Annotated in this window: 52 protein-coding genes and 3 tRNA genes (1 of these 55 running past the window's edge); 27 read left to right on the top strand and 28 right to left on the bottom strand. The window is 65.1% G+C overall.

Annotation, left to right across the window (positions count from 1 at the left end):
* The 3 genes from ACYSM9_RS04045 to ACYSM9_RS04035 form a co-directional block, all read right to left on the bottom strand.
* Positions 1-8, bottom strand: the 5' end (the start) of a protein-coding gene (locus ACYSM9_RS04045) for a hypothetical protein (protein WP_461855718.1). The gene continues 127 nt to the left of window position 1, outside the view; 8 of the gene's 135 nt are visible here — the first part of the coding sequence; the start codon lies at positions 6-8; its stop codon lies off the left edge, out of view.
* 157 nt (positions 9-165) lie between these two features.
* Positions 166-750, bottom strand: coding sequence for a histidine phosphatase family protein (locus tag ACYSM9_RS04040; RefSeq protein WP_461855717.1), 585 nt, complete (start codon positions 748-750; stop codon positions 166-168).
* Positions 747-2,252 (bottom strand): CCA tRNA nucleotidyltransferase, encoded by a 1,506-nt coding sequence (locus tag ACYSM9_RS04035; protein ID WP_461855716.1) that lies wholly within the window; start codon positions 2,250-2,252, stop codon positions 747-749. Before ACYSM9_RS04035 ends, ACYSM9_RS04040 begins: the two co-directional genes overlap by 4 nt.
* A 207-nt stretch (positions 2,253-2,459) precedes the next feature.
* Between ACYSM9_RS04035 and ACYSM9_RS04030 the strand changes: the two genes are divergently transcribed.
* From ACYSM9_RS04030 to trxA, 5 genes are all read left to right on the top strand, one after another.
* Entirely contained in the window at positions 2,460-2,960 is a 501-nt protein-coding gene (locus ACYSM9_RS04030; protein WP_461855715.1) for an NUDIX hydrolase, read from the top strand.
* Positions 2,961-3,017: 57 nt separating this feature from the next.
* On the top strand, positions 3,018-5,156 hold the full coding sequence (gene murJ, locus ACYSM9_RS04025; protein ID WP_461855714.1) for a murein biosynthesis integral membrane protein MurJ: 2,139 nt from the start codon (positions 3,018-3,020) through the stop codon (positions 5,154-5,156).
* A 150-nt stretch (positions 5,157-5,306) separates the two neighbouring features.
* A complete protein-coding gene (locus ACYSM9_RS04020; protein ID WP_461855713.1) occupies positions 5,307-6,974 on the top strand; it encodes an ABC transporter substrate-binding protein in 1,668 nt (555 codons plus the stop codon).
* Positions 6,975-7,243: 269 nt separating this feature from the next.
* Positions 7,244-8,197 (top strand): thioredoxin-disulfide reductase, encoded by a 954-nt coding sequence (gene trxB, locus ACYSM9_RS04015; RefSeq protein WP_461855712.1) that lies wholly within the window; start codon positions 7,244-7,246, stop codon positions 8,195-8,197.
* A 39-nt stretch (positions 8,198-8,236) separates the two neighbouring features.
* Positions 8,237-8,563, top strand: coding sequence for a thioredoxin (gene trxA, locus ACYSM9_RS04010; RefSeq protein WP_454485453.1), 327 nt, complete (start codon positions 8,237-8,239; stop codon positions 8,561-8,563).
* A 3,980-nt stretch (positions 8,564-12,543) separates the two neighbouring features.
* Here the strand turns inward: trxA and ACYSM9_RS04005 are convergent.
* From ACYSM9_RS04005 to rpmH, 8 genes are all read right to left on the bottom strand, one after another.
* Complete coding sequence (locus ACYSM9_RS04005) at positions 12,544-13,902, bottom strand: ParB/RepB/Spo0J family partition protein (protein WP_461855711.1); 1,359 nt, start codon at positions 13,900-13,902, stop codon at positions 12,544-12,546.
* A 65-nt stretch (positions 13,903-13,967) separates the two neighbouring features.
* Positions 13,968-15,035, bottom strand: a complete 1,068-nt coding sequence (locus ACYSM9_RS04000) for a ParA family protein (RefSeq protein WP_461855710.1) — start codon at positions 15,033-15,035, stop codon at positions 13,968-13,970.
* An 89-nt stretch (positions 15,036-15,124) separates the two neighbouring features.
* A complete protein-coding gene (rsmG, locus tag ACYSM9_RS03995; protein ID WP_461855709.1) occupies positions 15,125-15,775 on the bottom strand; it encodes a 16S rRNA (guanine(527)-N(7))-methyltransferase RsmG in 651 nt (216 codons plus the stop codon).
* 12 nt (positions 15,776-15,787) lie between these two features.
* Positions 15,788-16,348, bottom strand: a complete 561-nt coding sequence (locus tag ACYSM9_RS03990; protein WP_461855707.1) for a Jag family protein — start codon at positions 16,346-16,348, stop codon at positions 15,788-15,790.
* The gene (yidC, locus tag ACYSM9_RS03985; RefSeq protein ID WP_461855706.1) at positions 16,348-17,313 is read right to left on the bottom strand and encodes a membrane protein insertase YidC; all 966 of its coding nucleotides are present in this window, start codon (positions 17,311-17,313) and stop codon (positions 16,348-16,350) included. Before yidC ends, ACYSM9_RS03990 begins: the two co-directional genes overlap by 1 nt.
* A gap of 15 nt (positions 17,314-17,328) precedes the next feature.
* Positions 17,329-17,721, bottom strand: a complete 393-nt coding sequence (yidD, locus tag ACYSM9_RS03980) for a membrane protein insertion efficiency factor YidD (RefSeq protein ID WP_461855705.1) — start codon at positions 17,719-17,721, stop codon at positions 17,329-17,331.
* On the bottom strand, positions 17,714-18,124 hold the full coding sequence (gene rnpA, locus ACYSM9_RS03975; protein ID WP_461855704.1) for a ribonuclease P protein component: 411 nt from the start codon (positions 18,122-18,124) through the stop codon (positions 17,714-17,716). Before rnpA ends, yidD begins: the two co-directional genes overlap by 8 nt.
* Before the next feature lie 40 nt (positions 18,125-18,164).
* Positions 18,165-18,302 carry a 50S ribosomal protein L34 gene (gene rpmH / locus ACYSM9_RS03970; protein ID WP_003800212.1) on the bottom strand — a complete coding sequence of 46 codons (138 nt, stop codon included), beginning with the start codon at positions 18,300-18,302 and terminating at the stop codon, positions 18,165-18,167.
* A gap of 467 nt (positions 18,303-18,769) precedes the next feature.
* Here rpmH and dnaA point away from each other — a divergent pair, with 467 nt between their 5' ends.
* From dnaA to ACYSM9_RS03910, 12 genes are all read left to right on the top strand, one after another.
* Positions 18,770-20,191 (top strand): chromosomal replication initiator protein DnaA, encoded by a 1,422-nt coding sequence (gene dnaA / locus ACYSM9_RS03965; protein ID WP_221384426.1) that lies wholly within the window; start codon positions 18,770-18,772, stop codon positions 20,189-20,191.
* A gap of 539 nt (positions 20,192-20,730) precedes the next feature.
* Complete coding sequence (gene dnaN / locus ACYSM9_RS03960) at positions 20,731-21,855, top strand: DNA polymerase III subunit beta (RefSeq protein ID WP_461855703.1); 1,125 nt, start codon at positions 20,731-20,733, stop codon at positions 21,853-21,855.
* A 99-nt stretch (positions 21,856-21,954) separates the two neighbouring features.
* Complete coding sequence (gene gnd, locus ACYSM9_RS03955) at positions 21,955-22,839, top strand: phosphogluconate dehydrogenase (NAD(+)-dependent, decarboxylating) (RefSeq protein ID WP_461855702.1); 885 nt, start codon at positions 21,955-21,957, stop codon at positions 22,837-22,839.
* A 44-nt stretch (positions 22,840-22,883) separates the two neighbouring features.
* Positions 22,884-24,095 carry a DNA replication/repair protein RecF gene (gene recF, locus ACYSM9_RS03950; protein ID WP_461855701.1) on the top strand — a complete coding sequence of 404 codons (1,212 nt, stop codon included), beginning with the start codon at positions 22,884-22,886 and terminating at the stop codon, positions 24,093-24,095.
* Entirely contained in the window at positions 24,079-24,639 is a 561-nt protein-coding gene (locus ACYSM9_RS03945; RefSeq protein ID WP_461855700.1) for a DciA family protein, read from the top strand. Before recF ends, ACYSM9_RS03945 begins: the two co-directional genes overlap by 17 nt.
* Positions 24,640-25,017: 378 nt before the next feature.
* Positions 25,018-27,102 (top strand): DNA topoisomerase (ATP-hydrolyzing) subunit B, encoded by a 2,085-nt coding sequence (gene gyrB / locus ACYSM9_RS03940; protein ID WP_461855699.1) that lies wholly within the window; start codon positions 25,018-25,020, stop codon positions 27,100-27,102.
* A gap of 55 nt (positions 27,103-27,157) precedes the next feature.
* Positions 27,158-29,836 (top strand): DNA gyrase subunit A, encoded by a 2,679-nt coding sequence (gene gyrA / locus ACYSM9_RS03935; RefSeq protein ID WP_461855698.1) that lies wholly within the window; start codon positions 27,158-27,160, stop codon positions 29,834-29,836.
* Entirely contained in the window at positions 29,829-30,509 is a 681-nt protein-coding gene (locus ACYSM9_RS03930; RefSeq protein WP_461855697.1) for a DUF3566 domain-containing protein, read from the top strand. Before gyrA ends, ACYSM9_RS03930 begins: the two co-directional genes overlap by 8 nt.
* Before the next feature lie 97 nt (positions 30,510-30,606).
* Positions 30,607-30,680, top strand: a tRNA-Ile gene (locus tag ACYSM9_RS03925).
* Between the two features lie 70 nt (positions 30,681-30,750).
* Positions 30,751-30,867 (top strand): DLW-39 family protein, encoded by a 117-nt coding sequence (locus tag ACYSM9_RS03920; RefSeq protein ID WP_461855696.1) that lies wholly within the window; start codon positions 30,751-30,753, stop codon positions 30,865-30,867.
* Positions 30,868-30,939: 72 nt separating this feature from the next.
* Positions 30,940-31,015 (top strand) — tRNA-Ala (locus ACYSM9_RS03915).
* A gap of 109 nt (positions 31,016-31,124) precedes the next feature.
* Positions 31,125-32,066 carry a DMT family transporter gene (locus tag ACYSM9_RS03910; protein WP_461855856.1) on the top strand — a complete coding sequence of 314 codons (942 nt, stop codon included), beginning with the start codon at positions 31,125-31,127 and terminating at the stop codon, positions 32,064-32,066.
* A 3-nt stretch (positions 32,067-32,069) separates the two neighbouring features.
* Here the strand turns inward: ACYSM9_RS03910 and ACYSM9_RS03905 are convergent, their stop codons facing one another.
* A complete protein-coding gene (locus tag ACYSM9_RS03905; protein ID WP_461855695.1) occupies positions 32,070-32,915 on the bottom strand; it encodes a glycosyltransferase family 2 protein in 846 nt (281 codons plus the stop codon).
* Between the two features lie 194 nt (positions 32,916-33,109).
* Complete coding sequence (locus ACYSM9_RS03900) at positions 33,110-34,096, bottom strand: hypothetical protein (RefSeq protein ID WP_461855694.1); 987 nt, start codon at positions 34,094-34,096, stop codon at positions 33,110-33,112.
* Between the two features lie 155 nt (positions 34,097-34,251).
* Here ACYSM9_RS03900 and ACYSM9_RS03895 point away from each other — a divergent pair, with 155 nt between their 5' ends.
* The 3 genes from ACYSM9_RS03895 (at position 34,252) to ACYSM9_RS03885 (ending at position 36,692) form a co-directional block, all read left to right on the top strand.
* Positions 34,252-34,797, top strand: coding sequence for a peptidylprolyl isomerase (locus ACYSM9_RS03895; protein ID WP_461855693.1), 546 nt, complete (start codon positions 34,252-34,254; stop codon positions 34,795-34,797).
* Between the two features lie 9 nt (positions 34,798-34,806).
* The gene (locus tag ACYSM9_RS03890; protein WP_461855692.1) at positions 34,807-35,685 is read left to right on the top strand and encodes a rhomboid family intramembrane serine protease; all 879 of its coding nucleotides are present in this window, start codon (positions 34,807-34,809) and stop codon (positions 35,683-35,685) included.
* A 539-nt stretch (positions 35,686-36,224) separates the two neighbouring features.
* A complete protein-coding gene (locus tag ACYSM9_RS03885; protein ID WP_461855691.1) occupies positions 36,225-36,692 on the top strand; it encodes a carboxymuconolactone decarboxylase family protein in 468 nt (155 codons plus the stop codon).
* Positions 36,693-36,897: 205 nt separating this feature from the next.
* Here the strand turns inward: ACYSM9_RS03885 and ACYSM9_RS03880 are convergent, their stop codons facing one another.
* Both ACYSM9_RS03880 and ACYSM9_RS03875 read right to left on the bottom strand, forming a co-directional pair.
* Positions 36,898-37,482 carry a DNA-3-methyladenine glycosylase I gene (locus tag ACYSM9_RS03880; RefSeq protein WP_461855690.1) on the bottom strand — a complete coding sequence of 195 codons (585 nt, stop codon included), beginning with the start codon at positions 37,480-37,482 and terminating at the stop codon, positions 36,898-36,900.
* A gap of 55 nt (positions 37,483-37,537) precedes the next feature.
* On the bottom strand, positions 37,538-37,789 hold the full coding sequence (locus tag ACYSM9_RS03875) for a cell division protein CrgA (protein WP_454485485.1): 252 nt from the start codon (positions 37,787-37,789) through the stop codon (positions 37,538-37,540).
* A 173-nt stretch (positions 37,790-37,962) separates the two neighbouring features.
* On the opposite strand from ACYSM9_RS03875, the gene ACYSM9_RS03870 reads away from it, so the two are divergent.
* Entirely contained in the window at positions 37,963-38,754 is a 792-nt protein-coding gene (locus ACYSM9_RS03870; RefSeq protein WP_461855689.1) for a class E sortase, read from the top strand.
* Positions 38,755-38,923: 169 nt separating this feature from the next.
* Positions 38,924-39,562, top strand: a complete 639-nt coding sequence (locus tag ACYSM9_RS03865; protein WP_461855688.1) for an aminodeoxychorismate/anthranilate synthase component II — start codon at positions 38,924-38,926, stop codon at positions 39,560-39,562.
* 48 nt (positions 39,563-39,610) lie between these two features.
* Here ACYSM9_RS03865 and pknB read toward each other — a convergent pair whose 3' ends face one another.
* From pknB to ACYSM9_RS03830, 7 genes are read right to left on the bottom strand one after another with little or no spacing between them, the layout of a single operon-like run.
* Positions 39,611-41,548: a Stk1 family PASTA domain-containing Ser/Thr kinase gene (gene pknB, locus ACYSM9_RS03860; protein ID WP_461855687.1), complete on the bottom strand. Its 1,938-nt coding sequence runs from the start codon at positions 41,546-41,548 to the stop codon at positions 39,611-39,613.
* Between the two features lie 15 nt (positions 41,549-41,563).
* Positions 41,564-43,267 carry a serine/threonine protein kinase gene (locus ACYSM9_RS03855; protein WP_461855686.1) on the bottom strand — a complete coding sequence of 568 codons (1,704 nt, stop codon included), beginning with the start codon at positions 43,265-43,267 and terminating at the stop codon, positions 41,564-41,566.
* Positions 43,264-44,724: a peptidoglycan D,D-transpeptidase FtsI family protein gene (locus ACYSM9_RS03850; RefSeq protein ID WP_461855685.1), complete on the bottom strand. Its 1,461-nt coding sequence runs from the start codon at positions 44,722-44,724 to the stop codon at positions 43,264-43,266. Before ACYSM9_RS03850 ends, ACYSM9_RS03855 begins: the two co-directional genes overlap by 4 nt.
* Positions 44,721-46,109 (bottom strand): FtsW/RodA/SpoVE family cell cycle protein, encoded by a 1,389-nt coding sequence (locus tag ACYSM9_RS03845; RefSeq protein ID WP_461855684.1) that lies wholly within the window; start codon positions 46,107-46,109, stop codon positions 44,721-44,723. Before ACYSM9_RS03845 ends, ACYSM9_RS03850 begins: the two co-directional genes overlap by 4 nt.
* Positions 46,106-47,809, bottom strand: coding sequence for a PP2C family protein-serine/threonine phosphatase (locus tag ACYSM9_RS03840; RefSeq protein ID WP_461855683.1), 1,704 nt, complete (start codon positions 47,807-47,809; stop codon positions 46,106-46,108). The genes ACYSM9_RS03845 and ACYSM9_RS03840 overlap by 4 nt, the downstream gene beginning before the upstream one ends.
* 2 nt (positions 47,810-47,811) lie before the next feature.
* Entirely contained in the window at positions 47,812-48,294 is a 483-nt protein-coding gene (locus tag ACYSM9_RS03835) for an FHA domain-containing protein FhaB/FipA (protein WP_461855682.1), read from the bottom strand.
* Positions 48,291-49,031 (bottom strand): FhaA domain-containing protein, encoded by a 741-nt coding sequence (locus ACYSM9_RS03830; RefSeq protein ID WP_461855681.1) that lies wholly within the window; start codon positions 49,029-49,031, stop codon positions 48,291-48,293. Before ACYSM9_RS03830 ends, ACYSM9_RS03835 begins: the two co-directional genes overlap by 4 nt.
* Before the next feature lie 373 nt (positions 49,032-49,404).
* Here ACYSM9_RS03830 and ACYSM9_RS03825 point away from each other — a divergent pair.
* Positions 49,405-49,487, top strand: a tRNA-Leu gene (locus ACYSM9_RS03825).
* Between the two features lie 193 nt (positions 49,488-49,680).
* Here the strand turns inward: ACYSM9_RS03825 and ACYSM9_RS03820 are convergent.
* The 3 genes from ACYSM9_RS03820 to ACYSM9_RS03810 all read right to left on the bottom strand — a co-directional run bounded on the left by ACYSM9_RS03820 (position 49,681) and on the right by ACYSM9_RS03810 (position 52,318).
* The gene (locus tag ACYSM9_RS03820; RefSeq protein ID WP_461855680.1) at positions 49,681-50,385 is read right to left on the bottom strand and encodes a FadR/GntR family transcriptional regulator; all 705 of its coding nucleotides are present in this window, start codon (positions 50,383-50,385) and stop codon (positions 49,681-49,683) included.
* Between the two features lie 24 nt (positions 50,386-50,409).
* Positions 50,410-51,537 (bottom strand): L-talarate/galactarate dehydratase, encoded by a 1,128-nt coding sequence (locus ACYSM9_RS03815; protein ID WP_461855679.1) that lies wholly within the window; start codon positions 51,535-51,537, stop codon positions 50,410-50,412.
* A gap of 79 nt (positions 51,538-51,616) precedes the next feature.
* Positions 51,617-52,318, bottom strand: a complete 702-nt coding sequence (locus tag ACYSM9_RS03810) for a TetR/AcrR family transcriptional regulator (RefSeq protein WP_461855678.1) — start codon at positions 52,316-52,318, stop codon at positions 51,617-51,619.
* Between the two features lie 138 nt (positions 52,319-52,456).
* Here ACYSM9_RS03810 and ACYSM9_RS03805 point away from each other — a divergent pair, with 138 nt between their 5' ends.
* Positions 52,457-53,848 carry a flavin monoamine oxidase family protein gene (locus ACYSM9_RS03805; RefSeq protein WP_461855677.1) on the top strand — a complete coding sequence of 464 codons (1,392 nt, stop codon included), beginning with the start codon at positions 52,457-52,459 and terminating at the stop codon, positions 53,846-53,848.
* Positions 53,849-53,914: 66 nt separating this feature from the next.
* Positions 53,915-54,397, top strand: coding sequence for a pyridoxamine 5'-phosphate oxidase family protein (locus ACYSM9_RS03800; RefSeq protein ID WP_461855676.1), 483 nt, complete (start codon positions 53,915-53,917; stop codon positions 54,395-54,397).
* Positions 54,398-54,419: 22 nt separating this feature from the next.
* Here the strand turns inward: ACYSM9_RS03800 and ACYSM9_RS03795 are convergent, their stop codons facing one another.
* A complete protein-coding gene (locus tag ACYSM9_RS03795; protein WP_461855675.1) occupies positions 54,420-55,028 on the bottom strand; it encodes a DUF6919 domain-containing protein in 609 nt (202 codons plus the stop codon).
* Positions 55,029-55,088: 60 nt separating this feature from the next.
* The gene (locus ACYSM9_RS03790) at positions 55,089-55,712 is read right to left on the bottom strand and encodes a hypothetical protein (protein WP_461855674.1); all 624 of its coding nucleotides are present in this window, start codon (positions 55,710-55,712) and stop codon (positions 55,089-55,091) included.
* A 141-nt stretch (positions 55,713-55,853) separates the two neighbouring features.
* Here ACYSM9_RS03790 and ACYSM9_RS03785 point away from each other — a divergent pair, with 141 nt between their 5' ends.
* Entirely contained in the window at positions 55,854-56,234 is a 381-nt protein-coding gene (locus ACYSM9_RS03785) for a VOC family protein (RefSeq protein ID WP_461855673.1), read from the top strand.
* A gap of 14 nt (positions 56,235-56,248) precedes the next feature.
* On the opposite strand, the gene ACYSM9_RS03780 is transcribed toward ACYSM9_RS03785, so the two are convergent.
* Positions 56,249-56,644: a DUF5997 family protein gene (locus tag ACYSM9_RS03780; RefSeq protein ID WP_461855672.1), complete on the bottom strand. Its 396-nt coding sequence runs from the start codon at positions 56,642-56,644 to the stop codon at positions 56,249-56,251.
* On the opposite strand from ACYSM9_RS03780, the gene ACYSM9_RS03775 reads away from it, so the two are divergent.
* Positions 56,607-57,434, top strand: a complete 828-nt coding sequence (locus tag ACYSM9_RS03775; protein ID WP_461855854.1) for a LysR family substrate-binding domain-containing protein — start codon at positions 56,607-56,609, stop codon at positions 57,432-57,434. The genes ACYSM9_RS03780 and ACYSM9_RS03775 overlap by 38 nt on opposite strands.
* The last annotated feature ends 237 nt before the right edge of the window (positions 57,435-57,671 follow it).

Below are 57,671 nucleotides of genomic sequence, written 5' to 3'. Positions count from 1 at the left end.
GTCATCATTTTCCCAACCTCCCCTTCTGCGGTCCGCTGCGTGGTGTGCGTTGCGGTGAACGGACCCCGGCAAGATGCTTCGGGGTCACGAATAAAGCTATCCCAAAATTACCGGCATGGCCAGTAATTCCCCGGACATTCTCGAAAAAGCAGGAAAAGGGTTTTCCTAAAGGCCCCAGCGCACAATTGCCGGCGTCTTTTTGTCCCAGCCAAGGGTGCAGACCTTGGCTGTCCCCAGGATAAAGTGCCGCCCTTCGGTGGCAGGGAGTTCCAGCCAGCGTGCGGTGAGAATACGGGAGAAATGCCCGTGCGCCACGATCAGGACATTGTCCATGCCGGATTCCAGGACCCGGCCAATGATCTTGTCCGCCCTGGCCGCGACCTCGTCCAGCGTCTCGCCGTTGGGCACCCCGTGCGTCCAGATCAGGTAGTCGGGGTTGTCCTTGCGGATCAGGTCGGAACTGATGCCTTCATAGTCGCCGTAGTTCCATTCGACGGCGAGGGGCTCGTGCCGGGCATCGGGAAAGCCGGCGAGCTCTGCGGTGCGCCGTGCGCGCCTTAAAGGGGAAGTGAGCACCAGGTCGAAGTCGACGTTGTCCAGCACCTTCCTGGCCTCCACCGCCTGCTGTTCACCTTCGACGGTGAGCGGCAGGTCCGTGAGTCCTGTGTACTGTCCGCTCTTGGACCACTCGGTTTCACCGTGGCGGAGGATCCAGAGCTGCGGGCGCGGGGCGAAGGCGGGGTTGGTCACTTGGACTCCTCAGTGGAAGGTTCGACGGCGGCGGCGGAGGTCCCGGCAACAGGTTCTGCGGGTGCGGATTCGGGTTGTTCTGCCCACCAGGCCAGGAGGCGCGCCTCCGCTTCCTCCAGCGGCAGGGGCCCGTACTCCATCCGTTCGTTAAGGAGGAACTTGTAGGCCCGGCCCACCAAGGGCCCCGGCTTCAGGCCCAGCAGCTCCATGATCCGCGCGCCGTCCAGGTCGGGGCGCACGGCGTCGAGGGACTCCTGTTCGCGGAGGGCGGCGATGCGGGATTCGAGGTCGTCGTAGGCGAAGGACAGCCGGTCTGCCTTGCGCTGGTTGCGGGTGGTCACGTCGGAGCGGGTGAGCCGGTGCAGGCGTTCCAGCAGGGGACCGGCGTCGGTGACGTACCGCCGCACTGCGGAGTCGCTCCACCCGGCGTCGCCGTAGCCGTAGAAGCGCATGTGGAGTTCCACCAGCCGCGCGACGGCCTTGATGGTGTCGTTGTCGAAGCGCAGCGCCTTCATCCGTTTGGTGGTGAGCTTGGCACCCACCATGTCGTGGTGGCGGAAGCTCACCGCGCCGCCCGGTTCGAAGCGGCGCGTTGCCGGCTTCCCGACGTCGTGCATCAACGCTGCGAAGCGCAGCACGAAGTCCGGCCCGGGCACGGGCCCGTCGGGATCGCTTTCGAGCTCCGCGGCCTGTTCCAGGACCTGGAGGGAGTGCTGGTAGACGTCCTTGTGCCGGTGGTGTTCGTCGGACTCCAGCCGGAGGGCGGAGACCTCGGGCAGCACATGCTCGGCCAGACCGGTTTCCACCAGCAGGTCGATGCCGGTGCGCGGCCGGGCGCCGCAGACCAGTTTGACCAGTTCGTCCCGCACCCGTTCGGCGGAGATGATCTTGATGCGGTCCGCCATGTCCGTCATGGCGGACCGGACGTCGTCGCGCACCGAGACCCCCAGCTGCGCAGCGAACCGGGCCGCGCGCATCATCCGCAACGGGTCGTCGGAAAAGGACTCCTCCGGCGCGCCCGGGGTGGCCAGTAAGGAGGCGTGGAGGTCCCTGACGCCGCCGAACGGATCCACCAGTTCCATGGAAGGCAGCTTCAGCGCCATGGCGTTTATGGTGAAGTCACGGCGCAGCAGGTCATCGGTCAGCGAGGAGCCAAACGCCACCACCGGCTTCCGGGAGTCCGGGTCGTAGGCCTCGGCGCGGTAGGTGGTGATCTCAATCTGGAACCCCGCCTTGCGCATGCCGATGGTTCCGAAGGCACGGCCGATCTCCCAGAAGTTGTCCGCCCACTTCTTGATCAGCGCAATGGTCTGGTCCGGGGTGGCGTCGGTGGTGAAGTCCAGGTCGGGCGAGGTCCGGCCCAGGAACAGGTCGCGCACGGGACCGCCCACCAGCGACAACTCATGGCCGGCATCCACGAAGCGCTGTCCGAGCTCCAGGACCACCGGGTCCACCTTGAAGTCGACAGTGTGGGAATCAATCTTGTGATGTGCGTGCGCCATAGTTCCTTAAGCTTGGCAGAAACCAGCGCCGTGGCAGTCCAAAAAGGTGCCACGATCAGCGTTCTTTCCATTACGCCGCGCAAAGTGCGTCATATGCCGTCCATGTTGGTGTCATGTTCCGGTCATCATGAAGGGGCAAGTGTCGTTAGAGTGGACTCCATGGCCCATCCAGTACCGAGTGCTCCCGGCAGGAGGACAAACGCACCATTGCCATCGGCGATCGGTGCGCACGTCGCCCCTGCCCCGCAGTCGGCACCGGCGTCGCTGCCCACGGTTGAGGAAGTCTCCGCCGGCGGCGTCGTGGTGGACACGGCCGACGCCGGGCTGCGGGTTGCGATCATCGCCCGCCTTAACCGCGGCGGGCGGCTCGAATGGTGCCTGCCCAAGGGGCACCCGGAGGGCAAGGAAAACAACGAAGAGGCCGCGGTACGGGAGATCGCCGAGGAAACCGGCATTGAAGGCAGCATCCTGGCACCCCTCGGCAGTATCGACTACTGGTTCACCGTCAGCGGCCACCGGGTCCACAAGACCGTGCACCATTACCTCCTGCGCGCCACCGGGGGAGAACTGACCATCGAAAACGATCCCGACCAGGAAGCCGTGGACGTGGCGTGGGTGCCCATCCAGGAACTGGCACGGAAGCTGTCGTTCCCCAACGAGCGCCGCATCGCAGACCTCGCCCGCGAGGTCCTGCCCGGACACCTCTGAAGGCTCCCGCCGCCGTCGTTGCCTGGTAAAGCGGTGGCGGGTGAGACGATGAACTCGATGTCAGCTACCAACTTTCCTTCCGACAGGTCCGGCCGCCCGGACGACGCGGCACCCGACGGCGTTCCTCCGGAACCGGCAGGCCCGGACACTGCCCAGCCCGCGGCCGCGGGCGGCAGCGAGACCCGTTCCAGCGCCATCATGGCTGCCGGGACGCTCGTGTCCCGCTTCCTGGGCTTCGGCAAGACCTGGATGCTCGGCACGGCGCTGGGCCTGGGATCAACGGTCAATGACACGTTCATCAACGCCAACAACCTGCCCAACCTGATCTTCCTGCTGGTGGCCGGCGGCGTGTTCAACGCCGTGCTGGTGCCGCAGATCATCAAGGCGAGCAAGGCACCGGACCGGGGAGCCGACTACATCAGCCGGCTGCTGACGCTGGCTGTCCTGCTCCTGCTGGGCCTGACGGCGCTGGTCACCCTGGCTGCGCCGGCGGTCATCGAACTGACCACGCAGGGCTATTCGCCGCAGCAGAAGGCCCTCGCGGTGACCTTTGCGTTCTGGTGCCTGCCGCAGATCTTCTTCTATGGCCTCTATGCCCTGCTGACGCAGGTCCTGAACGCCAACGGCGCTTTCGGTCCTGCCATGTGGGCGCCCATCCTGAACAACGTGGTGGCCATCGCCGGGCTGGGCATGTTCATCTGGATCTTCGGCACGAACGAGTTCAGCCCGCACACCCTGGACAACTGGGGCGCCACGCAGACGCTGCTGGTGGCCGGGTTCTCCACCATCGGCGTGCTGTCCCAAACGGCCATCCTGATGGTTCCGGTCATGAGGCTGAAACTGGGCCTGCGTCCGCGGTTTGGCTGGCGGGGCGTGGGACTGGGCCACGCTGCCAGGCTGAGCGTGTGGACGCTGCTGACGGCCGCCGTCGGGCAGCTCGCCTTCCTGTACGTCATGCGCATCGCCACCATTCCCGGCGCGGAACGTATCCGGCTGCAGCAGTCGGGGGACCCGTCCGCGGCCACGCTTCCGGGCAACGCGGTGCTGGAGGTGGCCAGCCAGCTGTACCTGCTGCCGCACTCCATCATTGCCCTCTCACTGGCCACCGTGCTGTTCAACCGGATGACCCGTGCCTCCCAGGACGGCAACCGGGCGGAGCTGCGGGACGCGCTCTCGCACGGCCTGCGGACCATGGCCGTGGCCACCGTGTTCGGCGCCCTGGCACTGTTTGCGCTGGCGGGTCCGCTGGGCATGTTCTTTTCCGGCGGCCTGCGCCAGGACGGCGTCATGCTGGCCCAGACGCTCACCATCCTGGCGCTCAGCACGCCTTTCATGAGCGCCAACTTCATGATGTCGCGCGTGTTCTACGCGAACGAGGACGCCCGCACCCCGTTCTACGTCCAGCTGCTGCTGGCGGTGGTGTACGTGGCCGGCGCCTTCGCCATCCAGTTCCTCCCGGTCAACCAGATCATCTACGCGATCGCCGTGCTGTACATGGTGGGCAACATCCTGTCCGTCGTCATCAGCGCCTTCTTCCTGCGGCGCATGCTGGGCCATCTGGACGGCGCCCGGATCGCGAACTCGTACATCCGGATGGGTTACGCGGCCCTGGGCTCGGCGATCGCCGGCGCCGGCGCCCTCTGGCTCATGGGCAGCTACAGCCCGGACGGCTTCGCCTGGCAGAACCGGATCACGGCGCTGGTGACCGTCATCGTGGTGGGGCCCGTCATGCTGGTGGTCTACTTCCTCCTGCTCAGGCTCTTCCGGGTCTCGGAACTGCGCGACCTGCTGCGCCCGCTGCTGGGACGGCTGGGCCGCGGCGCCCGCGACGCCGCTGCGGAAGCCGGGACCCCGCCGTCGTCCGTTCCCGCCCACGCCGGAGCGGAACGGGGGCCGCGCGCAGAGCGGGCCACTACCTCCGTGGACACGGGCCTGATACCCCGGATTTCCGGGGAATTCGACGCCGTCTCCTTCCGGGCGGGACCGGATCCGGAGCGCGGTACGGACCACAGGGAAACGTACGACGACGGCCCGCGGCAGGGTGCCGACGGCGCCTACCTGCCGGCCGAGGACCAGCCCAGCACCGCCCGCGGCGGCCTGCTCCGCGAGCAGATCCCGATTCCCGGGCGCCGCACGTTCCAGGGGAAGGCCGGGGAAAACCCGCATTTCAAGTCCCGGCGCCCACGGAAAAAGTGATACTCCGGCTGTTTGTGCGCCGTCTTCTCCACGGCCGTCCGGGCCGGATCGGCTAGGATCGAACAGGTACAGGGGTAGTTGCATTCAGGGTTAACCTGACGGCGGTTGCGTCATCCACGCCGGCGATTCCGGACAGCCTAGGAGGAACACGTGTCCAACCCGATCGATGTCGGATCAGTACTTGGCGGCCGCTACAAGGTCACAGCCACGGTATTGGCCTCGCACGACCACGATCTGGTGCTGGATGGTGTGGACCAGGTACTCAACCGCCCGGTCAGCATCCTGGTGGCCGGCCCGGACAATACCGAGCAGGTTGCGCAGAGCGCCCGCGAAGTGGCCACCGGCGAACGTCCCGGCACCGTGCAGGTCCTGGACCTTGGTGTCACCGAGGCCGCCACGTACCTGATCACCAACCACACGTCCGCCGCCGACCTGCTGGATCTGGTGGTGGCCACCAACCCGCCGTACGTTGAGCCGTTCTTCACCGACACCCTGGGCAGCGAGATTTTCGGGCAGCCCCGGTCCAACGAACCCGAGCCCTACGACGATGAAGACAACGTCGAGGCCGGCTACATCAATTACCAGGAAACCCACCGCAGCCAGGTTGACCCTTACCGTCCTTCGCCTGCCGTGCCGCCGCGGCCTCCCGTTCGGCCGGCGGGTGCTGCCGGTGCTGCTGCTGCCGGTGCCGTAGGTGCTGCTGCGGCGGGTGCGGGTGCGGCTTCGCCGAAGGCAGGAGCAGGCGCTTCGAGGATCGAGCCGGACGCCACCGAAGCCCAGCCGGTGCAGCGCGCCGAGGCATCAGGGGCCGGGGCCGGGCAAGTGGGCACGGGCCCTGTTGAAACCGGGCCCGTGGAGACCGGGCCCGTCGACACTGGGCCCGTCGAGACCAGCGCCGGCGAAACCGGCCCGCACGGTACCGGCCGGCCCGCCGTCGAGCGTCCAGCCCGCCAGCCTGCCGCCCCGGAAAAGCCGAAGGTCTCCCTGTGGTCCGATGACGACTATGCACAGGCAGGGGAGCACGACAGTTACGGGGATACCGACGACGATGCGGATTCCGAACCGGTCAAAGGCAAAGGCGCCCTCTTTGCCCGGACAGCCGCGCCGGCTGCGGCAGGGGTCTCGTTTGCCGACCGCGACGATGACCGCGACAGTAATCGGGATGACCCGGACCAGCAGCCGCGTTCCATGCGGTGGCTGGTGGGCGGCCTCCTCGCGGTGGTATTGATCGCCGGCCTGATCTTCGCCGTCACCAACCTGGGCAGCCTGTTCACCCCTGAACCGCAGGCCAAGGCCCCGACTTCAACCAGCAACGCGCAGCAGGGATCCGCGCCTGCATCGCAGGCGACTTCGTCGACGCCGCCCGCTGCGCCGCCGGCAATCGAAAGCGTCAGCCGGCAGGGGAATTTTGACTTCGCCGCCACGTTTGACGGGGATTTGGTCAAGGCCTACGACGGCAATGCCGCCAGCTACTGGTCCGACATGGAGTTTGCCACCGAGAACTGGGGCGGATTGGCTCCGCAGGGTGTCCAGCTGGTGGTGAAGCTGAAGGCCCCCGCCGCCGTGTCGTCGGTGACACTGTCCCAGCTCGGCGGATCGGGTGGAAACATCACTGTTTACACCAACGACCGGCCTTCGATGGATGGTGCCAAAACCGTGGGTACCAACAGCTTCACGTCCACGGACCTGAACATCCCGGTGGGGGAGCCGGTCCAGGCACAGTATGTGCTTGTTTCCATCAATTCGCTTCCCAAGCTCGCAGCTCCCAAGACCCGCTACGGGTACGGACTCCGACTGGCAGAGATCAAGGTTCAGTAGCCCGTCTCCTTCAATGCAAGTGCAGTGGCCGTTGCCGTTCCGGCGACGGCCACTTTTGTGACTTCACGCGATGATGTGCTCTGTTACTCCGGGAACTCACCAGATGCTGCGGGACGGTAATCTGGGAAGAGCGCCTGCCGGAGGGAACCCCCGCGCCGTCCCTGACGGCTTCCTTTAGGCGCCGGAATATTCAGCATGCAGCCGCAGTTGTGCCATGTGGCCGGCCTCCACCGGGAGGCGAGTCGACCAAGGAAGAGGTTCACCGTCCAGTGACCATCGCAGAAACCACGGCGTCCGACGTACGTGATGTCATCATCGTGGGCTCGGGCCCGGCAGGCTATACGGCGGCCGTCTACACCGCCCGCGCCAACCTCAATCCACTGCTGTTCGCAGGATCGGTAACCGCCGGCGGTGAGTTGATGAACACCACCGACGTGGAGAACTACCCTGGCTTCCCCGAGGGGATCATGGGTCCGGACCTCATGGAGAACTTCGAGAAGCAGGCCGCCCGTTTCGGTACCGAGATCCAGTTCGAGGACGTCACCGCACTTGAGCTGGAAGGTCCGGTGAAGTCCGTGACAATCGGCACGGGTGAAACCTTCAAGGCCAAGTCGATCATTCTCTCCACCGGCTCGGCGTACCGGGAACTCGGCCTGCCGAATGAAAAGCGGCTCTCCGGCCATGGTGTGAGCTGGTGCGCAACCTGCGACGGTTTCTTTTTCAAAGACCAGGACATTGCCGTCATCGGTGGTGGAGACTCCGCCATGGAAGAGGCACTCTTCCTCACCAAGTTCGCCAAGTCCGTCACGGTTGTTCACCGCCGTGACACGCTGAAGGCTTCAAAGATCATGGCCGACCGGGCCCTGGCACACGAAAAGATCAATTTCGTATGGAACAGCACGGTCGATGACGTCCTCGGTCAAGAGAAGGTGTCCGGACTTCGATTGAAGAACCTTGTTGATGGAACCCTTTCCGAGTTGTCCGTCACCGGCGTCTTCGTCGCCATCGGCAACGATCCGCGCACTGATCTGGTGAAGAACGTATTGGAGCTTACGCCTGAGGGAACCATTGCAGTGGACGGCCGCAGTTCGAAGACCAGCGTCCCGGGCGTCTTCGCAGCCGGGGACGTGGTGGACCCCTCCTACCGCCAGGCGATCACCGCATCCGGGTCCGGCTGCGTAGCGGCCATCGACGTCGAGCACTACCTCGCCGACCTGCACTAATAGTCCGCGTTACTGGTATCGAAGAGAAAGAAAAGGTCAATGAGCAACGCAAAAGACGTAACTGACGCAAGCTTCGGAACAGATGTCCTGTCCTCCGAGAAGCCTGTCATCGTCGACTTCTGGGCTGAATGGTGCGGTCCGTGCCGCAAACTGGGCCCCATTCTCGACGAGATCTCGGTTGAGTACGGTGAGAAGGTTGACGTCGTCAAGGTAAATGTCGATGACAACCCGTCCATCGCTGCGGAGTACGGCATCACGTCCATTCCCGCCGTGTACCTGTTCCAGGGCGGAGAGGTGAAGAACACCGTGATCGGCGCGAAGCCGAAGCAGTTCTTCGAAAAGGAATTTGCCGACGTTCTCTCGTAGCCCGTTCAGGGCTCACGCGAGATTTGGTTCTTGCTGGTTGTGGCCACCGCTCCTTGAGCGGTGGCCACAACTGTTTTAAGGCAGTATGCCTCCGACTGCCGACCGGTTGGGGAAGGCGGTCCCACCCAGCATGTTTCACGTGAAACGCGGTGCGGGAACCATGAGCTAGAGGTGGTGTGTCCCCATCTCGCACAGGAACCCTGGGCTAATCGCCACACCTCTGCGTGCTCGGACACGCCCCAAGGCTCTTGGGTGTACTGCTACTACTGCGTTCCCATTCACAGCGTGAAGTAGGAAATCTCCAAGGCCGCCTCTTCTGTGCGGCAGTTCGAGTAACGGTTCCCACTTCCCAAGATGGTACAGAACTGCTAAGGCCTTCGTCGTAACTGGAAGTATGCACCACATCGAGGGAAGGCCTGCGAAATTCGCGCGGAAGCACTGATCCCAGAACCGCGATGACCGTTTCACGTGAAACATCGAGCCCAGCCCCGGCTGCCAAGCGTCGGCAGCCCAACCGAGAACACTCCCAAGTACCCGGCCGGTCGCTGCGCTGGCTACTGCAGAAAAGTTGGCCATTCGACCATTCAGCCATAGTGCGACAATCTGCCGCGCCCAAATTCCGTTCGCCACCGTACTGTCCGTTTCCCGGGATCTTGGCGCCAGCAATAGGCATCCACCTGGGCGAGGACTGCGTCGTCCTCTTTTCAGATCTCTGATCATCTGAAGCCTTTTGCCGACAAACGGAAGTCCTCCGCAACCGAACACCTGAAGGAGATTGCACCGCCGACTGCAGGTGCCGAAGTGTATAGTGCCGGGGTCAAAGCAGGACCGGAGGGCAACTTCTGCAGGTCATGAACTACACGCTTTCGTGCGTCAGGCCGCTTCCTGCGCAATGAACTGCTCTGTTCACGAAGACCCGTCTAGCGAGCCTGGAGCCGGACGATCGCCCTGCTGGGCGGTCCTCCATTCAGCACCAATTCCCGGAAGCAGGCAGAGGTCGGACTGCGCGACCCATTATCCGCTACTCCGGGAACCTACATGTCGACGCCACTTCCTTCTGCGCGTATATGGCCGCGGAGAGTGTCTGAAGTCTTCTAGCCGCGGGTCTGCAGGCGGCCTCCTCCTCCCGGAGTTCGCTCCTGTTTCACGTGAAACAGTTGCCGCCAATCTGGCGGACCTGTTGTACGTTCGTTGCCTGCAGCACTCCTTCTAGACGCCACGATATGTCGGTTTTTGAGGAAACGACTACTCGAGCTCAGGCGCCAGCAGTGGCCGGCTCGCAGGCGAGACCGCTGGCAATCTTCAGCACGCAGCCGGAGATAAGGAGAACCGCAGCTCGGACCACTCAGACTGCGACAAGGATCGCCGAGGCTGCCCCAGCATTCCAGTTACATCCGGCCACTCGACCAGAAGTATCACGGGTCCCGATCCTGGGTTCTGTGACGAGGCGTTCCGGGCTACTTTCTGAGGCCAAGTAGGCCCAACGTGTCCGCGGTCCAGGCACCAGGCGGGGCCACCAAAGGCTGCTCCGGTAGGCCAGCGACAAGGAACCGGTGGGAGGAGCGGCTCGGAAATCCCCACGTCCCCCCGCCGACTGGTGTGAGTTTACCCACACGTTATCCACAGTGGAGCTGGCCAATAATCCACAGTGTTATCCACAGGCCAGCGTCCCTGACCGGCACGACGGTCATGAGCTCGGTTGAAGCTTGAGAGGCCTTGAACTCGCATCCATGCTGGCCGGAAGTATTGAACCGGGCCGGACTACGATGCAATGCGCAATAACTTCGCACCTCGCTCACTGAAATTCAACCCGTATCCTGAGAAACATGAACAAGAAGCACTGCACCTTCCAAATGGCGACGTTTCACGTGAAACCGTCACGGTCTATAGGGAGTGTGACCGAAGCCGTATTCGACCAGGTTAGAGCCTCAAGCCGTGTGCCAACCTGGAATCTGGCCCACGCAGCAGCGGACTATCCACAAAGTTTTCCACAGGGATATCCACTGGGTCTGAGAGCGAAGGCGCGGCCTCTGAGACACCCCACAACTTTACATATGCCTACCGAACAGAACCCTGAGCTTGCCATCCGGTGGCCGCAACGCCATCCGAACGCAACGTGGGCCAGCGGCCCCAGACGCGCACGACTGCGCGCCCGCCCTGGCCGAGCATCAGATCTGGCGGACAGTGCGGGCATTGAATCTGGAGCGATCAGTGCCAGCACCACCGACTGGCACCTCATCGCCGGTAACGCCCTCGGAACCTGGGCGACGACACGCGCCCGCGTCACTGCTCCATCCCTATCACCTGCTTCGGCGGCCGGTTCCCCGAAGCGCCTGATCATCAGCTCCATCAACGCCGCTGTCCGCAGGCGCTTTGTCTACACGCGCAATGACACTTGACGAAGCTCCGGTCACAGGCAGCCTTCAAGGAGTCCGATCATATTGCGCGGGGGAGGACCCGCCTTGCACGGTGTCCGGGCTCAGGCATCGCACGGCAACGGCTAGGAGAGGGTAGCGGCAGCAGCGGTCGGCGGCCGGAGACAAACTGGTAAGAGCACGTATCAGTTCCTGCCAGTACGCCAATGCTATGGATCTGATAGCGAACTATGGTTCTGACATTCGACAGCGCTGGCCACGAGACAAAGCTTCTCCCGTCGACCACTTGCTAATGCAGGTCCCTCGACGGTTGTCGGCGATCATCGGTCCGTTCGCTAGACGCCACTTACCCGGGTACCGCCAGGCCCCTGCATCCACAGATCCAAGCGGAGGGTTGCCATCTATACCCAAAGGCCTAACAGAAACTCAGGGGAGCGTCCCTGCCGGCAGACCCTGCGTAAGCTTCGCATGCCGGCAGTATGCGTTTCACGTGAAACATCGACCGACTCACCTTCGCCATCCGCCGCTCGCTGGCAGACAGGGCCATCCTTCGCCTCCTCACGTGCCGGGTCGCTTGGCTCAGGACTTCAAAATGAAAGGGGAGTCCGGAGAACCCAACGGCTTCCTCTCGGCGATGAAAGCATGAGACCTTCCTCCAGACCCATTTCTCCCGATAGGGCCCGCGCCGAACACCGCCCACGTTGTTCTTTGCAGGCGGGGCTATCCCCAAGTTGTTAATTTGTGGTCCACTTTTGAGCCCAACTCGAGCGTTTCCGGCACACAGGGGGCCCTCGCGGATCAATGATGCTCCGCTGCCCACGGGGGCCTGGGGACCCCCTTTCGCTCGATAGAGCTAGGGGGCCTCGCTTCTTATCAATATTCTCAGGGAGACCGCACCAAACCACCGCGGTCCTGATTGCGGCCCCTCATGGATCTAACCGCCGACCACAGCTGCCGCCGCCCCCTAAGGCACAACAAGTTGCGACTAGCAGCGCAGCTGGGGAGAGGCACCGATGGTTTCACGTGAAACGTGAGAATCCATGACCACCCTGACACACAGGCTACCCCACGAACGTGGACGCCAACTTGGCCTGGTCGCACGCAACTGTACCTGACCGTTCGTCATCCTCACACAGACAGGCTGCGCGAAGTTTCACGTGAAACACGCACCTTGAAGGCCGCTCTGGGCCGCAACCGACCGCAGCTACGCAACCGGGCATGGGAGGAGTTGCATTCATATGAGGGCAAGGGGAGAGCTCCAGAGACACGCAGTCATTTGGATTCGAAATCTACGAGGGTGCGGCAAAAGTTGAATGGAAACGTCATATCCCATACGCCGGATTTTCTGCGGTGCCCAAAGCCCGAAAGGCATGGGACCAGGATCTGAAAGATCACCGCACGTAAAAGTCGCAGTCCTGTATCAGCGGCTCCATGACTAGGAAGGACTTGGACGGCACCGGCTCTATCTGAGGCCCCTTCGCCCAGGAAAAACACAGGGAGCACCGCAGCCACCACACCGTGGCAACTGCCACGAAACACGACAACCCAGCACATAAGAAAGGGCCTGATTCAGGAAGAATCAGGCCCTTTCAGAAGCGCGGAAAGTCAGTTTGTGGACCCCGGGGCAAGAACATCCATGATCCGGTTGAGGTCCTCAACACTGGCGAACTCGATGCTCACCTTACCCTTTCGAACACCGAGCGAAATCTTGACGTTCGTGTCCAGGCGATCGGACAACGACGATGCCAGATAGTCCAAGCGTTCATGCCGTGCACCGGGCCTCGGAATGTTGTTCTTCGCCGGCTTCGCAGGATCCTGGTACAGCGTCACGGCCTCTTCCGTGGCACGCACGGACATTCCTTCAGCAACGATCTTCTGGGCCAGCCGCTCCATGGCAGCTGCATCGGGAAGCGACAGGAGGGCGCGTGCATGGCCTGCAGAGAGGACGCCGGCGGCTACGCGGCGCTGCACGAGCGGCGGGAGCTTGAGCAACCGGAGGGTGTTCGAGACCTGGGGACGGGAGCGTCCGATACGGTCTGCCAGCTGCTCGTGCGTGGTGCCGAAATCCTCAAGCAGCTGCTGGTAGGCCGCTGCCTCTTCCAAGGGGTTGAGCTGGCTGCGGTGCAGGTTTTCAAGAAGGGCGTCGCGCAGCAGGTCATCATCGGTGGTATCCCGGATGATGGCAGGGATCGTGTCCAGCCCGGCGGCCTGGACAGCCCGCCAGCGGCGCTCACCCATGACAAGTTCATACGCCTCACTACCATCTTCGGTTGAAGTACGGACAACAATCGGTTGCAGGACACCGATTTCCCGCACGGAATGCACGAGTTCAGCCATGTCGTCCTCGTCGAAGACGTTCCGCGGCTGCTTCCGGTTCGGATGGATGTCTGTGACGGAAATTTCCGCAAAGCGTGCTCCAGGAACCTCCACCAGTTCAACATCGCCGGCCATCTGGCCACCTGGCATCGCGGGAATATCGGATGCAGGCCCTGCGGCTTCCAGGGAGGTCACGGCCTCTTCCGGCGCGGGAGCTGCGGAACGGCCACCGTTCAGCTCTGCTGCCTCATCACCGGTGGGAGATGCTGCAGGAGTAGCCGGTGCCGCAGTGGATGCAGTCCTCTTTTGCTTCGCAGGGCCGCCGTCGGTGGCACGCGCGGCCGGCGCTGGGTCCGCTGGTTTGGAAGCGGGCTTCCTGGCGGTCGCCGGTTTCCCACCGGTGGCTGGGGCCTGCTTGGCTGCGGGTCGCCGTGCGGCAGCCGGAGCTTGCTTGGCATCGTCCTTCACTGCATCCGGAGCCGCAGCAGCGGGCGGCTGCTCCACAGGCTCAGTCTTCCTGCGACCCTCCGGGAAGAAGAGGTCCACGGGCCTCGAAACGGCCCCGCCATTACCTGAACCATTGGTTGCGGCGGAACTTGGAATCAGCGCGCCAAGACCGCGGCCTAGGCCCCGTCGCTTCTCGCTCATGGGTAAATCCCTCCAGTGGTAGAGCCAGGCCCCGGCCGGGCTCCAGGCGTTGCAGTTTGAAGATTTTAGCGTTCTGCTATTTCAGCAGCGGCTTCCAGGTAGGACAGCGCGCCGCTGGAGGACGGATCGTAGGTCATGACCGTTTGCTGGTAGCTCGGAGCCTCGGAAATGCGCACCGACCGGGGAACCACGGCCGAGAGAACCTGGTCGGGGAAGTGCTGCCGTACTTCCGCGGCGACCTGGGCGGCGAGGTTGGTCCGGCCGTCATACATCGTCAGGAGAATCGTTGAGACAACGAGGTCGGCGTTGAGGTGCTTCTGGATCATCTCAATGTTCTTGAGCAGCTGGCTCAGTCCCTCCAACGCGTAGTACTCGCACTGGATGGGAATCAGCACTTCGCTGGCTGCACAGAAGGCGTTGACGGTCAGCAGGCCCAGGCTGGGCGGGCAGTCGATGAAGATATAGTCGAGCCGCTCTTCGCCGTTTTTCTCGCGGGTCTTGGCATAGACATCGATGGCCCGGCGGAGCCGCTGCTCACGGGCCACCAGCGACACCAGTTCGATCTCGGCGCCGGCCAGGTGGATGGTGGCCGGTGCGCAGATGAGGTTCCCGATGTCCGGGCAGGGTGCGACGACGTCGGCAAGTGCAACGTCGTTGATCAGCACGTCGTAGATGCTGTCAACGTCGGCGTGGTGCTCGATGCCCAGGGCGGTGGAGGCATTGCCCTGGGGGTCGATGTCAATAACCAGGACGTTCAGTCCGGCCGTGGCGAGGGCAGCGGCGATATTCACCGTGGTGGTGGTCTTGCCCACACCGCCCTTCTGGTTGGACACCGTGAAGATGCGGGTCTTCTCCGGCCGCGGAAGCTTCCGACCCATCAGGCGTTCCCGGCGCCTGGTTTCGTGGGCCAGTTCCCGTGCGATGGGGCTCGAGTCGTCAATGGTGTCGATGACGTTGGAGCGACCGGAAGTGGTTGTTTCACGTGAAACAGCCAGTGACGGCACCGAGCTATCAACTGATTTCGGATGTATTCCGGCGCGCGCGGGTACCATGCCCAGCCCAGCGACAGAACGTGCCGACCCCAATGACACAAACGGCGGGATCCGTTGTGCGGAGGCTTCACTACTGGTCACTGGGGCACACTCACTCTCGTTCAGCCAATTTTGCTGCCGGTGTCTAGCCTAACTGCTTCGTCGCGCTGACCGGCGTCAGCAGGACCGCATTAGGACTTCTTTTGGGACTTGTTTACAAGGATGCGAACGACGGTCGTGGGCTCCTCGAGGAGCTCTTCGCCGACGGTGACCACCGACGTCTCCACGCCACCCAGCTTCCGTATGACCTTCGCAGCCTTGTCGATTTCCTCAGCCGCGCTGCGGCCCTTGATCGCCACCACCTCACCGCGGCCGGCAAGGAGCGGAATGGTCATGCCGGCCAGGTTGGTCAGCGCGGACACTGCCCGGGCCGTCACCACGTCCGCATCGACATGCCCGACGGCGAGTTCAGCCCGGGTGCGCATCACCGTGACGTTGTCCAGGCCCAGGTCATCGACAACTTCCTGGAGCCAGATCACCCGGCGCTCCAGTGGTTCAATAAGCGTCAGTTCGAGGTCGGGCCGGGCGATGGCAAGGCACAGTCCGGGCAGCCCGGCGCCGCTGCCGACGTCGGCCACGTGGCTGCCGTGCGCAATCTCGCTCTCGATCACCGCGCAGTTCAGCACGTGGCGGCTCCACAGCCGCGGGATTTCACGGGGCCCGATCAGTCCGCGCTCGGTCCCCGAGGTGGCCAGATGCTCAACGTACCGCTTGGCCAGGTCCAGGCGGTCGCCGAAGATCTTCTCGGCCGCCCGAAGTTCTGCTGCCGTGATGTCAACCATGATCAGCAATCTCTAGCTGGCGGATACAACAATGTGGCGTCCGGCGCCTTCGCCCTCGGACTCGCTGACCAGGCCAAGGTCGGCCACGGCGTCGTGCACGATCTTCCGCTCGTAAGCGCTCATGGGTTCAAGGGCAACCGGCTCACCTGTCTCCTTCACGGTTGCGGCGGCATCCTCGGCAATCTTCTGGAGGTGGCCGGAACGTTCCTGGCGGTAGCCGTTGATGTCCAGGACCAGCCGTGACCGGTTTTCCGTAGCGGAAAGGACAGCCAGGCGGGTGAGTTCCTGGAGCGCTTCGAGTACCTCGCCGTCTTCGCCCACGAGGCTTTCGAGCCCTTCGGCTTCCTCCTCGGCAACGATGGAGATATAGGTGCGGCCGTTACGGACTTCGATGTCGATATCGCCGTCGATATCGGCGATGTCCAGCAGTTCCTCCAGGTAGTCAGCGGCGATGTCGCCCTCTTCCTCGAGGCGGCTGACGGCGGAAACCTTGGTGGCGGAAGCGGGGTTCACGGATTCGTCCTGGTCTACGGTCTCTTCGGAAAAGGCGTGCTCAGAGCTCTCTGCTGACATTACTTCTTCTTCCTGTTCTTGCGCTGGGGCTGGACGCGCTGTCCCTTGGGTTGAACGGCCGCGGCCGCGGCGGCTTCTGCCTCTTCGTCCTTCTTGCCGGTCAGGATTGACAGGGCCGGCAGGCCCTTGGCGGCACGGCGCTCGGCCAGGGCCTTGGCTGCGGGGGAACCCGGCGTGGGCATGCGGCGGATCACGAAGAACTGCTGGCCCATGGTCCACAGGTTGGTGGTGGTCCAGTAGATCAGCACACCGATGGGGAAGTTGATGCCACCCACGCCGAACACGATCGGCAGGATGTAGAGCATCATTTTCTGCTGCCGCATGAACGGGCTGGCCATGGCTTCTTCAGACATGTTCTTGGCCATGATCTGCTTCTGCGTGATGAACTGCGAGGCCGTCATGGCCAGGATCATCACGATGGAAAGCACAACCACAGCAACGTTGCCGGCTCCGCCATGCAGCAGCGCAGCAGACAGCGGCGCACCAAAAATGCTGGACGCGTCGAACTCCACAACCTGCTCATGGCTCATGGCACCGATGCCCTGGCCCTGGTCCTTGGCCGCCGAGATGCCCGAGAGGACCTGGAACAGCGCGAAGAAGAACGGCATCTGGATCAGCATGGGAAGGCAGGCAGAGAACGGGTTGGTTCCGTGCTTCTTGTACATGGCCATCTGTTCCTGCGCCATGGCCTGGCGGGACAGCTGGTCGGTTTTGCCCTTGTACTTGTCCTGCAGCTTCTTCAGGTCCGGCTGGAGCAGCTGCATGCCGCGCTGGGCCTTGATCTGCTTGACGAATACCGGGATCAGGGCGGCACGGATCACCAGCACCAGCCCAATGATGGACAAAGTCCAAGTCCAGCCGTTCGCGGCGGGCATCCCGATGGCGCTCAGGCCATCGTGGAATCCAATCATGATGATGGAAACCAGCCACTTGAACGGGGCCATGATTGTTCCAAAGAAGTCCATACTTATCCCTATTCGTCAGGCCGCAGTGCGGCCTTCTTCATCAGTCCGAGCAGCCAGGTACTTGTCCGGGTTGTTCAGCACAACAATTGTGGGGGTCCGGCCCGCAGGCCATTCCCGGCGGCCGGCGGGGACGTGGTCCACACCGCCGGCGTTCCATGGATGGCAATGGCCAAGGCGCCGCAGCGCGAGCCAGCTTCCCTTAACGGCGCCATGAACGGTCACCGCTTCGAGGGCATACGCCGAACACGACGGGAAGAATCGGCAGACCTGGCCGTACAAGGGCGAAACCACCTTGCGGTAGGCCATCAGCAGCAGAATGAGGATGTTCCGGGGCAGGTTCCAGAGAAACCTGCCGACGGCGGCGGGTACAGTGCGGAAACGGGCGACGACGGCAGTGGCGTTAGGCACGCGTTGTCCCCTCCTGTGTTGTACCGGCCGAACCAGTGGCGGCTGCCCGTGAAAGGCGGCCGGCCAGCCGGTTCTGTGTAGTTTCCAGTGCTGCGTTATAGTCCGCCAGCAGTTGGTCCCAGCTGGCGGATGCGGACGCGGGCAGTGCCCGGACCACAATGGCAAGTCCAGTTGCGTGTTCACGCAGCGAGGCAGCAGCCGCTTCCCTCAGTCTCCTCTTAACGAGGTTCCTGGCGACAGCGTTCCCTACACTCTTGGAAACAATAAACCCGATCCGGCTGGGTTCGTCGGCAGCAATGGCTGCCGCATATAACACTACGTTCCGGCGTCCATTGCGGACACCGGAACGTACGGTTGTTGAAAAATCGGTTGCAGTCCTCAGGCGGTTGCGGGCGGCCAGCACCTTAAACTCGCAAAGGGATGTCTACCGACAAGTCAGTTATTTAGGCCGAAAGTTCGGTGCGGCCCTTGCCACGACGGGCTGCCAGGATGGCGCGGCCGGCACGGGTACGCATACGAAGGCGGAAGCCGTGCTTCTTGGCTCGACGGCGGTTATTCGGCTGAAAAGTCCGCTTGCTCACGTTAGTTACTCCAGTGGATCAAAGGTGCGCCCACCCGATCAGTATGGGGAAGAACTGGCCGACGCTAAGTTTTGTATATGCACGCTTCCCCCGGCTGCCCAGGCGCAGTGCGACTGGAAGTTCAGATGGGGCCAAAAAGCGGACACAAAGGACTTCACAACGTTAGGGCAATTTAAGGCCCTGCGTCAAACCGAAGGCGCCCCCGGCAGCTGTCCCCAACTGTTCCTAAGTTGTCCCCACAGCCTGTGGATGAAGTGGCTCACAGGCCCTCTTTCGAAACCACAACCGTGTAATTATCCACAGCCGGAAGGCCAGCTATCTTCTAGGCTTTTCATCCCCTAGAGTGTCCCAGTAGCCGATTATCCACGGGCTGTGCATAAGCCTGTGGATTGAGCTGGGCCAGCACCCTGGTTCCGGACTGGGGCTGCAGGCAATGCAGGCACAGCAAGTTTTGAGGGAACCGATTGATGACAGTAGACGAAGCCAACCACGCCAATACTGTCGGAAGTTCCTGGCGCCGCGTTGTCAGCCTGCTGGAACAGGACCACCGCGTATCTCCCCGCCAGCGCGGCTTTGTCATCCTCGCCCAGGCCCAGGGCCTGATTGGCTCCACCCTCCTGGTTGCTGTCCCGAACGAACTCACCCGCGAGGTCCTGCAGACGCAGGTCAAGGACGCCCTTGACGATGCCCTGCACAACGTCTTCTCCGAGGACATCCGCTGCGCCATCGACGTCGACACCGACCTGGTCCCGATCCACGAGGAACCGGAGCCCGTCGTCGAGCCGTCCTTTGCGCCGGACCAGCTGATCGAACAAAAGCCGCAGCCCATGCTGCCCAGCACGTCCCATGAATTCGGCCGGCTCAACCCCAAGTACGTCTTTGACACCTTCGTGATCGGTTCCTCGAACCGCTTCGCCCATGCCGCCGCCGTCGCAGTTGCCGAAGCTCCCGCCAAGGCCTACAACCCGCTGTTCATCTACGGCGACTCCGGGCTGGGCAAGACCCACCTGCTGCACGCGATCGGACACTACGCACGCAGGCTCTACAGCGGCATCCGCGTCCGGTACGTCAACTCCGAAGAGTTCACGAACGACTTCATCAACTCCATCCGCGACGATGAGGGCGCCAGCTTCAAAACCACTTACCGCAACGTGGACGTCCTTCTCATCGACGACATCCAGTTCCTGGCCGGCAAGGACCGCACGCTGGAGGAGTTCTTCCACACGTTCAACTCGCTGCACAACAACAACAAGCAGGTGGTCATCACCTCGGACCAGCCGCCCAAGCTGCTGGCGGGCTTCGAGGACAGGATGAAGTCCCGGTTCGAGTGGGGGCTGCTGACGGACATCCAGCCGCCGGAACTTGAAACGCGTATCGCCATCCTCCGGAAGAAGGCGCTCAGCGAAGGGCTTTCCGCGCCGGACGATGCGCTTGAGTACATCGCCTCCAAGATCTCCAGCAACATCCGCGAGCTCGAGGGGGCCCTGATCCGGGTGACCGCCTTCGCCAGCCTGAACAGGCAGCCGGTGGATGTCGCGCTGGCCGAGATGGTCCTGAAGGATCTCATCACTGACGACGGCGCCGAGGAAATCACGTCCAGCCAGATCCTGCAGCAAACGGCCGACTACTTCAAGCTCAGCATGGAAGAGCTCTGCAGCAAGTCGCGGACCAGAACCCTTGTCACCGCGCGGCAGATCGCGATGTACCTCTGCCGGGAGCTGACGGACATGTCGCTGCCGAAAATCGGGCAGGAGCTCGGCGGCCGCGACCACACCACCGTGATCCACGCCGACCGCAAGATCCGCGAGCTGATGGCCGAGCGCCGTGTGATTTACAACCAGGTGACGGAACTGACCAACCGGATCAAGCAGCAACAGCGCGACTCCTGAATCCACACCGCGCCGCGCACTCTATACCTTATTAACAGGGGCATGTGGATAAGCCTGTGGATACTTAAGGGGACAAGCGCGGTTAATGGGCTTAAAACCCTTAAGCCGTCTGTGGATCGTCACAAACGGGCATTTCGGTTGTCCCCATCCACACCCTGTTTAAAACCCAGGAAACGCACACGCCGTGAACAGGGCTTAACCGCGGCACCGTGCGGCAGGACCGGGTTATCCACAATTTCCACAGCAGTTATTAACACTACGAATCCCAAAAAATTCAGATCCCTCAAACAACAAGATCGATCCGCACGTCCACCCCGGGGCCTTGCCGGCCCCCTGAAGGGCCCGGCGGCGGTTTGGGGATGGGTTAATCGCGGATCTTCCGGCTAAGCTGTCAGCAGCGCTCCCATCCCTGGGTTTTTGTGTGGTTTCCATCAGCGTGGACCATGCACCGGCCGGGGGCGCCGGCAAGATTTTCCGGGATTTGCCCGCACAGTTCGGCGGGTTTACATGGCAACAGCAATGAAAGGCGGCACCCTTCCGTGAAGTTCAGAGTCGATCGGGACGTCCTGGCAGAAGCCGTCACCTGGACAGCCCGTTCGTTGTCTCCGCGGCCGCCGGTGCCAGTCCTCTCCGGCCTTCTTCTGAAGGCTGAAGCCGGAACAGTGAGCCTTTCCAGCTTCGATTACGAAACCTCTGCGCGGCTTGAAATCGCAGCGGACATCCGCGATGAAGGCACCATCCTTGTCTCCGGCCGGCTGCTTGCTGACATCTGCCGCAGCCTCCCCTCGGCGCCCGTCGACGTCGAAACCGACGGCAACAAGGTCACGCTCACCTGCCGCCGAAGCAGCTTCCACCTCGCCACCATGCCCGAAGCGGAATATCCTCCACTGCCTGCGCTCCCGGCCATCAGTGGAACGGTTCCCGGCGACGCCTTCGCCCAGGCCGTATCGCAGGTGATCATCGCCGCCAGCAAGGACGACACCCTGCCCATCCTCACCGGCGTGCGCATGGAAATCGAGGATGACCTGATCACCCTCCTGGCCACCGACCGCTACCGGCTGGCAATGCGCGAAGTGCCGTGGAAGCCCGTCACTCCGGGGATCTCCACCAGTGCCCTCGTCAAGGCCAAGACACTGAACGAAGTAGCCAAAACGCTGGGCAACAGCGGAGACATCAGCCTGGCGTTGTCCGACGACGACAGCCGGCTGATCGGATTCGAAAGCGGCGGCCGCACCACCACATCCCTGCTGGTCGATGGTGACTACCCCAAGATCCGGTCCCTGTTCCCCGAATCGACGCCCATCCACGCCACCGTGCAGACGCAGGAACTCGTGGAAGCCGTCCGCCGTGTCTCGCTGGTGGCCGAGCGCAACACCCCTGTGCGGCTCGCTTTCACATCCGGTCTGCTCAACCTCGACGCCGGGACCGGCGAGGACGCGCAGGCTTCAGAGGAGCTGGAAGCCCAGCTCTCCGGCGAGGACATCACTGTCGCCTTCAACCCGCACTACCTGGTGGAGGGCCTCAGCGTGATCGAGACGAAATTCGTCCGGTTCTCGTTCACCACCGCACCCAAGCCCGCCATGATCACGGCGCAGGCAGATGCGGACGGTGACGACCAGGATGACTACCGCTACCTGGTGATGCCGGTCCGCCTCCCCAACTAATCCCCATCGGCTCCCAACCTTCGCAAGCTCAGGCCGGGCCCCTCGCCAACGGGCCCCACCCATCCATCGGCTCCCACTAGCGCAGAAAAGGATTCCACCATGCACATTGGACTGATCGGCCTTGGAAAAATGGGATTCAACATGCGCGACCGGCTGCGCAAGGGCGGGGTTGAGGTCACCGGCTACGACCGGAATCCGGATGTCACGGACGCCGCCAGCGTGGATGACCTGGTCGCGGCAGTCCCGGCGCCCCGGATCATCTGGGTGATGGTCCCCGCCGGCCCGGTTACCGATGCCGTCATCACCGAGCTCAGCGGCAAGCTGGAACCCGGCGACCTGGTGATTGATGGAGGAAACTCGCGGTTCACGGAGGACCAGAAGCACGGCGAACTGCTTGCCGCCAAGGGCATCCGCTTCGCGGACTGCGGTGTGTCCGGCGGTGTCTGGGGACTGCAGAACGGCTACGGCCTGATGGCTGGCGGGGATGCGGCGGATATTGAGCGTGCCCTGCCCGTCTTCGATGCTCTGCGTCCCGAAGGCGACCGGGCGGACAGCTTCGTCCATGTCGGCGGCATTGGAGCCGGACACTACGCCAAGATGGTCCATAACGGCATTGAGTACGGCCTGATGCAGGCGTACGCCGAGGGCTACCAGCTGCTGGCCTCCAAGGACATCATCAATGATTTGCCCGGCACGTTCCGCGCCTGGCAAAAAGGCACGGTGGTGCGGTCCTGGCTGCTGGACCTCCTGGTCAAGGCCCTGGATGAGGACCCGGGCCTGCAAAACATCGACGACTATGTCGAGGATTCGGGTGAAGGAAGGTGGACCGTTGAAGAGGCCATCGCCAACGCCATCCCTGCGCCGGCCATCACGGCCGCCCTGTTTGCCCGCTTCGAGTCCCGCGAGGACAGCTCACCGGCCATGAAGATGGTTTCCGCGCTGCGGCACCAGTTCGGCGGCCACGCCACCCGTCCCGCCAAGTAGCACCCACCGGGGCCGCGCAGCGCCCCAGAATTGCCGAAATCCGCGTGTATCTGGAACACCTCTCACTGACCGACTTCCGCAGCTATGCCCAGGTGGACCTCGCCCTGGGACCGGGCGTTACCGTGCTGGTGGGTTACAACGGCATCGGCAAGACCAACCTGATGGAGGCCATCGGCTACCTGGCCACGCTTAGTTCGCACCGCGTGAGTTCGGATGCTCCGCTGCTGAGGTTCGGTGCGGAGCGTGCCTTGGTCCGCGCACGGCTGGTGCGGGGCACCCAGAGAACGGTGCTTGAGCTGGAAATCAACGCCGGCCGGGCGAACCGGGGACGCATCAACCGCAGCAACCCGGTCCGGGCGCGCGATCTCCTCGGTATCTGCCAGACCGTGCTCTTCGCTCCCGAGGACCTGGCCCTGGTCAAGGGGGACCCATCCAACCGCCGCCGCTTCCTTGATGAACTGCTCGCCAGCCTCATCCCGCACCATGCCGCCACCCGCGCCGACTACGACCGGGTGCTGAAACAGCGCAACGCCCTGCTCAAGTCGGCCAGGGGCGGCAAATTCACGTCCGCCCATGAGGCGACCCTGGATGTGTGGGACCAGCACATGGCCAAGGCCGGCGCCGAATTGCTGCACGCGCGCCTGGAACTGGTGGAACGGCTCCGGCCGCACCTGGCCCGCGCCTACGCAGGCCTCACGGATGGGTCCAAGCCCGCGGATGCCACCTACCGGTCAACGCTGCAGAACCAGATGGACGACGACGGCGTTCCGGCCGGAGCCGCGCAGGGCACTGCGGCGGGAGGTGCTTCAGCCGATACGGAGGACCTGCGCCTGCTGTCGGTCGAACAACTGACGGTGCGGTACATCCAGGCTTTCGCTGACTCCCGAAAGAAGGAACTGGAACGCGGAATTTCGCTGGTGGGCCCGCACCGGGACGACCTTGAGCTGACGCTCGGCCAGGCACCGGCGAAAGGCTACGCCTCGCACGGGGAAACCTGGTCGATGTGCCTCTCGCTCCGGCTCGCTTCGTACTACGTGATGCTGGATGACGCCCGGACCGGCGGATCCGCCCCCATCCTGATCCTCGACGACGTGTTCGCCGAGCTGGACGTCCAGCGGCGGCGTAAACTGGCCGCAATAGTCTCCGGCGCGGAACAGGTCCTGGTGACCGCCGCCGTCGACGCCGACATTCCGGAAGAACTCTCCGGGCGGCGGGTGAAGGTCGTCCCGGGAGGTATTGATGAGCAGGAACGGTGACGCTGCCGGCGGACTGCAGCCGGGCCGCGAACCTGACAACATCGATGCCCCGCAGGCAGCCCTGAACAGGGTGCGCGAAGCTGCCGCCGCGCGCGGGGAAGTCCGGCGGAAAGCGCCGGGACCGGCAGGGCAGAAAGCCAAACGCGGCATCCGGGACACCCGCGGCTTCAGCCAGTTCCACGCCACCGGCCGGGACCCGCTGGGCCTGGGAAAGGTGGTGGGGCGGCTGGTTGCCGAGCGGGGCTGGTCCTCGCCCGTCGCCGTCGGATCCGTCATGGCGGAATGGGCCACCCTGGTGGGGCCGGACATCTCCGCGCACTGCACCCCGGAAAGCTTCACCGGAACCACGCTGCACGTGCGCTGCGACTCCACCGCCTGGGCCACGCAACTGAGGCTGCTCAGCACCAGCCTGCTGGAGAAGTTCCGCCGGGAACTCGGCGACGGCGTGGTGACCACCATCCAGGTATTGGGGCCGGCGGCACCCAGCTGGCGCAAGGGCGGGCGCAGCGTCAACGGCCGGGGCCCGCGGGATACGTACGGATAATCGCAAGCCGGCTCTTGAAACTGCGCCCAACGGCGTGTAGAGGCCTGCAAGCCCCGGAGCGTGTATAGGCACCCGGAGGGCCTACCGCTGGGCCGCCCTAGGCGGGGCCAAGAGCCTTGCACAGCCATGTCGGCAGCCGCCCACGGCCCTGGAATGCGGGGATATGGGCCCGTTCGCGGTAGAATTGTCGCAGATAACTGGGCGCGGGTGAAACGTTGACTGAGTCCGTTTTCCGCGCGTATCCGCACGCGGAGAGTGGATCACCAAACCGTCAGCAGGCCACCGGCGCCATAAGTTTGTGCCTGTTGGCGGGTGGTCTTTCCATACGGAGGGGAAACCGGCCGGCCATCATCGAGAACAGAGGAGTCGACAGCGCCTGTGGCTAACGACAATACAGACATTCTGGCAGCTGAAACCGCAGTTGAGGATGGCCGCACACCCGATACGGCGGGATCCGCAACTCCCCGGGAGTACGGTGCCAGCGACATCACTGTGCTGGAAGGCCTCGAAGCTGTCCGGAAACGGCCCGGCATGTACATCGGTTCCACCGGACCCCGCGGCCTCCACCACCTGGTCTATGAAGTGGTGGACAACTCCGTTGACGAGGCGCTGGCCGGATACTGCAGCCATATCGAAGTCGTGCTGCAGGCCGATGGCGGCGTCAAGGTCGTGGATGACGGCCGCGGCATTCCCGTGGACATGCACCCCACCGAGCACAAACCCACGGTCGAAGTGGTCATGACAATCCTGCACGCCGGCGGAAAGTTCGGCGGTGGCGGCTACGCCGTATCCGGCGGCCTGCACGGCGTGGGCATCTCCGTTGTTAATGCCTTGTCCAGCCGGGTGGACACGGAAGTCCGCCGGCAGGGCCACGTCTGGCGGATGTCGTTCGCCAACGGCGGCAAGCCCCAGGGCAGCCTGGTCATGGGCGAGGCGACGGATGCCACCGGCACCACCCAGGTCTTTTACCCGGACCCGGCGATCTTCGAAACCACCGAGTTCGATTTCGAGACGCTCCGGGCCCGCTTCCAGCAGATGGCGTTCCTCAACAAGGGCCTGCGCATCACGCTGACGGATGAGCGCGACCCCGCCACCGACGAAGCGGACGCCGACCTCGACCTTGACGAGCTGGTCACCGAGGGCGAGGTCAAGGCCGAGCACCGCACCGTGGTCTACCAGTACAACGAAGGCCTGCTTGACTACGTCAAGCACCTGAACTCCGGCAAGAAGGTGGAGGTTGTCCACGAGGACGTCATCGCCTTCGAAACTGAGGACACCGAGCGGCGCATCGCCCTGGAAATGGCCATGCAGTGGACCAGCGCCTACTCCGAGAGCGTGCACACCTACGCCAACACCATCAATACCCACGAGGGCGGCACCCACGAAGAGGGCTTCCGCGCGGCACTGACCTCCCTCATCAACAGGTATGCCCGGGAAAAAGGCATCATCAAGGAAAAGGACGACAACCTCACCGGCGACGACATCCGGGAAGGCCTCACCGCCGTCATTTCCGTCAAGTTGTCAGAGCCGCAGTTCGAGGGCCAGACCAAGACCAAGCTGGGCAATTCCGAGGTGAAGGGCTTCGTCCAGCGTGTGGTCACCGACGGCCTGGGCGACTGGCTGGAGCGCAACCCCGGCCCCGCCCGTGACGTTATCCGCAAGGCCATTTCGGCCGCCCAGGCCAGGATGGCGGCCCGCAAGGCCCGCGACAACGCCCGGCGCAAGAGCCCGCTGGAGTCCTTCGGGATGCCCGGCAAGCTCTCCGACTGCTCCTCCAAAGACCCGGAGAAATGCGAGGTCTACATCGTGGAGGGTGACTCGGCCGGTGGTTCGGCCAAGCGCGGCCGCAACCCGGAAACGCAGGCCATCCTGCCGCTGCGCGGCAAGATCCTGAACGTTGAACGCGCCCGACTGGACAAGGCACTGGGCAACGCCGAGGTCCAGTCCATGATCACCGCCTTCGGTACCGGCATCGGCGAGGACTTCGACCTCGCCAAGCTGCGGTACCACAAGATCGTGCTGATGGCCGATGCCGACGTGGACGGCCAGCACATCACCACCTTGCTGATGACCCTGCTGTTCCGCTACATGCGGCCGCTGATCGAGAACGGCTACGTGTACCTCGCGCAGCCGCCGCTGTACCGGATCAAGTGGTCCAACGCCCCGCACGACTACGTCTACAGCGACCGGGAACGGGACGCGAAGCTCGTGGCCGGACAGGCGGCGGGCCGGCGCATCCCCAAGGACAACGGCATCCAGCGCTACAAGGGCCTCGGCGAAATGGACTACACCGAGTTGTGGGATACCACCATGGACCCCGACCACCGCACGCTGCTGCAGGTGACCATGGACGACGCCCTCGCCGCCGACCAGATCTTCTCCGTCCTCATGGGCGAAGACGTGGAATCACGCCGCAACTTCATCCAGCAGAACGCCAAGGACGTCAGGTTCCTCGATATCTAAGGCCCCGGCCCTAAGTATTCTGAACTTGATATATACCTGAAACGGAAAATAAATAATGAGCGACGAAACACCCGAGAACCCGGCTCCCGAGGCCGGAAACCCGGATCCCGTTCTTGAAGGCGACGTGCTGATCGACCGCGTGGAGCAGGTGGATCTGCAGACTGAGATGCAGCGGTCCTACCTGGACTACGCCATGGCCGTCATCGTCGGGCGCGCCCTCCCCGACGTCCGGGACGGACTCAAGCCCGTCCACCGCCGGGTGCTGTATGCGATGTTCGACGGCGGCTACCGGCCCGACAGGTCCTTCAACAAGTGCGCCCGCGTGGTGGGCGAGGTCATGGGCCAGTACCACCCGCACGGTGACACCGCCATCTACGATGCCCTGGTGCGCCTCATCCAGGACTGGACCATGCGCTACCCGCTGGCACTCGGCCAGGGCAACTTCGGCTCGCCGGGCAACGACGGCGCCGCCGCCCCGCGGTACACCGAAACGAAGATGGCACCGCTGGCCATGGAAATGGTCCGCGACATCGACGAGGAAACCGTCGACTTCCAGGACAACTACGACGGCAAGAACCAGGAACCCACCATCCTGCCTGCGAGGTTCCCCAACCTGCTGGTCAACGGTTCCTCCGGCATCGCAGTTGGCATGGCCACCAACATCCCGCCGCACAACCTGCGCGAAGTGGCCGACGGCGTGCAGTGGTACCTGGCCAACCCCGGTGCCAGCCGCGAGGAACTGCTGGAGGAACTTCTGCTCCGGGTCAAGGGACCCGATTTCCCCACGGGCGCCACCATACTGGGCCACAAGGGCATCGAGGACGCGTACCGCACCGGCCGCGGTTCGGTCACCATGCGCGCCGTCGTGGCTGTCGAGGAACTGCAGGGCCGCACGTGCCTGGTCGTCACCGAACTTCCGTACCAGGCCAACCCGGACAACCTGGCCATCAAGATCGCCGAACTGGTCAAGGACGGCAAGATCCAGGGCATCGCCGACCTCCGCGACGAAACGTCCGGCCGCACGGGCCAGCGCCTGGTGATCGTGCTTAAGCGCGACGCCGTGCCCAAGGTGGTGCTGAACAACCTCTACAAGCACACCGAGCTGCAGAGTAATTTCTCCGCGAACATGCTGGCCATCGTGGACGGCGTGCCCCGGACCCTGAGCCTGGATGCGTTCATCCGCCACTGGGTCACGCACCAGATGGACGTCATCGCCCGCCGCACCCGGTACCGGCTGCGGAAGGCGGAGGAGGAAGCGCACATCCTCCGCGCGCTGCTGAAGGCCCTGGACATGCTGGACGAGGTCATCGCCCTGATCCGGGCATCCAGCACCACCGAGACCGCACGCGACGGACTGATGGAGCTGCTGGACATCGATGAGCTGCAGGCGCGGGCCATCCTCGACATGCAGCTGCGCCGGCTTGCCGCGCTGGAACGCCAGCGCATCCAGGAAAAGCACGCCGAACTCGAAGCGCTGATCGCCGAATACAAGGAAATCCTTGGCTCGGAGCAGCGCCAGCGGGAGATCATCAGCACCGAACTCGGCGAGATCGTCGAAAAGCACGGCGATGACCGGCGGACGAAGATCCTCATGGGCTACGACGGGGACATGTCCATGGAGGACCTCATCCCCGAAGAGGAGATGGTGGTCACCATCACCCGCGGCGGGTACGTCAAGCGGACCCGCAGCGACAACTACCGCTCGCAACAGCGCGGCGGCAAGGGCATCAAGGGTGCCCAGCTGCGCGGCGACGACGTCGTCGAGCACTTCTTCGTGACCACCACCCACCACTGGCTGCTGTTCTTCACCAACCTCGGCCGCGTGTACCGGGCCAAGGCCTACGAGCTGATGGAAGCCGGACGCGACGCCAAGGGCCAGCACGTGGCCAACCTGCTGGCCTTCCAGCCCGAGGAACACATCGCCCAGGTGCTGGACCTACGGGACTACCAGCAGGCGCCGTACCTTGTCCTGGCCACCAAGAACGGCCTGGTGAAGAAGACCAGGCTGGAGGACTACGACACCAACCGCTCCGCCGGTGTCATCGCCATCAACCTGCGCGACGGAGACGAGCTGGTCTCCGCCCAGCTGGTCTCGGAAACGGATGACCTGCTGCTGGTGTCCCGGAAGGGCCAGTCCATCCGCTTTACCGCCACCGAAGACGCCCTCCGGCCCATGGGCCGGGCGACATCGGGCGTTACCGGCATGAAGTTCCGTGAGGACGACGAACTGCTCGCTGCCAATGTGGTGACCGACGGTTCGTTCGTCTTCATCGTGACCGAGGGCGGCTACGCCAAGCGCACCGCCGTGGAGGAATACCGCCTGCAGGGCCGCGGCGGCCTGGGCATCAAGGTTGCCAAGCTTGCGGAGGAACGCGGCGACCTGGTGGGGGCCCTCATCGTCCAGGAAGAGGACGAGGTCCTGGTGGTCATGGAAGGTGGCAAGGTTGTCCGCTCCTCGGTTGCCGGGGTACCCGCCAAGGGCCGTGACACCATGGGCGTCATCTTTGCCAAGCCGGACAAGAATGACCGGATCATCGAGGTGGCACGCAACAGCGAACGCGGTCTCGAGGAGGAGGAATCCGCCGGCGATGACGTAACGTTGGCTGAAGATGGCGGGCCCGCCGGGGAATCCGCCGTGCCAGCAGTGGCAGAAGAATCACCGGCCGTTGAGTCAGAGGACGCCTCGGGCGACGCTGAGCCGAACGAAGACAACACGGAGGTAACGAGTGAGTAATTCCGACTCATTTCCCAAGCCGAACAGTACTGTTCCCGACGGGAACCGGCCTTCAGCGGCACCCCGCGTGAACGCCCCCGTCCGTCCCCAGCAGCGTCCGGCAGCTCCTGCCGCCGCTCCCGGCCAGCGCCCGGCGGTGCCGGCCCAGCGGCCGCAGCAGGGTGACCGGCCTGCCCAGCCCGGGCAGCGTCCGGTGGCGGGACAGCCCGGCCACCGCCCTGCGGCTGGACAGCGTCCTGCGGGCGCTCCCGGCCAGGCAGCCGCGGGCCAGGGAACCCCTGGACTCGTCAAGCCCGCGCCGAAGGCGAAGGTCCGCCGGGCGCGGCTGCTGATCAGCAAGGTGGACCCGTGGTCGGTCCTGAAGATGGCGTTCCTGCTCTCCGTCGCATTGGGAATTGTGACCGTTGTGGCCGCCATCGTCCTGTGGACGGTCCTGGACCTCACTGGCATCTTCGACCAGGTGGACAGCCTGCTCGGCACACTGGCAGGCTCCGAGAGCGGCGGCTTCGAGCTGAAGAAGGTGGCATCGCTGGGCCAGGTGGCCTCCTTCGCCACCATCATCGCCGTGGTGAACGTCGTCCTGCTGACGGCACTGTCCATGCTGTCCGCCGTCCTCTACAACATCGCGGCCACCCTTGTGGGCGGCATCGGGGTGACCCTCACCGACGATTAGGAGCCCATTTCCACGGGGCCCCGGCCAGTGGAAATGCCCGATTTGAGATCGGGCCGGGATGTGCTGTAAAGTCATGTCTCGGCCCGATGAGGCATCGGGGCGTATAGCTCAGGCGGTTAGAGCGCTTCGCTGATAACGAAGAGGTCCCAGGTTCAAGTCCTGGTACGCCCACGGAACCTGTGCAGGTTTCAAACGAAGGTCAGGTTCGGATTCATCCGGCACCGGCCGGAACGGGGAGCATGTGAAGAAGTTGCTTGTACTGGCAGCGGCGATCGCAGGCGTCCTGCTCTACCGGAAAGCACAGGAATCCGAAGCCCGGAAAACGGTCTGGAGCCAGTCAACCGACACGGTGGACTAACCCGGGCGCCCGGTCCGGAAGCCTGTCAGGGGCTTCCCGGTTCTAGGGTATGATGGGCGGGTTGCTTCTTATGGGGGCATGGCGCAATTGGTAGCGCACCTGCTTTGCAAGCAGGGGGTTCGGGGTTCGAGTCCCCGTGCCTCCACCATAAGAAAGTCCCGGTCCGCGGAAACGCGGGCCGGGACTTTTGCTTTCCATTTCCGGCAGGGCAGTCAACGCAGGACAGGCAATCAGGACAGCCGATAGGGGGCGTGCAGGTGAACTTCTTCTTCGCAGCCCTCGGCGTTCTCGGGGTTGCTTCGTCGGGCCCGCTGATAGCGGCCACCCTCGGTGCCACCAGCGTCAGTGCACTCGCCATTGCCTTCTGGCGCAATGCCATCGCGGCCGCTGTCATGGCAACCCCTACCCTGGTGCGGGAGCCGGCACAGTTCCGCCGGATCACGGGCCGCGAGTTCCGTTGGTCCTTCATCGCCGCCGTCGCCCTGGCCCTGCACTTCGCCTGCTTCATCACCTCCCTTCAATTGACCTCCGTCGCCGCAGCGACGGCGCTGGTCTGCCTGCAGTCAGCCTGGATCGCGGTCTTCCAGCTCCTCCGGGGCACGCGCCACCGCTGGCAGGTCCTGGTGGGGCTGGGCATCGCCTTCGGGGGCGTGGTGGCGATTACCGGGTTTGATCTGGGTTCCTCGTCCCAGGCGCTGCTGGGTGACCTGCTGGCCCTCGCCGGCGGGGCACTGGCGGGTCTGTACACGCTGGCGGGAGGCAAGGCACGGCAGAGCATGACGACGGGGACGTACACCACGCTCTGCTACGGAATCTGTGCGGTCTTCGTAGCAGTCATGGCCGTGGTGTCAGGGCAGCCCCTGGCGGGGTTTGAGCCCGCAGGGTGGCTGGGCATCGCGGCGATCACCGTGTGTGCCCAACTGGTGGGCCATACGGCGTTCAACCACCTGCTGGCAACCATGAGCCCGCTCCTGGTGTCGATGATTATCCTGCTCGAGATCCCGGGCGCCGCGCTGCTCGCCGCGGTGTTCCTGCATGAAACCCTTCCCGCCGGAACCTACGCGGGACTCGGCCTGATTCTGGCGGGACTCGCCGTCGTCGTCCTCGGCCAAAGAAGCAGCCGAGGCAACCGGCGCGGGACGGCACCCGGGGAGGAACCGCCGTCGGACCGCCCGTTCGCGGAATTAGGGACGGACTGAACCCTACTGTCCGCCGCGGCGGACAGGCTGGGCCGTGTTGACGGTGTGGATGGCGCGCAGGAGCTTGGCCGGGAAGTACACCGAAAAGAAGACCACCATGGGGGCCTTCAAAGCCATTTTCCGCACGTTGTGGGCTTTGTAGGTGCGGTCGAACCGGGTGACGTAATACCGGTAGTCGCGCGGGGAATCCTCCAGCCGCCGCGCAGACATTCCGGAAACCATCTGCGGGCAGTAGCGGACCGGAAGGTCATGGTCGGCCAGGTGCAGGGACAAATCGATGTCCTCATGCATCTCGTCCTTCTCGTCCCGGCAGGTTTCACTCCGGATGGTCTCCCACGCACCGGCGCGCAGGGCCATGTTCGAGCCGAACAGGAAGTGGTACTGGTGCTTGGCCAGCTTCAGCATCAGCTGGCGCATTTTGTCGTCGGCCTTCAGCCCGAAACGGCGCATGGGCATGTCGTAATACACGACGGGGCCGGTGGCAGCCTGGACGGCAGGGTCGGCGAAAGCCTTCTGCACCTGCTCCACCCAGTCCGGCTCGAGGACGGAGTCGGCATCGATGCGGCCCAGGATGTCTCCCGTGGCGCTGTCCAGGCCGAAGTTGCGCGTGGGGATCAAACCCTGCTCCCGGTCCTGGGTCAGCAGGAGGACCGGACTCTCCGGGTATTCCATCTGCATCTGGCGGACGATGTCAGCGGTGCGGTCCTTGGAGAGGTTGTCCACGACGATGATCTCGTGGGCCGGAACGGACTGGTAGATGGCAGCGATGAGGCACTGCCGGATGACGCTCTCCTCGTTGTAGGCCGGGATGACAATGGAGACCCGGAGCTGCTCGGCTGCGTCGTTCAAGGCATCCCCAGAGGTTGGTTGGCTGGCATCACTTCAAATCTAGCACCCGCGCCTTTTCGGGCCGCCGAGGCACAGGCCTTGGCGGGACTGCAAAACGGGGCGGGAGAAGGCAGTGCGGGACAACGCAGCGCCGGGCAACGCAAGAGGGGCCCCGCCGGTGTTCAGTGCGGAGCCCCTCTTGACGCAGCGGAAGGCTAGGCTTCGCTGGTGCCCTTGTCGTTGTTGCCGATGTTCGAGGCGATGTTCTTGGTGGCGGTCTTGGCGTCGGTGGCTACGGTGGAGGTGCCTTCGGCAGCATCCTCTGCCACGTGCTTGGCCTTGTCAGCGGTTTCGTCGGCCTTTTCCTGGGTTGCCGCGGCGGCGTCCGAGACCTTGTCCGCGGCCGCACCGGCTGCCGAGCCCGCTGCGGCTGCTGCCTTGTCCGCGGCGTCTGCGGTGTCTTCCTTCACGTCACTGACGGTGGTGGCCGGTACGGGAGCGGGGGTCGGGGTCACGGGTGAGGGGGTCTTCCACGGGTCTTCGACCGGCTTGGACGCCTTCCATGCTGCGACGCCGGCGGCCACGGCCGCCGCAATCACGCCAAAGACCAGCCAGCCGCGCTTCTTGGGCTTTTCCGGCTGGGCAAGCTGAATGCCGACGGTCCTGCCGGCCTCGGTGGCCGCTGCCTTCAGCTGGGTGCCGGTGGCGTGCGCCTGTTCCTGCAGGGCGTGGACGAGTCCCACGTCGCCCAGCTTCTGGGCGACTGCATCCACGCGGGCGGGTGCGTTCTCGAGGGTGCGGTGCACTGCCTCAGAGGCCACCCCGATCTGGTCCGAGAGCCGCGGCAGGTATTCCACCACCACACGGTCACGGGCATTGAGGACCACCGGGGTGGCCTTGTCCAGGGCTTCGTGCAGCCTCGGCGATGCGCCTTCCACGACGTCGTTGATCTTCGGAGCCAGGTGGGCCAGCCCATCCTGGATGCGCGGGGTTACGGTCGCCACACCGTCAGCCAGGTTGTGGGCCGCTGATTTGAGGCCTTCCTGGATCTTGGGAGAGGCGGTATCCAGTCCGTGCTGGAGCCGCGGAACCGCCCACTCCACGGCGGCTTCCACCCGGGGAGCCGCCCAATCCTTGGCGTTTTCCACCGCAGAGGTGACCGACTGCTCAAGGTCACGGGCAATACGATCCGATTTCTTCACAACTACCTCCCGATTAATGTGACGGTTCTGTCGCTAGCCTACGTGCCCAGATCTTCACGGGCTATTCACTCTGCGGATTTTAGGGAGATTTCACCCAGCGCGGAACTGCCGGCCCAACCGCCGGCGCCCTGGGGCGTCATGGAAGAATGGGCCCTATGACTGCCATCGCAACTGCAAAAGCAACCATCCACACCAGCCTCGGCGACATCGTGGTTAACCTGTTCGGCAACCACGCTCCCAAGACGGTCAAGAACTTCATCGGCCTCGCCACCGGCGAGCAGGCGTGGACCCACCCGGAATCCGGCGAAGACAAGACCGGCACCCCGCTGTACAACGGCACGATCTTCCACCGGATCATCAAGGACTTCATGATCCAGGCCGGCGATCCCCTGGGCCGCGGCACCGGCGGCCCGGGCTACCGCTTCGACGACGAAATCCACCCGGAGCTGAGCTTCAACCAGCCCTACAAGCTCGCCATGGCGAACGCCGGCATCCAGATGGGCAAGGGCACGAACGGCTCGCAGTTCTTCATCACCACCATCCCCACAGACTGGCTCCAGGGCAAGCACACCATCTTCGGTGAGGTGGCGGACGAGGACTCCAAGAAGGTCGTGGACGCCATCGAGGGTGTCCGCACCGGCATGGGCGACCGTCCCGTCGAAGACGTCACCATCAACAGCATCGACATCGAGAAGCTGTAACGCCAGAGCATGAGTTACGGAATTCCGTCGGCTGAGCCGTCCGCCCAGGTTCCGGTGTGCCCACGGCACCCGGACCGGCCCTCGTACGTGCGCTGCCAGCGCTGCGGCAGGCCGGCATGCCCCGAGTGCCAGCGGGCGGCCGCCGTCGGATTCCAATGCATTGACTGCGTCAATGAAACACAGCGCACGACGCCGGGGGTACGGACGGTCTACGGCGGCGCCGCTGCCACCGGCCGTCCTTTGGTGACGTTCGGCATCATCGCCGCCTGCGCCGTGCTGTATGTACTGCAGTGGCTGGTTCCAAACGACGCGATCTACCAGGCACTCGGCTTTGCCAACGTCTACGCCGAGCCGCGCTGGGGCGAGTTCGAACCGTGGCGGATGCTCACCTCTGCCTTCCTGCATTCACAGGGCTTCATCCTGCACATCGCCCTGAACATGTACATGCTCTGGGTCTTTGGCCAGGCCCTTGAGCCGCTGCTGGGGCGCCTGCGGTTCCTGGTGCTCTACCTGGTGTCGGCGCTGGGTGGTTCAGTGGGCTACCTGCTTCTGACACCGCTCTATGTGCCGGGCCAGCCGCTGTACGGAGTGGTGGGAGCCTCCGGAGCGATCTTCGGGCTCTTCGGCGCCATGCTCCTTATCCAGCGCCACCGTGGCGCGGACACCCGCCAACTGTGGGTGCTTATCGCCATCAACGGCGTCATCGGCTTCCTGATCCCACAGATTGCCTGGCAGGCGCATCTGGGTGGCCTGGTGGCGGGCGGACTGTGCGCAGCAGTCTTTGCCTACACCCCGCGAGGCCGCCGGCAGGGCCTGGTCCAGGCCCTCGGCATCCTGGCTGTCCTGGCCCTGCTCACCGCAGTGAGCTGGGCCCGCGTGGCCCTCTAGCAGAGCGGTTGGGGCTACGGCCCCGCAGCCCCGGCACCGGATGGTGCCGGGTTTTTTGTTTTCCACAGCTGTTTTCCACACTGTTGGTAACTTACATGCCTGTAGTTCAACGGGCATCGGGCCAGGATCCGCACCACTGCGCGGGCGAAGCTGGGGAGCGGGCCGCGTTGTCCACACTTGTGGATAACCTGTGGGGATACCGGTGTGCGTAAGTGGATAAGATGCCCGTTCCGGGACTTCATGTGGATAGAAGTGCCCAGGGCCGGAGGATTCAGGACCTTCGACCCTGTGCGGCATGATGTTTCAACATGCTTATGCACACTGTTAATAACTGACAGGCGTGTAGTTAGCGGCTACAAATCTGCCATGGGACTAGGACGGATCCCGGGCAGGAGCCGGTTTTTCCCCGACGTTTCCCACAGCTGTGGATAACTTGTGGGTATTGCGATGTTGGTAAGTGGATAAGCATCCACCGCCTTAACTCCGGGTGAACCTAGGATGGTTATCTGCCAGCCGCCCCAAGACGAAGGACCGACGCGATGCCCACTACCGAGCACCTCTACCTCGACAAGCAGCACCCGGACCTGTGGAAGGCGATGAGCGGGCTGGGACTGAAAGTCCAGGAAGCGGCAGAGGAAGCCGGTATTGGCACCGGCCTGGTGGAACTGCTGAACGTGCGCATTTCCCAGATCAACGGCTGCGCCTATTGCCTGGACCTGCACGTCCGCAAGGCCGCCGAGGCCGGAGAGAGCCCCCAACGGCTGGCGGTGCTGCCGGCGTGGCGGGATACGGCCCTGTTCACGGACAAGGAGCGTGCCTCCCTGGCCCTTGTGGAGAGCATTACGGCACTCCCGGACCAACAGGCCCGGGAACGCGAGGAGGCCTTTGCGCGCGAATGCCTGAGCGCCGAAGAGTTTTCCGCGGTGAGCTGGCTGGCCGTGACCATGAATGCCTTCAACCGCGTCTCCATCACCAGCCACCACCCGGTCCGGCGCAACCGTCCCTGATCCGTTCCTGGCCCTTGGAGCGCCGGATCACGCGTTATCCACAGGTATTCCACACTGTTAATAACCGCATTCGCGCTGCAGGTTTCAGGCCGGCCCTCCCAAGCCCGGCGCGATGGAGGGCGGGCGGTTGAACACCCCCAGGTTTTCCACACTGTGGATAACTTTCCCAACAGTTGGGGACAACCTGGGGCGTGGGGGTGAAGGGCTAGGAGGGCCAGATCCCTGACGAACCGCGCCGGTGGCTCGCCAGGAGGTGCGTGTCCACGATCCCCACAGCCTCCATCAGGGCGAACATGGTGGTGGGGCCGACAAAGGAGAAACCGCGCTTTCGCAGCGCTTTGGACAGGGCGATCGATTCCGCGGACTGGGTGGGGATTTCCGCGGGCATCGTTGGCATCGGTGTGGTGGCGGGGCGGAACCCCCATACGAAGTCCACCAGGCCGCCGTCGTTGCGCAGGTCCAGGGTGGCCCGGGCATTTCTGATGGTGGCCGCGATTTTGAGCCGGTTCCTGATGATGCCCGCGTCCTGCATCAGCCGGTCGATGTCAGCGTCGCCGTAGAGCGCCACGGCCTCCGGATCGAAGTCCGCAAAGGCGGCCCGGAAGGCGGGGCGCTTGCGCAGGATGGTGGCCCAGGACAGTCCTGCCTGGAAACCTTCCAGGCAGATGCGTTCGTAAAGGCCCTGCTCGTCAGTGACCGGAACGCCCCATTCCTGGTCGTAGTAGGAGCGCATCAGCGGGTCGGTCGAAGCCCATGCGGGCCGGGCGAGGCCGTCCTCGCCAACAATCACGCCAACAGGATCGGGAGCCAGTGGAACCTCCTTGGGCAGCGGCGGTTGGATCAGGCTAGGAGCGCCAGCGCGTGGTCATCAGGAAGCCGACAATGGCGATGCCGAAGCCGGCAACGATGTTCCACGACTGCCAGGCCTGGACGGGGAAGCGCCCCTCGCTGATGTAGAAGGTGATGATCCAGAACAGCCCGATGATCATCAGGCCGAACATGACAGGCTTGAACCAGACGGGGTTGGGCTTGTAGGCCTGCGGGGCAGCCGGCTGTGCGGTGCTGGCGGTCTTCTTGCGAGGCTTTGACTCGGGCACTGGCTCTCCTTGGCGGGCTGGGCAAGCTCGGCGTCCCGGGCTTGATATCCTGCAAGAAGGAAGTTGCCAGCGGTCTGCGCGATCTTGGTCAAATCTGGATTCTTACTAGCAGCCAATTCTAGCGGCAGTTCATGGGCAGCCGGTGCCCAGCCTAAACGTCCGGAGGAGAACGCGTGGTATTGCAGGAGAAGGCGGAGCGCACCGCTGCGCCGGCACCGCGCCGTGCCTTCCTTCGCGGAACCATCCAGGTGCTGGGTGAACTGCTGATCACGGCGGGCATCATCCTCCTGCTTTTCGTCGCCTGGCAACTGTGGTGGACCAACGTCGAATCGGATGCCAAACAGAGCCAGGTGATCAAGGAATTCGCCCAGGACCTGGGCACGCCCGCACCCGCTCCCACGTCCCCCGCCACCACCGCTCCGCCCGCCGCCGAGGACTTCGGCAAGCCTGTGGTGGGAACGGCGCCGGGCCATGCGGGAACGATCGGGATCATGTACATCCCCCGGTTCGGTCCCACCTATACCCGGCCCATCGTGCAGGGCACCAGCCAGGACGTGCTGGACACCCTGGGCCTGGGCCACTACAGCAACACGGCCATGCCGGGTGCGGTGGGCAACTTTGCCGTGGCGGGCCACCGGCAGACGCATGGCGCCGTGCTGGACAATATCCACACGCTGGTTCCGGGCGACAAAATCTACGTCCAGACCAAGGACGGGTACTACGTCTATGTCTTCCGCAACAACCAGATCGTGCTGCCTTCCCGCACCGACGTCCTGGAACCGGTGCCCACGCAGCCAGGCGTGGCCCCCACGGAAAGCTACCTCACCATGACCAGCTGCAACCCCCGCTTCGGCGCCGAGGAACGCATCATCGCCTACGCCCTGCTGGACAGCTGGCGGCCCGCATCGGCCGGGCCACCGGCCGAGATCGCGGCGCAGGTTGCGGCAGCAACAGGAAAGGGCTGACCGTGTACGCCTGGATCTTCCGCCATCTGCCCGGGCCCTTGTGGCTGCGGATCGTCTTCTCATTGGTACTGATTGCCGTTGCACTGGTATTGATGGTCCAGTTCCTTTTCCCCTGGATGTCCCACTTCACCCAATTCACCGACTCAACGATTGGTTCCGCAGACCAGCCATGACAACCAAGATCCTCGTAGTGGATAACTACGACAGCTTTGTTTACACCCTGGTGGGCTACCTCCAGGAACTCGGCGCCGAGACCACAGTGGTCCGCAATGACGATGTCACGCTGGCCGAAGCCATCGAACTCGCCAGCGCCCGCGACGGCGTGCTGATCTCCCCCGGCCCCGGGAATCCCGCCGAGGCAGGCGTCTGCATTGAACTGATCAAGTGGTGCGGCGAGCACAGCGTTCCCATGTTCGGCGTATGCCTGGGCCACCAGGCCCTGGCGGAGGCGTTCGGCGGCAAGGTGACGCATGCCCCCGAACTCATGCACGGAAAGACGTCCCTGGTGGAACACATTGGCACCAGCGTCTTCGCCGGCCTCCCCTCCCCCATCACCGCCACCCGGTACCACTCGCTGGCGGCAGTCCGCGAGTCCATCCCGGACGTCCTGGAAGTCACGGCGCAGACCGCCTCCGGTGTGGTCATGGGCCTGCAGCACCGCACGGCCCCCCTGTGCGGGGTGCAGTTCCACCCCGAATCGGTCCTGACCGAGGGCGGCTACCAGATGCTGGGCAACTGGCTGGAGTCACTGGGCATGAAAGGCGCAGCCGCGCGGGCAGCGAAACTGAGCCCGCTCATCCAGCACTAGGCATCCGGCACGCGCAGCACCGGCGGGCCCGTCCAGGGCCCGCCGCTCTCAGCCCTTCTTCGTGGACGTCGGGGTCGGCGTCGGAGTGGGCGTGGGGGTCGGCGACGGCGGCGCCTTCGCCACCACGATGGTGACGGTCTTTCCCTGCTCCACGGTGGCGTTGGCCGGATCGCTTTGGTCCGTCACCTTGCCGGGCTCCACCTGCGCGTTCTCCACCTCGATCACCGCGGGAACGAGGCTCAGCTCCTTGAGCGCGGCCTCGGCCTCTTCCCGGGTGCGCCCGCGCAGCTCGGGAACGGCCACCTTGCCGGTGGAGACAACGAGCTCGACCGTCGTTCCCACACCAACGCTCTGCCCCGGGGCAGGGCTGGTGGTGATGACGATCCCCGCGGGCACGGTGGCACTGTTCGCCGTCGTGGTCGATGGGGCACCCACCAGCCCCGCCTGCCGCAGGATATCGCGCGCAGCGGCTTCGGTCTTGCCGGGCAGGCTGTCCGGAATCTTCACGGAGCTGGGGCCGTCGGAGATGTTCAGCACCACCTCGGCGCCGGGGTCCAGGCTGGCTCCGGCCGCCGGATCCGTGCCGATGGCGGTTCCCTTGGGCACGGTGTCATTCTGCGACCGCGTGATCTTGGGCTTCAGGTTCGCGTTGTACAGCTCCTGCAGGGCAGCTGTTTCGGTCATGGCTGCCACCACCGGTATCTGCACCTTGGGTGCGGGCGGCGCCGGGCGGTTGACCGTTGCGTAAAGCCACAGACCGGCGCCGGCGAGCACCAGGAGCGTGAAGACCACCAGGGTGGCAATCCACGCCCGACGCCGGGAGTTCCGCCGTGCGGCCTGCTCACGTTCCGGACGCGCACCGAGGGGCGCCGGGCTGGCCATGGTGCCGTCCAGGCCATCCGGCGGAACTGCCGCAGCGTCGTCGTCATGGAACATGGTGGCAGCACTCAGGCGGCCGGTGGGTGCCTCGTCCAGGAAGCCGGCGCCGGTGGCGGCAAGAGCCTCGGTGGGAGGGGCAGGTGCTTCCGGAACGTGGTCGTTCGGGTCTGTGGGGGCTTCCGATGCGGGAAGCGCGGGAACGGCGACCCCGGCCCTGGCGGCCCGCAGGGCGCGGCGGAAGGCAGCGGCGTCCTGGAACCTGTCGTCCCGGTTCTTTTGCAGTGCCTTGGCCAGCACGCTGTCCAGCGCCGGCGTCACCTCGGGATTGAGGCTGCTGGCCGGTTCGGCGATTTCACGCACGTGCTGGTACGCCACGGAGACCGGGCTGTCACCGACGAACGGGGGCCGGGAGGTCAGCATTTCGTAGAGCAGGCAGGCGGCCGAATACAGGTCGCTGCGGGCATCGACGGTTTCACCCCTGGCCTGCTCCGGCGAGAGGTACTGCGCCGTGCCCACCACGGCCTGCGTCTGGGTCATGGTGGCCGACGAATCGGCGATGGCGCGGGCGATGCCGAAGTCCATGACTTTCACCGTATTGGTGCCCGCGCAGTACATCACATTGGCCGGCTTGATGTCGCGGTGCACGATGCCGGCCTTGTGGCTGTATTCGAGTGCGCCGAGCACGCCGAGGCAGTAGTCGATGGCCTGCCCGATGCTGACCTCGTTTGCGCGGATCAGGTCGCGCAGGGTCCGGCCCTCCACGTACTCCATCACGATGTACGGCACGCGGACGTCCTCGCCGGACCCGTCGTGGACCTGGTGCTCGCCGGTGTCGAAGATGGCAACGATGGAGGGATGGTTCAGGGCCGCGACCGCCTGCGCCTCGCGCTTGAACCGGGCCTGGAACTGCGGATCCCTGGCCATGTCCGGACGGAGCAGCTTGATGGCGACCGTACGGCCCAGCCGGGTGTCGGTGCCGCGGTAGACATCGGCCATCCCGCCCCGGCCAATGAGGCTGCCCAGCTCGTACCGGCCGCTTAGGATGCGCCGGTTATCCACCGGCAGGCTGTCCTCCCGGTGCAACGGTGTGCGTGGTGACTCATTCACTGGTGATCCCGGTGGCTACGGAGCGCAGGTCGGCGGTGTTCCCGGTGCCTGGCCGGTGGCACAGGTGGGCAGCGGCGAGATGGGCGTCGGCCCAGCGACCGGCGAAGTGGTGGGCGCTGGGGTCGGCGCCGCGCTGGTGGGGGCGGGTTTCGGAGCCGTCGCGTAAATGACGGTGATGAGCGACCCCTTTGGCACTGTTCCGGTGGGGTTCAGCTCCAGGACGGTTCCGGGGGTCGCGGTGCTCTCCTGCGGCAGTACCGTGACCTGGAGGCCCAGTTGCTCCAGTTGTGTCTGTACCTGGCGGTAGTCCTTGCCCAGGTAGCCTGCCGCGACGACGTTGACGGTGTCCTGCGTCGGCGTTGGAGTGGGCGTCGGTGTGCTTCGGGTCTGCGTTGGTGTGGCCGACGCCGTGGTGCGGCTGGGGCTGGCAGACGCGGACGGACTGGTGCTCGTGCTGGGCACGGACGTGGGGTTGCCGGACGGGGAGAAGAGTCCCAGCTGGCTCAGCAGGAAGCCCGCCAGGGCAAACAGCAGCAGCAGGATCAAGGCGACCAACGGCCACGTCCAAGGGCTGCGGCCCTTGCGCCGCGGCTCGTCGGCGGGCCCGTCGTCGTACGTTTCCTCTTCCTGGTCCCAGTTCCGCTCAGCCGCCATCGCATTGGCGCGGGCAAGCGTCCCCTGGCGGCCGTCCTCCCCTGCCGCCGCCGCACCCGCGGCGCCGGCAGCCATTCCTGCGCCGGCCCCGACCACGGGCAGGGCGGAGGTGGCGGACGGCGTCGAGTCGCGCTGGGCGCCGATGACGCCGGTCGGGGCTGTGGTGGTGTCCACCGGGGCGGTGATGGGGCCCGTCTCAGCGTCGAACAGAAGCATCCCGGGGACCGCGGCACGGGCCGCGCCGATGTCTCCGTTGCGGATGGCCTCGGCGGCTTCGGCCAGCTTGATCGCGTTCGCCGGCCGGTTCTTCGGATCCTTGGCCAGCATGGACATCAGGAGCGCCCGGACGGGCGACGGCAGGGATTCCGGCAGGGGCGGCGGGGCGTCGTTGACCTGCGCGAGGGCGATGGCGATCTGTGACTCGCCCGAGAAGGGCCGGTGGCCCGTGAGGCACTCATACCCGATGACGCCCAGGGAATAGATGTCGGACGACCCCGTGGCGGTCTGGCCGGTCGCCTGTTCGGGCGCCAGGTACTGCGCGGTGCCCATCACCTGGCCCGTTTGCGTGAGCGGCACCTGGTCCGCCAGGCGGGCAATGCCGAAGTCTGTGACCTTGACGCGTCCGTCGGGGGTGATCAGGAGGTTTCCGGGCTTGACGTCGCGGTGGACCAGCCCCTGTGCGTGCGCCACGGACAGGGCGCGGGCGGTCTGCGCGACGATGGAGAGCGTGCGGTCCGGCGAGAGCACCTGCTCGTGTTCGATGATGCTGCTCAGCGGCTGCCCGGGCACCAGTTCCATGACCAGGTAGGCTGAGCCTTCTTCTTCGCCGTAGTCGAAGACATTGGCGATCCCTACGTGATTCAGCAGCGCGGTGTGGCGTGCCTCGGCCCGGAAGCGCTGGAGGAAGCCGGGGTCGCCGGTGTATTCCTCCTTGAGCACCTTGATCGCCACGATGCGGCCAAGGACGAGGTCTTTCGCTTTCCAGACTTCCCCCATGCCGCCGATCGCGATCCGTGTGGTCAGCTGGAATCTGCCGCCGAGGGTGATTCCGGTTGTAGGCCTCACTTATTCAACACCGCCTCAAAAATCTTCTTCGCGTTCGGACTGGTCAGCTGTGCGCCGGTGGTGATGTTCACGCCTTCCATGACGATCGTGACACTCACCTGCGGATTGTTTGCGGGGGCAAAGCCCGTGAACCAGGAGTTGTTGGTTCCATTCCCGAGCTCTGCCGTTCCCGTCTTGCCGGCGACCTGGACACCGGGGACGGCCGCGCCCTTGGCGATGCCGTCACTGACGGCACTTGCCATCCACTCCGTGATCTGGCTGGCGATCTGCGGGGTGGTGGAGGTGCGCAGCTGCTGCGGCTGTGGTTCGTCGATGACGCGCAGGTCAGGGGAACGCAGGGTCTTGATGAGCTTGGGCTGCATCTGGATGCCACCGTTGGCGATGGCGGAGGTCATCATGTTGATCTGCAGCGGCGTGGCGCGGACATCCTTCTGCCCGATGGCCGACTGGGCCAGTCCCGGTGCGTCGAGGTTGTCCGGGAAGCCGTTGCCCTGCGCATGGCCCAGCTTCAGCTGGTCGCCGACCTGTTCGCCGAAGCCGAACTTCTTGGCCTGCTCGGCAATGGCGTTGCGGCCGAGGTCCAGGGCAATGCTGGCAAACGGCGTGTTGCAGGACTGCTGCAAGGCGAAGGCGAACCCGGCGGTATCCCGCGTGTAGCAGTTGCCGCCCGCGTAGTTGGGCAGCTTGTACTGGATCCCGTCGAAGGGCATTTCGGCGGGGTTGGGGAGCACGCTGTCTTTGTTGTATTTCCCGGAGGCAAGCGCGGCCGCGGTATCGACGAGCTTGAAGACAGAGCCCGGGGCGAGCAGCTCACCGGTGGGACCGCTGACGTTCTGGTTCAAGTTGATGCCGGGCACCTTCACCAGCTCATTGATGGCGGCGCCTTCTGCCTTGGCGTCCTGGGTGGCCACCTGGTTCGGGTTGTAGGACGGTTTGGAAACCATGGCCAGGATGGCCCCGGTCTTGGGGTTGGTCACCACGATCGAGCCGCGCTGGCCGTCCGGGATCAGGCTGTAGGCAAGCTGCTGGATCTGGGGGTCGATGGTGAGTTCCACCGAAGCGCCCTTGGGCTGGTTCCCCAGGAAGAGCTGCCCCACCCGGTCCAGGAACAACTGGTCGGAGTCACCGGCCAGTTCCGATCCCATGCTTTGCTCCAGGCCGGTGGCACCGTAGTTCTTGGAGAAGTAACCGGTCAGCCCGGCGTACAGCTCCGGCTGCGGGTAGGTGCGCTGGAACTTGCACGTTTCCGAACTGGTTTCCACCGACTCGGCCACGGGGCTGCCGCCGACAATGATGGCGCCGCGGTCGTTGCAGTAGTTCTGCAGGATGGCGCGCTGGTTCAGCGGATTGGTCTTGAGGTCGTCGGCGCCCACAACCTGGACGTAACTGATGGCGCCGAAGATCAGCGCGAACATGGCGACGGCCGCCACCCATGAGTGCCTGATTGCCTGGTTCACGCCTGTTTCACCGCCTCGGTGGGAGTGTCAATGCCGGTGGCCTCCGCTGTCCCGGCCGGAGGAAGCGGGGTGGTGTCCACGGGTCCGCGGGCCGCATGGGAGATCAACAGCAGCAGTCCCACGATGATCCAGTTGGCCAGCAGCGAGGACCCGCCGGCCGCCAGGAACGGCGTGGTGAGGCCCGTCAAGGGGATGAGCCGGGTGACGCCGCCGATCACCACGAAGCACTGGAGCGCCACCGCGAAGGACAGGCCGCAGGCGAGCAGCTTCCCGAAGGCATCCCGGGTGCCCAGGGCGGCACGGAATCCGCGGGTAAAGAAGAGCAGGTAGAGCAGGACGACGGCGAACAGCCCGATCAGGCCCAGTTCTTCTCCGAGGGAGGCAATGATCATGTCGCTGTTGGCGAACGGGACGAGGTCCGGCCGCCCCTGGCCGAGGCCGGTTCCCACCAGGCCGCCGTTGGCCATGCCGAACAGGCCCTCGATGACCTGCCGGCTGCCGTTTTCGTAGACGTCCGGCGAGAAGGCGTTGAGCCAGCCGTAGACGCGCTGCTGGACGTGGGAGAACACCTGGGCGGCCACGAAGCCGCCGCCGAGGATGAGGGCCAGGCCGATGACCACCCAGCTGATCCGGCTGGTGGCCACGTAGATCATCACGATGAACAGGCCGAAGAACAGCAGGGATGAGCCCAGGTCGCGCTGGAAAATGAGGACGCCGATGCTGACCAGCCAGGCGGTGATCATGGGGCCCATGTCCTTGAACCGCGGGAACTGCAGCGGGCCGATCTTCCGGCCGGCGAGCAGGATCAAATCCCGGTTGGAGGACAGGTACCCGGCAAAGAATATGGCCAGCGTAATCTTGGCGACTTCACCTGGCTGGAACGTCATGGGCCCGAACCTGATCCACACGCGCGCCCCCAGGATCTCCCCGGCACTGATGCCCGGGACCAGCGGCAGGATCAGCAGCAATGCGCTGGCGGCCAGGGAAATAAACGTGAACCGGCGCAGGATGCGGTGGTCCTTGAGGAAGAACACCACTGCGATGGCCACGGCCATGGCAACCAGGGTCCAGCGCAGCTGGTTGTTTCCGGTGTCATCCCCGGGGCCGTCCAGCCGGTGGATCATGGCAAGGCCGAGGCCGTTCAGTGCCACCACGATGGGAAGTATTACCGGGTCGGCATACTTCGCCCGGAACCTCAGGACGCCGTGGAAGGCCAGCGCCGCGATTGCCAGCAGGCTGGACTGGAACCAGAAATCTGAGTCGAATGCCTTCTCCGCATCCACGCCCACCAGCATGTTGGCGCCGATGCCCACGGCAAGCGCCAGGAGCAGCAGCAACAGTTCGACGTTGCGGCGAGGCTTGGGCATGGCGTTTACCTGGCTCATTTGGCCGCCTCGCAGGTGATGGTAGGGGTGGGGGAAGCAGTGGGCGCCGGGGACGCGGAGGCGGCCGGAGCCGGCGGGGGCGCCGCACTGGCTGCCGGGGATGCCCCGGCCGACGCGGACGCGGAAGCCGTGGGGCATTCCTGCTCCGGCGACGTGGTTCCCGTGAGCTCGAGGTTCTTCACGATCCGCTGGGCATCGTAGAGATCATTGGCGGGGACTGTCTGCCGGACGCGCTGCTGGGAGAACGGCGGGAGGGAGTCCATTCGGATGTCAGTCACGGCTTCGAGGGAGGACAGCTGGATGGGGCCAAGCCGCTGTGATACGCCGTTGTAGATGGCAACCCGGGAATCGAATTCGCCGATGTAGTAGCGGGTCTGGGTCCACGCGTAGCCGAGCCACAGGCCCACGGCCACCACCACCAGGACTGCCGCGGCAATCGTCCAGGCCACCCAGCGCCGGGGACGCAGCGGGACCAGGGCGTCGGCGGGGTCGCCGGCGGACTCAGCCTTGTGGGTAAGGAGGGTGGCTGCGCGCCTGGCCACGGTCCGGCCGGCAACCGTGGGGATGGAGCCGGACTCGGCGGCTGCGGCCGCAGCGCCGACAAGGTGGTGCGGGCGGGAAGCCAGTTCCTCCCGCAGGACTTCCGCGGACAGATGCTCGCCAAGGTGGGGGTCGGTGCTGCCGGGCTCGGCGGAACCGGCTTTTCCGTCCTTGTCAGGGGCGTTGCCGGGTGTCTCCTGGCCGGAGGCCGCGGCGGGCTTGTCCTGGCCAGTTTCGGCGTGGTCTGCGGGTTCCTGGCTGGCCGCCGGCTTTGCCTCTGCGTCCTTTGCCCCCGCCTCTTTGTCGTCTCCCGCTGCCCCGGCCGCGGCAGCGGGCTTGCTGCCTTGCACGGGCGGGATGATATCGACGGCGGCCGTGCTGACGTCGTCGGGCGTTTCTTCGGCGATGTCCACCATGACCACGGTGACGTTGTCCGGGGCTCCGGCCTCAAGCGTCTGTTCCACCAGGCTTTCGGCGCATTCGGCGAGGTCCCGGGTTTCCCGGACCGTGCGCTCCACGGCGTGCCCGGCGACATAGTTCAGGCCGTCGGAGCAGAGCAGCCAGCGGTCACCCAGCTTCACATCCAGGGTGTCCAGGTCCAGTTCGGGGCTCGCATCGACGTCGCCGAGGACGCGCATCAGGACGTTCTTGTGCGGGTGCGTTTCAGCTTCCTCGGGTTTGAGCCGGCCCTCGTCGATCAGCCGCTGCACGAACGTGTGGTCCACGCTGACCTGCTTGAATTCGCCGTCGCGCAAACGGTAGGCGCGGGAATCGCCGATGTGCGCGAAGTGCAGCTTCCCCTCCGCCAGCAGGAGGGCCGTGACAGTCGTGCCCATTCCTGCAAGTTTTGGGTTGATGTGGACAAGCTCGGAGAGCAGGGAGTTCGCGGTCTGGATCTCGTCGGCGAGGGTGGTTCCGGCATCACCTTCGTAGTCCGCGCGGTCCAGGTGGATCATGTCCAGGACGGTTGCCGCTGAAGCCACGTCACCGCCCGCGTGGCCGCCCATGCCGTCCGCGACCACGGCGAGGTGACGGCCCGCATAGGCTGAATCGTCATTCTTCGAACGGATCCGGCCCACGTGGGACCGCGCCGCGAAGCGCATGATGAGTGGCCGCGCTCCGGGCTCGGATCCGGGTGCGGGGTTTTCGGTGGCGGCCATGGTTACGGCCTCAATTCAATGACCGTCTTGCCGATTCTCACGGGTACCCCTGGCTCGACCGGCAGGGCACGGGTAAGTTGCTGGTCTCCCAGATAGGTTCCATTGGTGGATCCCAGGTCCTCTATGAACCAGCGGCTGCCCTGGGGAAAGAGCCTGGCGTGCCGGCCGGAGGCGTAGTCGTCCTCCAACACCAGGGTTGCCTCCTGGGCGCGGCCGAGCAGGATCGGGCTGGCTGCCAGGGGAAGTGTCCTGCCCTTGAGCGGGCCTTCAACTACCACCAGCTGCCGCGCCTGCTGCTTCACCGGCGGCTGCGGCGGCTCGGCGAGATCCGGGTTGCGACGCACCTGGCGTGCCGACGGGGCGCCCGCGGCTGCCTTGCGGCCCACCATGAGGTCCCGGCGCATGGCGGAGACAATGCTGAAGATGAGCACCCAGAGGAGCAGCAGGAACCCAAACCGCAGGGCGGTGATGGTCAGGTCGCTCATGCGTGGCCACCCGGGCTGGCGGGAAGCAGGCGGAAGATGATCTTTGTCCGTCCCATCGTGATGGTGGAGCCGTCAGTAAGTTCAGTGCTTCCCGAAACCCGCTGGCCGTTGACGTAGCTGCCGTTGGTGGAACCGAGGTCCACGGCGCTCGTCACGCCGTTCTCCGTACGGATTTCGAGGTGGCGGCGGGATACGCCGGTGTCGTCGACGTGGATGTCGGCCTCCGAGGACCGTCCAAGGATGATGGAGGGCGCGTTCAGCGAATAGCGCTGCCCATCGATGTCCAGCACAGGCTGAAGCCTGACCGGCTGGCGGCTGGGTGCTGCGGGGACGTTGGGACGCGGCTGGGCGGCGCCGGAACTTTGCGACTTTTCGGTAGCGGAGGCTATTTCGAAATCCCCGGCCCGCAAACCGCTCTCACGCCGGAAGGAGATCCGGACCGGCCCCTGGAGCGTGTAGCCCTGGCTGCGGACGTGGTTGATCACGACGTCGCACAGTTCTTCGGCCAGCGGGGTCCCCCATTCCTGGGCACGCTTGAAATCCTCGTCGCTCAGCTGGACGTCGAAGACATTGGGCACCAGGGTGCGTCCGGCGGCCACGGTGATTGCCTTGTGGTCCACTTCGCGGCGGAGCCTGCTGGCGATCTCCACGGGTTCAACCTGGGCCTTGGAACCGGTGGAGAAGACACCGCGGACGGCCTTTTCAATGCCGCGTTCCACCTTGTCAAGCAGACCCATGGTCCTTCTCCTTTCCCCCCGGCCCCGGGGCAGTATCCGTTGGGGACCAGCACCTGCATTGCGGTTCGACACTGGATGGTGTCCCTGCAGGCGGCAGCCACTCTTACATCCGATACTACTGGGATGCCCTGTGAATGACCTTAATCCGCAACGGCCGTGCGCCGGTAAAAGTTCGGTGACATCTGCACTGCGCCGTGTTCGGCGCTGACTCCGGACGCAGCTTTCGGGGCGTATTCCGTCCGGTCTTTACGTGCCACGGGAGGCGGCGCGGAGGCCAATTGGTAATTTGCCGCCGATGTCCGTTATGCTTGATCTCGCTGCTTTTACAAGGCGCGGATCCGGGAAACCGGTCCGGCTGAGTGGAAGAAGTTGCGCGCGAGTGGCGGAACGGCAGACGCGCTGGCTTCAGGTGCCAGTGTCCGAAAGGGCGTGGGGGTTCAAATCCCCCCTCGCGCACGCATATAGAAGAGCCCCGGTCTTAGGACCGGGGCTCTTTTTGCGTTTCCGGCACGAAACCCAGGGTCTGCCGGATTGCACCAGCTTTCGGACTTCGCACCCGCGGGCGGACTTCGCACTACCGCGTCGGCTGGTGCCGCGTCCGGTGAAGGGTGCTGCGGCGCCTGCCCGGGACAACGACGGCGGCCGGGGCCTAAGCGGACGGGCGCGCCGACGCCTTGAACCGGCGTCGGGAGTTTGCCAGGTGGCTGCGCATGGCGGCCGCCGCGGCAGCCTCGTCACCGTCGGCGATGGCGTCCAGGATGGACCGGTGCTCCTGCACCACCTGGTCGAAATGGTCCCGGGCGTAGTGTTCGACGCCGGTCATCAGCCGGGTGCGGGGCATCGCGATCATGGTCTGCCCCAGGGCGGCGAGGCAGTCCGAGTAGTAGGGGTTGCCTGAGGCAGCCGCCACGGCGCGGTGGAATTCGAAGTCCGCCTTCATGGCGTGCGCGGGGTGGCCCGCGCTTTCGGTGAAGGTTTCCAGGGCGGCGCCCACGGCACGGAGCTGCCGGTCGGTGTGGTGGCGGGCGGCCAGGGCCGCGGCCTCGGTCTCCACCCCCATGCGGAACGCCAGCAGGTGCAGCCTGTCCTCGGTGGTGGCCACGGGCCGGACGCCCGGCACTGCCGGGGGTCCCTCCGCGGGCGGGGTGAGCGCGAAGCTGCCGCGCCCCCGCTCGGTTTCCACCAGTCCCTCTGCCTGCAGCCGGGTGAGCGCGGCACGCACCACTGTCCGGCTCACGCCGAAGTCGCTGATCAGCGTGTTTTCGCTGGGAAGCTTCTCGCCGGGCTGGATGACGCCGTCGACGATGCGGTTGCGAAGGTCAGCGGCGAGGTCAGTAGTGAGGTTCCGGCTCATGGTTCCAAGGGTACGGCGTCGGGATCAGGCGCCGAACTCCACGCTCTCGGTGGTCCAGGCGCGGGCCTGGTCGCTCAACGTCACGCCGAGGCCGGGGCGGTCCGGGACGATCATCCGGCCATCCTTGGTTTCCAGGCGCTCGTTGAACAGCGGGTCGAGCCAGTCGAAGTGCTCCACCCACGGTTCGCGGGGGTAGGCCGCGGCCAGGTGGAGGTGGATTTCCATGGCGAAGTGCGGTGCCAGGCCCAGGCCGCGTTCATCGGCGAGGGCGGCGAGGCGGAGGAACTGGGTGATGCCGCCGACGCGCGGTGCGTCGGGTTGGATGATGTCGCAGCCGTTCGCGGCGATGAGGCCCTTGTGCTCGGCCACGGAGGCAAGCATTTCGCCGGTGGCGATGGGGGTGTCCAGGACCTGGGCCAGGTGGGCATGGCCTTCGAAGTCGTAGGCATCCAGGGGTTCTTCGATCCAGACGAGGTCGAATTCCTCCAGCCGGCGCCCCATGCGCAGGGCGGTGGCGCGGTCCCACTGCTGGTTGGCGTCCACCATCAGCGGGACATCCGGGCCGATGTGGTCGCGGACGCCGGCGACGCGGCGCAGGTCTTCCTTGCTGTCCGGCAGGCCGACCTTGATCTTGATGCCGCCAATGCCTTCCTCGATGGACTGGCTGGCGCGTGCCTTCACCTCGTCCAGCGTGGCGTTGAGGAAGCCGCCGGAGGTGTTGTAGGTCTGCACCGAATCACGGTGTGCGCCCAGGAACTTCGCGAGGGAAAGGCCCGCCCGCTTGGCCTTGAGGTCATAGAGGGCGATGTCAATGGCGGCGAGAGCCTGGGTGGCCACGCCGGAGCGGCCCACGGACGCGCCGGCCCAGAGGAGCTTGGTGTAGATCTTGGCGATGTCGTTGGGGTCCTCGCCGATGAGGCCCTCCGCCACTTCCTTGGCGTGGGCGTACTGGGCCGGGCCTCCGGCGCGCTTGGAGTAGCTGAAGCCAATGCCGGAGTGGCCGAGTTCCGTGGTGATTTCCGCGAACAGGAAGACCACCTCGGTCATGGGCTTTTGCCGGCCGGTGAACACCTTGGCGTCACTGATGGGAATGGTGAGGGGCAGGCGGGCGGTGGACAGCTTGACGTGCCGGATGAGGTCGACGGTGCTCATGAGTTCTCCTAGAGGCGGGACTGGGCTCCTTCGCCCACGCTCTTAGGATATAAGTGAACAACTTGTATTACAAGTAGTGCTACCGGCGGCGCAGTGTGCCCAGTCCCGAAATGAGCGCATCGAGCCCCAGGCTGAACGCGGTATCCGCCGGCCGGCCCTGCTCGCTACTGCCGGAGGCTGCCGAACCGCGGACGGCGGCGGTGAAGTAGGGCGTGGCGTCCGCCATGGAACCGGACTCGAAAATGTCGTCCGGCGCGGTGACGTCGTAGGCGGAGCCGAAGATGAAAGATTCAAGCGCCACGATGGCCGGCACGATCCGCTCCCGGGGGAACCCGGCGTCGGAAAATCCTTTGCTGACGGTCTCATACATCGCCAGGGTCTGCGGGGCGTCCGTGACCGGCAGGACGGCGATCACGGGAATCAGCGGGGTGTGTTCCGCGAAGACGTCCCGGTAGCTCCAGGCCCAGGTGCGCACGGCGTCCTCCCATGGCCGGGCGTCGAAGCCGGAGACGTCCACGAGGGACATCAGGTGGTCCTCCACCAGGAGCAGGACGTCCTGCTTGGACTTCACATGGTTGTAGAGGGCTGATGGTGCCACCTCCAGTACCTTGGCCAGGGCCGCCATGGTGAGCCCCTCATACCCCTTGCTGCTGACCAGGTCCAGTGCGGCCGCCGTGATTCCGGACTTGTCCAGGACCGCCGCCGAGGGCCGGCCCGCCCGCCTCCTCTGTGCACCGCCGGTGCTGGTGGTGCGGCCCGTCATGGCTGGTACTGCCGGCATTGCTGCCCTTTCGTTGGTGGTCTCCAGCATTATTCCATCCGGCACTTCCGCTCCCGGCGGGTGCGGGCTATAGTTCTACTAAATGAACGGCATTCATTTAGTGGTGACCGTCACCGGGCGGGCCGCAGAGAGGACATCATGCTGAACCTGAACCGCGACGTCGTGGTCGTTGGAGCCGGGCCCTCCGGGCTGACTGCCGCGCGTGAACTGAAGAAGGCCGGACTCACCGTTGCCGTGCTCGAAGCGCGCGACCGGGTAGGCGGCCGCACCTGGACCGACGCCGTGGACGGCGCCATGCTCGAGATCGGCGGCCAGTGGGTCTCACCGGACCAGACCGCCCTGCTGGAACTGCTGCAGGAACTGAGCCTGGAGACGTACCCCCGCTACCGCGACGGCGAGTCCATCTATATCGGCGCGGACGGCGCACCCGTCCGCTACACGGGGGACTCCTTCCCGGTTGACGCGGACACCGCCGTCGAAATGGACCGCCTGGTGGCCCTCCTCGACGAACTCGCCGCAGAAGTCGGACCCACCGAGCCGTGGGCGCACCCCAGGGCCCGGGAGCTGGACACCATCTCCTTCCACCACTGGCTGCGGCAGAACTCCTCCAACGAGGAAGCCTGCAAGAACATCGGCCTGTTCATCGCCGGCGGCATGCTCACCAAGCCGGCGCACGCCTTCTCCGCCCTGCAGGCCGTCCTCATGGCAGCGTCCGCGGGCTCTTTCACCCACCTGACGGATGAGGACTTCATCCTGGACCGCCGCGTGGTGGGCGGGATGCAGCAGGTCTCGCTGCTGCAGGCGGAGGAACTGGGGGACGACGTCGTGCTGGGCTCGCCGGTGCGCACCGTCACCTGGGAGCCTGACGCCGACTGCGGCCACCGCGTCACCGTCGAATCGGACCGGGCCACCGTCAGCGCCAGGTTCGTCATCATGGCCGTGCCGCCCAACCTCTACTCCCGCGTTTCCTTCAATCCGCCCCTGCCGCGCCGGCAGCACCAGATGCACCAGCACCAGTCCCTGGGCCTGGTCATCAAGGTGCACGCCGTCTACAGCACACCGTTCTGGCGGGACAAGGGCCTTTCCGGAACCGGTTTCGGCGCGGACGCCCTGGTCCAGGAGGTGTACGACAACACCAACCACGGTGATTCCCGCGGCACCCTGGTGGGCTTCGTCTCCGACGAGAAGGCCGACGCCGTCTTCGAACTCAGTGCCGGGGAACGCCGGAAGGCGATCCTCGAATCGATCGCCAGCTACCTTGGCGACGAGGCCCTCACCCCCGAGGTCTACTACGAGTCCGACTGGGGCTCGGAGGAATGGACGCGCGGCGCCTACGCATCAAGCTATGACCTGGGTGGCCTCCACCGCTACGGCAAGGACCAGCACGCGCCGGTTGGCCCCATCTACTGGTCGTCCTCGGACCTCGCCGCGGAAGGCTACCAGCACGTGGACGGCGCCATCCGCATGGGCCGCCTGACGGCCGCCCGCATCGTCGAGATGGCAAAAGTGCCGGTGGCCGCCGGCTGGTAAATAAGCATGCTTACTATTAGGCTGGCGGCGGGGAGCGTCCCCGACTTCAGACGAACGAGGTGAGGCATGACTGACGCGCAGAGCATCAGCAAGGTTACTGAGATCATCAACGATTCCAAGATCGGCATGGTCACCACCATCAACGAAGAAGGCGCCCTCGTCAGCAGGCCGCTGGCCGTCCAGGAGGTAAAGGACGACGGCGGCATGTGGTTCTTCACCGGGCTCGGCACCTCGCAGGTCGCCCACGTCCGCAGGGACTCCCGCGTCAACGTCGCCTTTGGCAAGAACACGGAGTGGGTTTCCGTGGCGGGTACCGCCCAGGTGGTCACCGACCGGGAAAAAATCCGCGAGCTGTGGAACCAGGCGGTTGAGGCGTGGTTCCCGGACGGCCCGGACACCCCCGAGGTGTGCCTGCTGCACGTCGACTCGGACTCGGCGGAGTACTGGACCAGCCCCGGCGGCACGGCTGCAACGGTCCTGCAGTGGGTCAAGTCCAAGGTGACGCACAGCCGCATGAGCGTCGGCGAGAGCGGAACCGTCGAGCTCTAAAGGTACGGCAGGGGCGGGGCAGCTATGGCTGCTCCGCCCCCTTCAATGTCTGGAGGACGGCCGCCAGCAGCACGTCGTTGCGTCCCCACACCGGATCCAGGATCTCGACGTACCAGGAGTCCGCGAGCAGCAGGGCCAGGGTCTCGTTGGTTTCCTCCGCCCAGTCACGGATCTGTTCCTCTTCCACCGGGTTTTCGCTGGAGCCGAGCACGGTGGTGACCTCCGTCCCGGCAAGGGTCACCGGGATGGCGGCGCTGCTGGCTTCGCCGGGGGCGTGGGCGACGGTCACCAGTTCCGTGCGGGTGGAGAGCGCCAGCAGGTCCGAGGCGGTCGCGGCACTGCAAAACCCTGTGACGTACTCCCGTTGCGCGGCCGCATCATCCAGGATGCCCGGCTGGGATTCCTTGGTGAACAGGCCGTTCCGGTTCAGCTCCGCCAGCACCGGGGCAAGGGGTTCCGTTTCGGCGTCGAAGCCCGCGGCGAAGTGTCCTGGCTGGTAGGAGCTGCCGCCTTCGAGCCAGCGCGCGGTCAGCTCGCCGGCCCCTTCAAGGGTGGTGGCCTGCCGCCAGACCCCGCGGTCCTCCAGCAGGCGGCCGTACTGGTCATGGGCCGGAAATTCCTCAGGCTTCATCCTCGGATGCTATCGCCGGGGGCGCATCCGGTTCCACCGCTGCCGACACAGCAGTTAACGTCACGCCTGCTGTGCCGGCAGGACCGGCGGGATCCCTGCCGCATGCTCCGCGGCGGCAAGAGACGCGGCCAGGCATCCGACGGCGTCCGGGTAGCCCTGGTGCGGAACAGTCCGGAGCTGGTCCGCCCGCCGCATGGCCTTGATCATGGCGGACGTCTCGGGCAGCCGCACATCGGTCAGTGCCGGATAGTCGATGCTGCAGGCCGGGTCCAGCTCGTAGCGGCGCCACCGGAGCATCAGCTCATCGTGCCGCTCCTGCGCGGCCTGGTGCGCCGCACGCTGCCGCCCCTGCTCCCGGCGGGCGGCCCTCCGGGCCACTAGCCTGGGGGTCCCGCGGTAGGCGGCCATCCCCGACGCGGCGGCCGCTCCGGCGAGGAACAGCCCCGCCCACGGCGAAATCAATGCGGGGATCAGCAGCGCGGGCAGGGCCACGCACGAACCCAGGAACAGGTCCCAGAAGAGCTGGTCCGGGCCATGGACGGAATCGCCGGCCGGGGCAAGCGCGCGGCGGCGGACGGTGAAGACCGTGCCGGCCACCCCGGCAAGAAGCACGGGCCCGCAGAGGAGGACGGCCCACACTCCCTGAAGCAGGCCTTGGAACAGGGGTTCCGCGATGGCTGACATGGTGCACCTCCAGCGCCCTCCAGGCCCCGGCCGTCCGGGCTGGTCATTCCATTGCACCGTGTTCCACGGGCAACGTCAATGGCGGGCGGCGGGGATGAAAATATCTGCCGCGAGGCACCGCCCAGCGGTAGCGTGGGGGCCATGAGACTGAAAATGTGCAGCATCCACGTCCAGGATCCGGCGGCCGCCCATGCCTTCTACACGGGCACTTTGGGCTTTGAAACCCTGATGGCCATGCCCGAGCACAACCTCTACATCATCAAGGATCCGGGCGCGGGCGACAGTTCCGTGGGTCTGCTGCTGGAGCCCAGCGACAACCCGATCGGGGCCGACTACATGAACCGCGTGCACGAGGCAGGCCTGCCCGCGATTGTCTTCGGGGTCCCGGACGTCCAGGCGGAGTACGAGCGGCTGGTGGCGGCCGGGGTCAGCTTCAAGACCCCGCCCACCACGGATCCGTTCGGAACCAGTGCCGTGTTCGACGACGGCTGCGGCAACTTCGTCCAGCTCCACCAGGACTGACTGCCCCGATACGCCTAGGCGCGTGCCTTTTTGGCTGCCTTCTTCGCGGCCTCGTCCTTCACGCGCTGCGCTTCGGCGCGGACGGCCGCGTGCGTGGCGCGCTCGGTGACCAGCCACTGCGGGGGAGCCTGAAGCAGCGCGGTGATTTCCGCCGTCGTCAGCGCCTCTTCCACGCCACCGCGTGCGAGGCCGCTGATGGAAACGTTCAGCTTCTGGGCAACCACGGGCCGGGGGTGCGGGCCGTTGCGGCGCAGCTCGGCCAGCCACTCCGGCGGGTTGGCCTGCAGTTCGGCGAATTCCTCGCGGGTAATGCTCGAATCCTGGAACTCCTGCGGCGTCGCCGGCAGGTAGATGCCAAGTTTCTTGGCAACGGTGGCCGGCTTCATGGACTGGGAGTTAGCAGAGGTCATGCTTCAAGGGTATCCGGGCGGCGGGTACTGTGAAGACGTGCCCGCCGACGATACCTCCGCTCCAGACACCAACGCCGCAGCTGCGGAGGCGGCCCCCCGTGAGCTGCGCATCGCCTACGCTGCGGGCGTGACGCCCGGCAAATGGATCCGCCGGTGGGAGGAGCGGATGCCGCATATTCCCTTGAAGGCATTTATGCTCGACGGCGATGACCAGCTCGGTGCGGTCCGCGGCGGGACGGCAGACATGGCTTTCGTACGCCTTCCCGTGGAACGCGAAGGCCTCAGCGTCATCCCCCTGTACGAGGAGCAGCCGGTTGTGGTCGCCCCCAAGGGCCATGAGATCTCGGTGTTCGAGGAGGTGGCGATCGGGGACCTGGAACAGGACGCGTTCCTGGACGTATCCGCCCTCGGGGGTCCCGAAGCGGCGCTGGAGGTGGTGGCTGCAGGGGCCGGGCTGGTGATTCTTCCCATGTCCGTCGCCCGGCATTTCAACGTCAAGGACACGGTTGCCCGCCGGCTGACCGGTGCTGCCGGAACCGAAATCGCGCTCATCTGGCCCAGCGGCGCCACGGATGAGGTGCTCGAGGAATTCATCGGGATTGTCCGTGGCCGGACCGCCCAAAGCTCCCGCCAGCCCTCGGCGCAGCCGGGAAAGGTGAAAAAGGAGCCCAAACCGGACCGCCGCGGCGGCGCGCCCGCATCGAAGAAGGCACCGAAAGTCGCCCAGCGGTACGCACCCAACCCGGACAAGGGCCGTGGCAAAGGGTCGCGGAAGAAAGGCAAGCGCTAGCCGGGCACGCGTGCCCGTCCAGGGGTTCCAGGCTCCGTGCCGCGGACACGGCACGGCCGGCCCCGCGGGTGGCGGAGCCGGCCGGCATCACCTTGGTTCAGGTGTTTTGGACGTGGTCTTTGGCGTCGGTGGCGCGGTCTTTGAGGTCGGCGGCGGCCGTTTGGCCTTCGGTTTTGACGTGGTGGGCGGCGTCGGTGGCGGTGGCTTTGACGTTTTCCATGGCTTCCTGGGCGGGTT

This window comes from Arthrobacter sp. C152, assembly GCF_054890965.1.
Note: the sequence above shows the minus strand (reverse complement) of the source record. Positions and strands in the feature narration are given on the sequence as shown.

What these genes read in the sequence shown, in the direction of transcription:
- ACYSM9_RS03835 (WP_461855682.1), bottom strand. Translation starts at nt 48,294, where the DNA reads ATGAGCGACCTGACCATCACCGCCCTGCGGTTTGGGTTCCTGCTGCTC.
- ACYSM9_RS03845 (WP_461855684.1), bottom strand. Translation starts at nt 46,109, where the DNA reads ATGAGCCAGGTAAACGCCATGCCCAAGCCTCGCCGCAACGTCGAACTG.
- dnaA (WP_221384426.1), top strand. Translation starts at nt 18,770, where the DNA reads ATGACAGTAGACGAAGCCAACCACGCCAATACTGTCGGAAGTTCCTGG.
- trxA (WP_454485453.1), top strand. Translation starts at nt 8,237, where the DNA reads ATGAGCAACGCAAAAGACGTAACTGACGCAAGCTTCGGAACAGATGTC.
- gnd (WP_461855702.1), top strand. Translation starts at nt 21,955, where the DNA reads ATGCACATTGGACTGATCGGCCTTGGAAAAATGGGATTCAACATGCGC.
- ACYSM9_RS03790 (WP_461855674.1), bottom strand. Translation starts at nt 55,712, where the DNA reads ATGTCAGCCATCGCGGAACCCCTGTTCCAAGGCCTGCTTCAGGGAGTG.
- ACYSM9_RS03785 (WP_461855673.1), top strand. Translation starts at nt 55,854, where the DNA reads ATGAGACTGAAAATGTGCAGCATCCACGTCCAGGATCCGGCGGCCGCC.
- murJ (WP_461855714.1), top strand. Translation starts at nt 3,018, where the DNA reads ATGTCAGCTACCAACTTTCCTTCCGACAGGTCCGGCCGCCCGGACGAC.
- ACYSM9_RS03805 (WP_461855677.1), top strand. Translation starts at nt 52,457, where the DNA reads ATGCTGAACCTGAACCGCGACGTCGTGGTCGTTGGAGCCGGGCCCTCC.
- ACYSM9_RS03945 (WP_461855700.1), top strand. Translation starts at nt 24,079, where the DNA reads ATGAGCAGGAACGGTGACGCTGCCGGCGGACTGCAGCCGGGCCGCGAA.
- ACYSM9_RS03895 (WP_461855693.1), top strand. Translation starts at nt 34,252, where the DNA reads ATGACTGCCATCGCAACTGCAAAAGCAACCATCCACACCAGCCTCGGC.
- ACYSM9_RS03800 (WP_461855676.1), top strand. Translation starts at nt 53,915, where the DNA reads ATGACTGACGCGCAGAGCATCAGCAAGGTTACTGAGATCATCAACGAT.
- ACYSM9_RS03885 (WP_461855691.1), top strand. Translation starts at nt 36,225, where the DNA reads ATGCCCACTACCGAGCACCTCTACCTCGACAAGCAGCACCCGGACCTG.
- ACYSM9_RS03815 (WP_461855679.1), bottom strand. Translation starts at nt 51,537, where the DNA reads ATGAGCACCGTCGACCTCATCCGGCACGTCAAGCTGTCCACCGCCCGC.
- ACYSM9_RS03890 (WP_461855692.1), top strand. Translation starts at nt 34,807, where the DNA reads ATGAGTTACGGAATTCCGTCGGCTGAGCCGTCCGCCCAGGTTCCGGTG.
- yidC (WP_461855706.1), bottom strand. Translation starts at nt 17,313, where the DNA reads ATGGACTTCTTTGGAACAATCATGGCCCCGTTCAAGTGGCTGGTTTCC.
- gyrA (WP_461855698.1), top strand. Translation starts at nt 27,158, where the DNA reads ATGAGCGACGAAACACCCGAGAACCCGGCTCCCGAGGCCGGAAACCCG.
- ACYSM9_RS03830 (WP_461855681.1), bottom strand. Translation starts at nt 49,031, where the DNA reads ATGGGTCTGCTTGACAAGGTGGAACGCGGCATTGAAAAGGCCGTCCGC.
- ACYSM9_RS03795 (WP_461855675.1), bottom strand. Translation starts at nt 55,028, where the DNA reads ATGAAGCCTGAGGAATTTCCGGCCCATGACCAGTACGGCCGCCTGCTG.
- ACYSM9_RS03780 (WP_461855672.1), bottom strand. Translation starts at nt 56,644, where the DNA reads ATGACCTCTGCTAACTCCCAGTCCATGAAGCCGGCCACCGTTGCCAAG.
- ACYSM9_RS04005 (WP_461855711.1), bottom strand. Translation starts at nt 13,902, where the DNA reads ATGAGCGAGAAGCGACGGGGCCTAGGCCGCGGTCTTGGCGCGCTGATT.
- ACYSM9_RS03990 (WP_461855707.1), bottom strand. Translation starts at nt 16,348, where the DNA reads ATGTCAGCAGAGAGCTCTGAGCACGCCTTTTCCGAAGAGACCGTAGAC.
- rsmG (WP_461855709.1), bottom strand. Translation starts at nt 15,775, where the DNA reads ATGGTTGACATCACGGCAGCAGAACTTCGGGCGGCCGAGAAGATCTTC.
- ACYSM9_RS03820 (WP_461855680.1), bottom strand. Translation starts at nt 50,385, where the DNA reads ATGAGCCGGAACCTCACTACTGACCTCGCCGCTGACCTTCGCAACCGC.
- ACYSM9_RS03840 (WP_461855683.1), bottom strand. Translation starts at nt 47,809, where the DNA reads ATGGCCGCCACCGAAAACCCCGCACCCGGATCCGAGCCCGGAGCGCGG.
- ACYSM9_RS03865 (WP_461855688.1), top strand. Translation starts at nt 38,924, where the DNA reads ATGACAACCAAGATCCTCGTAGTGGATAACTACGACAGCTTTGTTTAC.
- ACYSM9_RS04035 (WP_461855716.1), bottom strand. Translation starts at nt 2,252, where the DNA reads ATGGCGCACGCACATCACAAGATTGATTCCCACACTGTCGACTTCAAG.
- ACYSM9_RS03810 (WP_461855678.1), bottom strand. Translation starts at nt 52,318, where the DNA reads ATGCCGGCAGTACCAGCCATGACGGGCCGCACCACCAGCACCGGCGGT.